Origin of the sequence: Nocardioides islandensis (assembly GCF_015352455.1) — a bacterium.
GTDB classification, from domain to species: Bacteria; Actinomycetota; Actinomycetes; order Propionibacteriales; family Nocardioidaceae; genus Nocardioides; species Nocardioides islandensis.
In genome coordinates this window covers 114,274-170,137 of the sequence record NZ_JADKPN010000008.1, presented here as the reverse complement: position 1 = coordinate 170,137, position 55,864 = coordinate 114,274, and the positions used below count along the sequence as shown (strand labels likewise).

Here is a 55,864-nt window from a genome sequence, read left to right as displayed (position 1 = left end):
GCGCGCTGCTGGTGGTCGACAACACCTTCGCCACGCCGTACCTCCAGACGCCGCTCACCCTCGGCGCCGACGTGGTGCTGCACTCCACGACCAAGTACGCCGGCGGGCACTCCGACGTCGTCGGCGGCGCCGTCGTCGTCAAGGACCTCGACCTGGCCGAGCAGATCGCCTTCCACCAGAACGCCATGGGCGGGGTGGCCGGGCCGTTCGACTCCTGGCTGGTGCTGCGCGGGCTGAAGACGCTCGGCGTGCGGATGGACCGCCACTGCGACAACGCCGAGAAGGTCGTGGAGTTCCTGACCGGGCACGAGGCGGTCTCGCGCGTCTACTACCCGGGCCTGCCCGAGCATCCCGGCCACGACGTGGCCGCGAAGCAGATGAAGCGGTACGGCGGCATCGTGTCGTTCACGGTCACCGGTGGCGAGCAGCACGCCGTGGACGTGTGCGGCAGGACCGAGGTGTTCACGCTGGGCGAGTCGCTCGGCGGCGTGGAGAGCCTCATCGAGCACCCCGGCCGGATGACCCACGCGTCGGTGTCGGGCACCGCCCTCGAGGTACCGGCCGACCTGGTGCGCCTCTCCGTCGGCATCGAGACCATCGACGACCTGCTCGGTGACCTCGACCGTGCCCTCGCCTGAGGTCACCATCTGCGTCGACTTCGGGTCGACGTTCACCAAGGCCGCGCTCGTCGACCTGACGGCCGGCCGGATCGTCGCCCAGGCCTCGCACCCGACGACGATCGACACCGACGTGCTGGACGGGTACGACGCCTGCCTGGCCGCGCTCGTCGACGCCGACCCGCGGGCCGCCGGCGCCGACGTCCTGGCGTGCTCCTCGGCCGGTGGCGGCCTGCGGATCGCGGTCGTCGGCAACGAGGAGCTGGTCACCGCCGAGGCCGGCCGCCGCGTCGCCCTCTCCAGCGGTGGACGGGTGGTCGAGGTCGTCGCCGCTGCGGGTCGTGTGCCTGAGGACGCGCAGTGGCGCGTCCTGGGACACACGACCCGACCGGACGTGGTGCTGCTGACCGGGGGGACCGACGGCGGGAACACGCGGGTCGTCGTGGGGGCCGCGCAGGGGATCGTCGCCGGCGGCTGGAGCGGGCCGGTCGTGTTCGCCGGCAACGCCGACGCCCGGCCGGAGGTCGAGGAGGCGCTGGCCGGCCTGCCGTACGTCGTCGCCGACAACGTCGTGCCCCGCATCGGCGTCCTCGCCCCCGAGTCCGCCCGCAGGGCGATCCGGGAGATGTTCCTGGCCCACGTCATCGGCGGCAAGCACCTGAGCGAGCGGGCCGACTTCACCGCGATGGTCACCGGTGCGACGCCGGACGTCGTGCTGACCGGTGTGGAGGTGCTGGCGCAGACCGCCGGCGACGTGGTGGTCGTCGACGTCGGCGGCGCGACCACCGACGTGCACTCGGTGGTCCGGCTCGACCCCGAGGAGGCGAACCTCTCCCGCGAGGTCGTCGCCACCACACCCGTCACCCGTACCGTCGAGGGCGATCTCGGCATGCGCTGGTCGGCCACGTCCACGGTCGCCGCGGCCGGGCTCGACGACCTCGCCGGGGCGGCCGTGGTGCGGCATGCCGACCCGGGGTTCCTGCCGCGGACCGACGAGGAGTACGCCGAGGACGAGGCCATCGCCCGGGCGGCGGTGAGCCTGGCCCTGCGCCGGCACGCCGGCCGCAGCCAGGTCGTCGTGGGACCCGACGGCCGCGTCGTGGAACGCACCGGCAAGGACCTCCGCGAGGTCGACCTGCTCGTGGGGTCGGGCGGCGTGCTCCGGCACGGCCGGCCCGGCGTCGAGGAGCGCGTCCTCGCCGGCAGCGTCGGCGAGGTCGAGGGCGGCTGGCAGCTGCCCCGGGCACCCAGGGTCGTCGTGGACCGCGACTACGTGCTGGCCGCGGCCGGCCTCCTCGTCGAGAAGCACCCCGAGGCGGCGTACCGCCTCGTGCGGCACCTCGCCGGCGACTGACCCCGGCCCGCCGCGGCACGGGCACTAGCCTGGCCGCGTGTCAGACACCTCGCGCGACGACGACCTCGAGGACGGCGTCGGCGACGACGGGTCCGGTGAACGGCTGACCGGGCGCATCGCCCAGCAGTGGCACCAGATCTCCCAGCTGCGCGCCGAGCGCCGCACCTCCCAGCCCCCGGAGCCGGTGGTCGCCGGGTCCTCGAACTTCTCCCGGGCGCACGTGCCGTGGGGGGTCGACCTGACGGCCGCGTGGGCCTGGCGGTTCCTGGTGATCGCCGCCGCGGCGTACCTCATCGCCCGCATGCTCGGCTTCCTGATGGTCATCGTGCTGCCGGTGGTCGTGGCGATGTTCATCGCGGCACTGGTGGAGCCGGTGGTCAGTGCGATGACCCGCCGCGGGGTGCCTCGCGGCCTGGCCGCGGGGCTGATGGTCATCGTCGTGATCGGTTCGGTCGTGACCCTGCTGACGGTGGCCGGCAACCAGGTCGCCAACGGCGCCCAGGACCTGGCCGACTCGGTGAGTGAAGGCGTCGCGCAGATCACCGACTGGCTCAAGAACGGCCCCCTGCACGCCAGCGACAGCCAGATCAACGACTACCTGGATCGCGCGCAGGAGGGAGTGAGCAACTTCGCCAAGGACGGCGAGATCTTCTCCAAGCTCTCGGAGGTCGGCACCGCGGTCGGGCACGTGCTCGCCGGCTTCTTCATCGTGCTGTTCTCGACGTACTTCTTCCTCGCCGACGGCGAGCGGATCTGGGCCTGGTTCGTGCGGCTCTCGCCGCGGGCCAGCCGCGTCCTGGTCGACGGCTCCGGCCGGGTGGCCTGGGTGTCGCTGACCCAGTTCGTGCGGGCCACGGTGATCGTCGCGGCCACGGACGCGCTCGGCGTGATGATCGTGGCCACCATCCTCGGCGTCCCGTTCGTGATGGCCATCGGCGTGCTGGTCTTCCTCGGCGCCTTCGTGCCGATGGTGGGGGCGTTCGTCGCCGGGACGGTCGCCGTCATGGTCGCGCTCGTCGACCAGGGCCCGATCACGGCGCTGTTCATGCTCGGCGGCGTCGTCCTCGTGCAGCAGATCGAAGGGCACGTGCTGCAGCCCTTCCTGATGGGCCGGTTCGTCTCGGTGCACCCGCTCGGCGTGATCGTCGCGATCGGCATCGGCGTCGTGGTGGCCGGCATCCCCGGCGCCCTGATCGCCGTTCCGCTGGCCGCGACCGGCAACGCGGTGGCCCAGCACCTGGCCGCGAACACCAGGCCCGGGGATGATCCGGAGGAGGAGCTCGAGCGCGACTACGACGCCGACGGCGAGCGACCACCCGACGTCGTCACCGACGACGAGGGCGCCCCGGTCGAGCCGGAGGAGCGCGACCCGGGCTACGGCAACCGACGGGGGACCGATCCATCAGCTCCACCGTCAGACCCGCCGGAGGAAGGGAACCCATGATCGACCCGACCGCTGACGTCACCCTCGCCGACATCGAGGCCGCTCGGGAGGTCCTGGAGACCGTCACGGTGCGTACGCCGATGGAGCGTTCGCGCTGGCTGTCCACCGACGCCGGTGGTGACGTCTACCTCAAGCTGGAGAACCTGCAGCGCACCGGCTCGTTCAAGACGCGCGGCGCCTACTACCGCATCTCCCGGCTCACCGAGGCCGAGCGCGCGAACGGCGTCGTGGCGGCGTCCGCCGGCAACCACGCCCAGGGGGTCGCGCTGTCGGCCAGCCTGCTCGGCATCAAGTCCACGGTGTTCATGCCGGAGGGCGCGCCGATCCCGAAGATCCGGGCGACGCAGGGGTACGGCGCGGACGTCGTCTTCCACGGCCAGTACCTCGACCAGGCGCTCGTCGCCGCCCGCGAGTTCGCCGACCGCACCGGCGCGGTGCTGATCCACCCGTTCGACCACGTCGACATCGTGGCCGGCCAGGGGACGTGCGGCCTGGAGATCCTCGAGCAGGTGCCTGACGTGAAGACGGTCGTGGTGCCCACGGGCGGAGGCGGGCTGCTGGCCGGGATCGCGATCGCGGTCAAGAGCAAGCGCCCCGACGTCCGGCTCGTCGGCGTGCAGGCGGCCGGCGCCGCGGCGTACCCGCCCTCGCTCGCCGGCGGCCACCCCGTCCAGCTCGAGCAGATGCGCACCATCGCCGACGGCATCGCCGTGGGCCGGCCGGGTGACATCCCGTTCCACGCGGTGCAGGAGTACGTCGACGACATGCTGACGGTCTCCGAGGAGCAGCTGTCGCGCGCCGTGCTCGCGGTCGCCGAGCGCGCCAAGCAGGTGGTCGAGCCGGCGGGGGCCGCCGGCGTCGCGGCGTTCCTGGACGACGCGACGCGGTTCGCCACGCCCGCCGTCGTGGTGCTCAGCGGCGGCAACATCGACCCGTTGCTGCTCGGGAAGGTGATCCGTCAGGGCATGGCCGCCGCGGGGAGGTACCTCAGCATGCGCGTGCACATCCCCGACGTCCCGGGCGGCCTGGCCACCCTGCTCGCCGAGCTCGCCGGTGTCGCGGCGAACGTCATCGAGGTCACCCACGAACGCAACTCGCCCGAGCTGCACCTCGACGAGGTCGAGGTGCTCGTGCAGCTCGAGACGCGCGGCCCCGAGCACTCCGAGCGGGTGATCGGCCGCCTGCGGGAGCAGGGCTACGAGGTCTTCGTGTAGTCCTCGACCAGCGCAGCTGGTTACGCGTGGTACGGGGTCGCGTCGGTGATCTCGACGGTCATGCTCTTGCCGGACGGCGCGGTGTAGCTGACCCGGTCGCCGACCTTGGCGCCGAGGATGGCCGAGCCGAGGGGTGACTCGGGGGAGAAGACGTCGATGGTGCCGTCCTCGAGGGCCTTGTTGCCCAGCAGGAAGGTGTTCTCGTCGGCGTCGCCGGCGAACTTGTAGGTGACCTTCATGCCCGGCTCGACGATGCCGTTGTCCTCGGGGGTCTCGCCGACCTCGGCGCGGCGGAGCATGTCCTCGAGCTGGCGGATGCGCGCCTCGACCTTGCCCTGCTCGTCCTTGGCGGCGTGGTAGCCGCCGTTCTCCTTGAGGTCACCCTCGTCGCGGGCGGCACTGATGCGCTCGATGATCTCCTGGCGCACGGGACCGCTCAGGTTCTCCAGCTCGGCCTTGAGCTTGTCGTAGGCCTCCTGGGTGAGCCAGATCTTGTCCTGGACGGGCTGCGTCATCGGAATCTCCTGTACTGCGGGGGAACGGGCCCGAGGGCCGTCCTTGCGGATCGTGGACCGAACTCGGGGTGGGAATGATCGTTCAGCCTCCGGCGGCTGCTCGACCGGTTTCTCGTGCCGTCACGGGGGCAGCCACGGGGTGGTTCGGAGACTCCACGTTAGCAAAGAGGAGGACGAAAGACCCGCCGACGGCAGAACGCCTTCAGCGGGGTCGGTGCTGGTCAGGGGTGGTGCAGCCCACGTTCTCGACCGCGCTCGCGCGGCGTTCGGTGCGGACGTCGACCTCGTTGCGACCGGCCTGCGGGGTGAAGCTCGCCTCACCGACGACGGTGTGGTCGGCCGCGATCGCGCGCACCTGGCAGGTGGCGTCCGGGCTCCCGCGGAGCACCACGTCGATGCGTGCCGTCACGGCGTGGTCGTCGACGACCACGAAGCCGACCAGCTCCGAGCTCACCGCCGGGCTCGCGTGGAAGAGCGTCGCCCAGGCCAGCCAGCCCAGCCCGAGCACCCCGACCAGGCCCGAGCCGATGATCACCGCCGTACGCCGCCAGGGATCGGGCCGTCCGTAGCGGTCCGCCAAGTCGGCAGGAGGCGCGTCGGTCACGGTCCCTACACTCCCATCCGTGACCAATGCGCCACCCAACGGACTCCGGCTGATGCACGTGCACGCCCACCCCGACGACGAGTCGAGCAAGGGCGCGGCGACGACGGCCATGTACGTCGCCCAGGGCGTCGACGTGCACGTGGTCACCTGCACCGGCGGCGAGCGGGGCTCGATCCTGAACCCGAAGATGGACCGACCCGACATCGCGGCCAACATCGCCGAGGTGCGCCGCCAGGAGATGGAGCGGGCCCGCGACATCCTCGGCGTCACCCAGGACTGGCTGGGGTTCGTGGACTCGGGCTGGCCCGAGGGCGACCCCAAGCCGCCGCTGCCCGAGGGCTGCTTCGCCCTGGTGCCGCTCGAGGAGTCGGCCGAGCGGCTGGTCCGGCTGATGCGCTCCTTCAAGCCGCACGTCGTGACGACGTACGACGAGAAGGGCGGCTACCCGCACCCCGACCACATCCGCTGCCACGAGGTGTCGGTGGCGGCGTTCGAGGCGTCGGGCGACCCGGAGAGGTACCCCGATGCCGGCGAGCCGTGGCAGCCGCTCAAGCTCTACTACTCCCACAACTGGAACCGTCCCAAGATGATCGCCATCCACGAGGCGATGCTCGAGCACGGCCTCGAGTCGCCCTACGCGGAGCGGCTCGAGGACTGGAAGCCCGACCCCGAGTGGGACGCGCGGGTCACCACGCGGATCCCGTGCGGCGACTACTTCGGCGTGCGCGACCAGGCGCTGATGGCGCACGCCACGCAGATCGACCCGGACGGGCCGTGGTTCGTGGTGCCGCGCGAGATCCAGCAGACCGCCTGGGGGACCGAGGACTACGAGCTGGTCACCAGCCACGTGGAGACCTCGATCCCCGAGGACGACCTCTTCGCCGGCGTCACCCCGGATCGCTGACCCGGTTCCCGGCCTGGCCCGGCGAGAGGGAGAATGGCCTCATGGCCACCGCACTGCTCGCGCCGTTGCTCCGGCTCGCCGACGGCAACAACCCCGACCCGGTGCCGGCCGACAACGACGTCGTCGCCGGCGGCACCGCCCTCCTCGTCTTCGCGTTCCTGGCCCTGGCCGTGGTCTTCCTGGCCTTCAGCTTCGTCAAGCAGCTGCGCAAGACGCAGGCCAACCGCGAGGCGGGAGTCTTCGGCGACGAGCCGGCCGCCCCGGAGGACGAGGCGACGTCCAGCCCCCCGGCCACTGGGCCAACTACTGGCCCGGCTACTGGCCCGACTACTGGGCCGGCTACTGGGACGCCTCCCGGCGCTGCTCCTCGCTGAATTCGCTCATCGCGGCGGCCGCGGGAGCCGGCACGCCGGCGGCCCGGGCCCGGCGGTACGACGACACGTTGGCCGCGGTCGCCGCCAGCGCCTGCTTGACGTTGCCGCGCCCGTAGGTCACGGAGTGCCCCGCGCCGACACCGATGCTCATGCCGACCTCGATGGCGTCCTGGTCGGCGCCGAGGTACAGGAACTGCCACTGGTAGTCGCGGGTCTGCCGCTCGATCAGCTCCTTGACCTGCGGGTGCGTCCACTCACGGCTGGCGTTCTCCATGCCGTCGGTCATGATCCCCACGACGACCGTGCCGGGCCGCTGGTCCTCGGGCAGCGCCGCCAGGCGCTTGCCGGCGTCGATGACGAGGCGGGCGATCGCGTCGAGCAGCGCGGTGGTGCCCCGGGGCTCCAGGACCAGGGACGGCACGTCGGCGATCGGCCGGTCGGCGTACACCTCGTCGTAGTGGTCGTCGAACTGGCAGAGCGTGACCCGGCACTCACCGGGGGTCTTGCGCTGCTCGGCGATGAAGGCGTCGAAGCCGCCGACGGTGTCGTCGACGATCGTGTGCATCGAGCCGGAGCGGTCGAGCAGGAAGTAGAGGTGGGTGAGATCGGCGTTCGTCATGGCGGTGTCTCCTTACCTGGTGGGTCGGCGTGGTCGGAAGCGCATCGGTGCCGGCGGCACCGCGCCCGGGGCGAGGGGGGCGTGACGGCCCTGCTCGACGTCGTACCTCGCCCGCTCGACGCCCGCGGCGGTGACCCGGCCCTCCTCGGACTGGTAGGCCGCGAGGGTGCGGGTGCGGGCGAGGCGGGGGCCGACGGCGTTCTCGCTGAGCCCGGCCAGGGCGCCGGCGGAGCGGATCGTCTCCCCGTCGACCACGGCCGCGGCCATCGCCTCGTCGATCGCGACGGTCAGCAGCTCCTGGGCCTCCCGTAGCCGCGGGAGCGCGGTCGCCGGGTCGCTCGGGTCGACGGCCGCCAGGGCGTGGCGGGCGTGCTCGATGGCCGAGTCGATGGGTCCTGCAGCAGATGCGTCGTTCACGTCACCACGGTACCGCAGTAACTGCGGCAACTCAAGAAGTTCGCTCGAGCACCACCAGGCAGTCGTACGCCGTCGCCTCGCCGACCGGCCTGGCGACCCGTTCCGCCCGGAGCACGTCGAGGTCGTGGCCGGCGAGGTCGGCGAGCACGTCGTCGGCGGTCATCAGCACCGCCGGGTCCTGGGGACCGCCGGTGCCCTCGGTGAGGTTCGTGGAGTCGTGGGCGACGACCACGAGGATGCCGCCGGGCTGGAGGGCTGCGAAGGCCCGCTCGTGGGCCGAACGCCGTTCCTCCTCGACCAGCTGGAGGTACGCGACCAGGACGAGGTCGTGCTCGTCCGGCCAGGGCGTGCTGGTCGCGTCGGCGACCACCCACGCGATGCGGTCGGCGACCCCGGCCCGGTCCGCGATCTGCCGGCCCTTCTCGAGCCCGACGCGGGAGAAGTCGGTCGCGGTGACCGTCCAGCCGCGCTGCGCCAGCCAGATGGCGTTGCGCCCCTCGCCCGCCGCCAGGTCCAGCGCCCGGCCGGGCGACAGGTCCGCGCAGACCTCGGCCACGAACCGGTTCGGCTCCGCCGACCAGACGAGCTCCGAGGCGGCGTACCGCTCGTCCCACCCGGCGGCGTCCACGCCACGAGTTTTCCACAGCCCTCCCGGGGTAGTCCGGTGTGAATGGGCTGTCGCAGGGTCGACGTCGCGACCCGTTCACACCGGACTACCCCGGCAGACGCGTGGTGGTGCCGTCGGTCCACTGGAGGTACGCCGGGCGGCCGGGGCGGTGGGTGGCCAGCCAGCGCGGGGCGTCGGCGTCGAGGGCCAGCGCGGTGGTGGCGTCGACGTCGGCGTCGGTGAGGTTGGCCGCGACGACGGTGACCGAGGTGAGCCGGCGCGGCGGCCGGCCGGTGCGGGCGTCGACGACGTGCGCGCCCCGGTGCGCGAGCCCGGAGGTGGCGACGGCGCCGTCGCGCAGGGAGACGACGGCGACCGTGCGCAGCGGGTCGGTGGCGTCCTCGATCCCGATCCGCCACTCGGGGCGATCGCTGGTCGCCACGTGCACGACCATGTCGCCGCCGGCGGACAGGCAGAAGTCGGTGTCGTCGAGGGCGCGCAGGTGCCGGGCCGCCCGCTCCACGGCCCAGCCCTTCACCACACCGCTCGGGTCGAGGCGTCCGTCGCGGACCACGTCGAAGGCGCCGCCGGACTCGCGCCGGGCGCGCTCGCCGATCGCCAGTACCTCCCGCACCTCGGGCGGCCCGTCGGCCGCACGTACCTCACCCCGGTCCAGGCGGGAGACGAACGAGTCGGCGCGCCACGGGCTGAACACCCGGTCCGCCTCGCGCAGGTCGGAGAGCACCGCGGCCCAGGCCTGGTCGGCCTCCGGTCCGGTGTCGTGCCGCCCACGCAGGGCGAGGCTGATCGGAAGCCCCATGACCTGCTCGACCCGGCGGCGTACGGGAGCGGCGGTGCCCGTCACAGGCCCGCCTGGTCGAGGGCGCTCTGGAGCGACTGCAGGTACCCCACGCTGGTCACGGTCGCGCCGCTGACCATGTCGATGCTCGCGCTCTGCTGGTCGAGGGTCTCCTGGATCAGCACCGGCAGGGCGTAGCCGTTGATCTGGGCGTCCTGTCCGTTGCCGCTCGGGTACTGCAGGACCGAGACGTCGGTGATCTTGCCGCCGGAGACGGTGAGCTCGACCTGCACCGGGCCCCACTGGGTCTGCGCGACGTCGCCGGTGGCGGTCGTGCTCTTCTTCGCCGACGACGTCGAGGAGGTCGAGCCGGACGATCCCGAGCCGGAGCCCGAGGAGCCGGAGGTGCCCGAGCCGGAGGTGCCCGAGCCGGAGGTGCCCGAGCCCGACGAGCCGCCGGCGGTGGTGCCCGACGAGATGACGGGTGGGTTGCCGGCGCCCGACGCGAGCGTGCTGCTGGTCGAGGTGTGGTAGCCGAACATCAGCACCACCACGGTGATGGTGGACAGGATCCAGGTCGTGATGCGCTTCATGGGGTCACCAGGCGAAGATCTCGAGATGGAGCTGCCGTTCCGGCAGGCCGGCGTCCAGCAGCGAGGCGGCGAGGGCGTCCGCCCAGGCCGGCGGCCCGCAGACGTAGACGTCGCGAGCGGCGAGGTCGGGCAGCCAGCCACGGAGCACGGCGACGTCGTCGGCGCCGCCCACGTCGGTGCCGGTGCCGAGCCACGACCCGTCGTACCGCCGGCGTCCGGGGAGCCCGACGACCTGCAGGCCGCGCTCGCGGGCCAGCACGTCGAGCTCGTCGCGGAACAGCGGGTGGTCGGTGTAGCGGTGGAAGAGGATCGCCTCGCCCCAGCCGTACGGCGCCCCCTCGGCGAGGGCGCGCAGCGGCGTGAGGCCGACGCCGGCACCGAAGTACGCGACGCGGCGCTGGGTGCGAGCGCGGTCGGTCAGCCGGCCGAAGGGACCCTCGACCAGGGCACGGGTGCCCGGCCGGAGACCCGCCACCGCGGCGCTTCCGTCGCCCGCACCCGCCACCGTGATGCGCAGGCTGCGGCCGTCGGGGGCCGCCGACAGGGAGTAGGGGTTGGCGCGCGTCCAGCCCGGCCGACCGAGGAAGCGCCAGCCCAGGAACTGTCCGGCCTCGGCACCCAGTGCGTGCAACCGCTTGCCGGTCAGGTACACCGACCAGGTGCCCGGTCCCTCCGGGACGACGCTGGTGACGCGCAGGTCGTGGCGCAGGTTGCGCCAGACCGGCAGGACCACCCGCCACACCAGGACCGAGCCCGCGGCGACGCCCCAGGCCGTCCACCAGAAGACGGTGCGGCCGGGGGAGGAGGTGAAGTCCGTGCCGGTCCAGAGCTGGTGCGGCAGGGCCAGGCCGACGCCGAGGTAGGCGTAGAGGTGCAGCAGGTGCCAGGACTCGTAGCGCAGCCGGCGTCGGGAGGCCTTGATGCTGGTCACCACGACCATGACCAGCGCGACCGTGCCGCCGACCGCCAGCAGCATGCCGGGGTAGTCGACCACCAGGTTCCAGAGCGTGGAGGGAACTGCGGTGACCCGGCCGATGGCGTAGCCCCAGGTGATGAGCACGATGTGGGCCAGCATCAGGTTGAACGACGTGAACCCGACGAGTCGGTGGATGCGGGCCAGCCGGTCCTGGCCGAAGGCCCGCTCGAGGACCGGCAGGCGAGCCATCAGCAGCACCTGCGCGAGCAGCAGCACCGAGGCCACCAGGCCGGTCAACCGGCCCAGGGAGTCGAGGCCACCGGACCACGTCCCGAGGTCCTGGATGCCGCCGCCGGTCAGCCACCAGTAGGTGACGAGGATCAGGGAGAGCCAGAGCGTGCTCCCGGCGAGGGATCGCGCGAGCTCGTCGCGCCGGCTCATGTCGAGGAGCCCTGGGTGGTCCCATCGTCGGGTTGGCCGTCGTGCTGGTCCTGGTCGTCGTCGCGGCCCGGGAAGCCGGGCGGCAGTCCGTCCTGACCCTGACCGGGGAACGTCCCCTGCCCGCCCTGGGGGCCACCCGGCACCGGGCCGCCGGGGAACTGGTTCAGGACGCCGCCGGGCCCGCCGAAGCGGCCACCGGGTCCGTCGCCCTCGTCGGCCGAGGCGTGACCCAGCGCGAAGCCCCCGGCCCCGGCGACCAGGGCCACGCCCACAGCGCCACCGGCCAGCAGGAGGCGGCCCCGGTTCCTCGGCGGCGGCGCGGGCGCGTAGGCGACGGGGGACCCAGCAGCCGGCGTCGCGGCCGGCGTGGCCGGTGGCTGCTCGGCGGGCTCCCACCGGGAGCCGCTCGGCGGCGGGGACTCGTCGTTGCTCATGCCCCGATGATCGGCCGCCGGCCTGTGAGCACGCTGTGCGTGCGGCGTGAGCCGCCATCGAGTGTGGCGGACGTCAGGCGACGTCGGCGTCCATGGCGGCGACGAAGTCGCGCTTCACCGAGCGCCAGGCCTCGTCGGTCATGGTGCGGCGCCAGTACGGCGAGCACGACATGTCGCGACGCTCCAGGCCGCGCTCGCCCAGCAGGTGCCGGCGGACGGCGCGGACCTCCTCGGCCTCGCCGTGCACGAACGCGTGCACCCGGCCGGCCGGGAACCCCGCTGCTGCGACGGCGTCGGCCAGGAGAGCCGCGTCCTTCTCGGCGTCGCCGCTGCGGTGCAGCCACTGCAGGTCGATGTCGCCGGGCGTGGTCAGCGGGACCTCGTGGTCCGGCCCGTCGCAGAGCAGGCGCACGACCACGCGGGCGCCGGCCGGCACGGCCTCCAGCGACGCCGCGATCGCCGGCAGCGCCGACTCGTCGCCGACCATCAGGTGCCAGTCGGCGGCCGGGTCCGGCAGGTACCCGCTGCCGGGCCCCTCGAAGACCAGCACGTCCCCGGGCTGCACGGTGGCAGCCCACGGGCCGGCCACGCCGTCGTCGCCGTGCACCACGAAGTCCAGGGTCAGCAGGCGGCTCGCGCGGTCCCAGGAGCGGACCGTGTAGCGGCGGCGTACCGGCCAGACGTCCTGCGGGTGCTCGTCGCGGACGACCTTCGGCTCGAAGACCGCGTCGTACGGCGCGCCGGCCGGCGGGATGGCGAGGTTCACGTAGGTGTCGGTCGCGTCCGGCATCACGAACCCGTCCAGCCCGGCCCCACCGATCACCAGGCGCACCAGCCCCGGTGTCAGCCACTCACGGGTCTCGACCACTCCATGGAACGCCATGCAAGTAAGGGTAGCCTTACTTGAAAGGCTTGATCGCATCGGCGACTAGCGTCGACACGTGCCCAACCGGCTGGCCAGCGCCACGTCCCCGTACCTCCTCCAGCACGCCGACAACCCGGTCGACTGGTGGGAGTGGGGCGACGACGCGTTCGCCGCGGCGCGCGAGCGCAGGGTGCCGGTCCTGCTGAGCGTCGGGTACGCCGCGTGCCACTGGTGCCACGTGATGGCGCACGAGTCGTTCGAGGACGAGGCGACGGCGGCGTACCTCAACGACCACTTCGTGAGCGTCAAGGTCGACCGCGAGGAGCGGCCGGACGTCGACGCGATCTACATGCAGGCGACGACCGCGATGACCGGTCACGGCGGCTGGCCGATGACGGTCGTGCTCGACCACGAGGGCGGCCCGTTCTTCGCCGGCACCTACTTCCCGGACGTCGCGCGCGGCGGGATGCCGTCGTTCCGCCAGGTGCTGGAGGCGATCACGCAGGCGTGGACCGACCGGCCCGACGACGTGCGCCGCGTGGCCGGCGACCTGACGGCCCACCTGCAGCGCACCGTCGCCGGGGTCCCCGCGCCGATCGACGCGGCCGTGCTGGACGCCGCGGTGACGCGGCTGGGTACGGACTTCGACCGCGAGCACGCCGGGTTCGGCGGGGCGCCGAAGTTCCCGCCGTCGATGGTGCTCGAGCAGCTGCTGCGGCACGCGTGGCGGACCGGGTCCGAGCCCGCCCGGGCGATGGTGGACGCGACGTGCGAGGCGATGGCGCGCGGCGGGATGTACGACCAGCTGGGCGGTGGCTTCGCGCGGTACTCCGTCGACCGCGCGTGGGTGGTGCCGCACTTCGAGAAGATGCTCTACGACAACGCGCTGCTGCTCGGGGTGTACGCGCACTGGGGGACGGCGCTCGGCGACCGCGTCGCCGCGGAGACCGCCGACTTCATGGTCCGCGAGCTCGGCACCGCCGAGGGCGGCTTCGCGGCGGCGCTGGACGCCGACTCCGAGGGCGAGGAGGGGCGCTTCTACGTCTGGACGCCCGCACAGCTGGTCGAGGTGCTGGGCGAGGAGGACGGCGGCTGGGCGGCGTCGGCCCTGTCCGTCACCGAGGCCGGGACGTTCGAGCACGGCTCGTCGACGCTCCGGCTGCTGCACGACCCCGATGACGAGGACCGGCTGGCCGACGTACGCCGCCGGCTGCTGGCCGCGCGCGACCTGCGGGTCCGCCCGGCGCGCGACGACAAGGTCGTCGCCGCGTGGAACGGCCTCGCGGTCGTCGCGCTCGTCGATGCCGGCCGGCTGCTCGGCCGCGAGGACCTGGTCGGCGCCGCAACCCGTGCCGGCACGCTGCTGGCCGACCTGCACCTGCGCGAGGACGGCTCGTTGCTGCGGGTCTCCCGTGACGGCGTGGCCGGCCGGCACCGCGGCGTGCTCGAGGACCACGGATGTGTGGCGCACGGGTTCCTCGCGCTGGCCGGCGCCACCGGCGACGGTCGCTGGCTGGAGCGGGCCCGGGCGGTGCTGGACCACGCGCTGGACCGGTTCCGCGCCGAGGACGGCGGCTTCCACGACACCGCGTCCGACGCCGAGGCCCTCGTCGCCCGGCCCCGTGACCCGACCGACAACGCGAGCCCGTCCGGGCTCTCGGCGATGGTGCACGCGTTGCTGGCCGCCGCTGCGCTGACCGGCGAGGGCAGGTACGAGCAGGCCGCCGAGGAGGCGCTGGGCACGGTGGCGGTCCTGGCGGTCCAGGCGCCGCGGTTCACCGGCTGGTCGCTGGCCGCGGCCGAGGCGCTGGCGGCCGGCCCGCTCGAGGTCGCCGTCGTCGGTCCGCCGGGCGAGGCCCGCGACGACCTGGAGCGCGCCGCGCGGCGTGCACCCGGTGTCACCGTCGTCGTGGCGGCGGAGGGTGACGATGCGATCCCGCTGCTGACGTCCCGGGGGCCGGTCGGCGGTGAGCCGGCGGCGTACGTGTGCCGGCGGATGGTGTGCGACCGGCCGGTGACGACGGTCACGGACCTCGAGCTGCTGCTCAGCGCATCCCGAGCTGGGTGAGCAGCCGCGCCGCGAAGGCGTCGCGCGGCAGGTCGCTGGTGACCAGGGAGAGGCCGGTGTGGACCGCGACCCCGACGAGCGCGAGGGCGGTGACGCCGATGGCCACCCGCTGCCACGGTCGCGGGTCGCGGTCCCGGGTCGAGGTGTGCATCCGCTCCAGCCAGCGCACGAACACCGTCGAGACCATGGTGCTCACCACGCTCGCGACCACGGCGCCGAGCACGGTGCCGACGAGGCCGAGGCGGCTGCTCAGGACGGTCGCGGTCGCGGCGGCGACCGCACCGGCGATCACGGTGGGGTAGGTCAGGGGGGTCTTGTTCTCGTCAGCCATCGAGGAAGGGACGAACGAGCACCCGCGAGGGTTGCCGGATCAGGGCGTGACGCCGCTCACCGCAGGCTGTAGGTCGCCATCGAGACGCCGACGTAGTGCGTCACGAACGCCAGGATCGTCAGCGTGTGGAACACCTCGTGGAAGCCGAACCAGCGCGGCCACGGGTCCGGGCGCTTGAAGCCGTAGACCAGCGCGCCCAGCGTGTAGATGCCGCCGCCGACCATCACCAGGACCAGGACCGCCGTGCCGATCCCGCCGCCGATCCGCTCGTGCGAGCCCTCGGCGAAGGCGGGCACGAAGAAGACCGCGGCCCATCCCATCGCGATGTACACCGGCGTGTAGAGCCAGCGCGGGGAGCTGATCCACAGCACCTTGAACAGCACGCCCAGCACGGCGACCGACCAGATCACGCTGAGCAGCACCACCCGCTGGGTGCCGTGGAGCAGCAGCAGCGAGAACGGCGTGTAGGTGCCGGCGATCAGCAAGAAGATGTTGGCGTGGTCGAACCGCTTGAGGAACCCGTGCACGCGCGGCGACCAGCGGCCGCGGTGGTAGACCGCCGAGACCGTGAAGACCAGCAAGGCGGAGGAGACGTACACCGCCGACCCGACGCGCGTGGACGCGGTCGGCGACAGCGCGATCAGGACGATCCCGGCGGCGAGCGTCAGCGGGGCCGACGCGAGGTGCAGCCACCCGCGCAGGCGCGGCTTGACGTCGGCGACCACCTCGGAGACGGCGTCGGCCAGCGACTCACGCGCGGTGCGCACCATCTCCTCCATGCTTGTTGAAGTTAGCATCGAGTCCGTGGGCGAGTGGAAGGAACGCGTCAGACGGCTCTTCTACCCGGCGTACGAAGCCCGCATGCTCAAGGCGCTCCCCAAGGACCGGCTTCCCGCTCACATCGGCGTCATGCTCGACGGCAACCGGCGCTGGGCCAGGACCGTCGGGCAGAGCACCGCCCAGGGCCACCGGGCCGGCGCCGCGAACATCGAGCCGCTGCTGGAGTGGTGTGACGAGGTCGGCGTCGAGGTGGTCACCCTGTGGTTGCTCTCCACCGACAACCTGAACCGTCCCGCTCCCGAGCTCGAGGCGTTGCTGACGATCATCACCGACGCGATCGAGACGCTGGCCGAGCAGCAACGCTGGCGGCTGCACCCCGTCGGCGCCCTCGACCTGCTGCCCGCCCCGATCGCGATCCGCATCAAGGAAGCGGTGCAGAGCACGATCGACGTCGACGGGATGCTCGTGAACATCGCGGTCCCGTACGGCGGCCGGCGCGAGATCGCGGACGCCGTGCGGTCGCTGCTGCACGAGCACGCCGAGCGCGGCACCAGCCTCGAGGAGCTGGCCGAGGTCATCGACGTCGAGCATATCGCCGAGCACCTGTACACGAAGGGACAGCGCGACCCCGACCTGGTGATCCGTACCTCGGGCGAGCAGCGCCTCGGCGGCTTCTTGCTGTGGCAGTCGGCGCAGAGCGAGTTCTACTTCTGCGAGGCCTACTGGCCGGACTTCCGCAAGGTCGACTTCCTCCGCGCCATCCGCGCCTACACCCAGCGCGAGCGCCGTTACGGCGCGTAGCCGGTCGCTGGTCTGATCCGACACCTGACGTTCACCACGAGTTCGGGCGTGTTGCCACGAACCGGGGGCCCCGAGTCGTACTTTCGATGCATCGGCGGGTGGGGAAGCCCGCCGTACTGGGAGGCAAGTTCGTGACACTTCGCGACCGCGCAAGGGGAGCTCTCCTCCCTGCGCGTGGGAGCCGGCACTCCGGCTCACTTCCCTCCTCCCGGTCCGTCCGCGTGATCTGACACAAGGACCGGGGCAGGGGTGCCGCGCCGGTCGTGAGGGGTTTCCGTGCCTCAGCCGAAGAAGCAGGTCGCAGTCAGCTCCCACCGCACGTTCGTCCTCGACACCAGCGTGCTGCTCGCCGACCCCGGCGCGCTCAAGCGGTTCGCCGAGCACGAGGTGGTGCTCCCCGTCGTGGTGATCACCGAGCTGGAGGGCAAGCGGCACCACCCGGAGCTGGGCTTCTTCGCCCGCACCGCTCTGCGGATGCTGGACGAGCTGCGGATCACGCACGGACGCCTCGACGAGCCGGTGCCGGTCGGCGACGTCGGCGGCACCGTCCGGGTCGAGCTCAACCACACCGACCCGGCCTCGCTGCCGTCCGGCTTCCGGCTCGGCGACAACGACACGCGGATCCTGGCCGTCGCGCGCAACCTCGCCGACGAGGGCCACGGCGTCACGCTGGTCTCCAAGGACCTCCCGCTGCGCATCAAGGCGTCGGCTGTGGGCCTGGACGCCGAGGACTACCGGGGCGACGCGATCAGCGACTCGGACCCCGGGTACTCCGGTATGGCCGAGCTCGACGTCACGGCCGCCGAGCTCGACGAGCTGTACGACGACGGCACGATCGACCTGCCGGCGGCGCGCGAGCTGCCCTGCCACTGCGGCCTGGTGCTGCTCTCCGACCGCGGCACGGCCCTCGGGCGGGTCACCGCCGACAAGCAGGTGCGGCTGGTCCGCGGCGACCGCGACGCCTTCGGCATCCACGGCCGGTCGGCGGAACAGCGCGTCGCCCTGGAGATGCTGCTCGACCCCGAGGTCGGCATCGTCTCCCTGGGCGGACGTGCCGGCACCGGCAAGTCCGCGCTCGCGCTGTGCGCGGGGCTGGAGGCGGTGATGGAGCGGCGCCAGCACAAGAAGGTCGTGGTGTTCCGGCCGCTGTTCGCCGTCGGCGGCCAGGAGCTCGGGTACCTCCCCGGCTCGGAGAGCGAGAAGATGTCGCCCTGGGCCCAGGCGGTGTTCGACACCCTCGGCGCCATCACCTCCCGCGACGTGATCGACGAGGTCCTCGACCGCGGCATGCTCGAGGTGCTGCCCCTGACGCACATCCGCGGCCGCTCGCTGCACGACGCGTTCGTCATCGTCGACGAGGCGCAGTCGCTCGAGCGCAACGTCCTGCTGACCGTGCTGTCGCGGATCGGGGCCGGCTCCAAGGTCGTGCTCACCCACGACGTCGCGCAGCGCGACAACCTGCGGGTCGGCCGGCACGACGGCATCGTCGCGGTGGTGGAGAAGCTCAAGGGCCACCCGCTCTTCACCCACGTCACCCTCACCCGGTCCGAGCGCTCGCCGATCGCCGCCCTGGTGACCGAGATGCTGGAGAACGTCACGCTCTGAGCACCGCGGCGAGCCCCGCTCGGTGACGGGCGGGGCTGCCGTGGCGCGTGTGACCTGTGGTGCGAATTGTTACCTTCGGGCCTGGGGTTTTCTTGTCCGTTGTTTTGCCGACCGGTCCGGATTCCCGGCAAGGTGGCGTGATCGTCCCGTGACCTGGCGACCCAGACTTGGCGACTGGGCCAGTGCGGGACGGCCGCGTACTTGATCGATTCAGCAGTCCCCTGTCCCTGACGTCGACCCGAGACCTTTCCCCTGTGAGCTCTTCTCATCGCGCCTCCCGGAGCGACCGCGCCTCCGGCGCGCCGTCGTCGACCCCTCGCACCGCGGGCGGGTCGCACGCCGCCGCCCGGCACGTCGCGCCGCGTGACCACGCGAGCGCACGCCGGGCGATCAAGACGGCGACGATCACCGGTGGCCTGGCTTCCATGGCGACTGCGGTGGTGGTGGGCGGCGGTGTGCTGTCCGCCGGCTCCCCGGTCATGGACGCGGCCGGCGACCTCGCTGCGGCCGCGAACCAGTCGTCTGGCCAGTCGTCGACGACGCCGCTGACCGCCGAGCAGCTGGCCGCACGGGCCCGCGCGCCGCTGTCCCGCTCGGACCGCCGCGACAGCGTCGACCGCGACAAGGCCACGACCCTCGCCGTGGCCTCCGGTCCCGCTGTGACGGGCAGCCAGAACCTCGCCGACGCGGACCCGCGCACCATCGCCCGGGCGCTGCTGGCGGAGTTCGGCTACGGCGCCGACCAGTTCGGCTGCCTGGACTCCCTCTGGATGAGCGAGAGCGGTTGGCGCGTCAACGCCGACAACCCGCACTCCTCGGCCTACGGCATCCCGCAGGCCCTGCCCGGTTCGAAGATGAGCTCCGAGGGCGCCGACTGGGCCACCAACCCGGTGACCCAGATCCGTTGGGGTCTCGGGTACATCCAGGACCGCTACGGCAGCCCGTGTGGAGCGTGGAGCTTCAAGCAGGGCCGCGGGTGGTACTGACCACCACCTGAAGTTCTTGCATTCCTGGTCCGGACCAGCCTTGACATCGCCACCCTTGCGGGCATGTCAACCTTCGGACTTCGCCGCCTGACGGCGCCCGCCCTCGCCCTCGCGGGGCTGCTGCTGGCGGTCTCGGCGCCCGGACCTGCACTCGCCAAGCCTCCCGTTAAGCCAGGTCCTGTCACGAACCTGGCCATGACGCTCACCAAGCCCGCCGCCAACTGGCATGTCAGCGCCACGTGGACGGCGGCGAGCAACGCCACGACGTACTCCGTCGTCCTGGCCAACGCGACGACGGGTGCCCAGCTGGCCGCGGCCAGCGTGGGAACCACCTCGTGGTCCACCTCGGTGAACCTGGACGGGATCACGTCGGTGCGCCTCTCGGTGACCGGTGTGAACCAGCGACCCGGTCCGACGGCCACCATCACCCAGGCCGTCATCGACCTCAGCGCACCGGACGGCACGTACACGTCGTCATGGGTGGACCGCACCGGCACCATCACCCAGACCTCGCTCACCGACGACGGGCCGATCGGCCAGGTGACGCGCACGGTGGACTGGGGGGACGGTTCCGTCGCGGAGGCGTGGAAGAACGGCAACACGATCAGCCACCTGTACGCCGCCGACGGGCTGTACCGGCCGACCGTCACGCTCAAGGACGCGGACGGCAACACCCGGGTCGTCGTGGTGCCGCCGATCGTGCCCGGCGACAAGACCCCGCCCACCGGTACCTTCACCACGAGCCCGGCCGCGGCGTGGGTCGCGCTCACGACGGTCGCGGTCACCCAGACCGCGCTCAGTGACGACTTCAGCCCGGCGCAGTACGTGCAACGGTGGGTCAGCTGGGGCGACGGCAGCGCCGTGCAGGCCTGGCCGGCCGGCGTGAGCCTCACCCACGTGTACGCCGCCCCCGGGTCCTACACCCCGCAGGTGGTCCTCAAGGACGAGGCCGGCAACACCGGCCAGGTCGCCGCGCAGGGCGTGGTCGTCGCCGCCGACACGGTGGCTCCCGTCGTCAAGCTGACGCTGCCCAAGAAGGGCGTGGCCGACGAGGTCGCTTCCTGGAGGAAGCTGCTCGGCACCGCGACCGACGTCAAGGGCACCGGCGCCGCCAGCGCGTCGGTCCTGGCGGTGCAGAAGCGCGGCGTGAACTGGTACTTCTACAAGGCCACCGCCAAGACCTGGCTCAAGGCCGCGACCAAGGCCAAGGCCTGGAAGCGCGCCAAGGCCGCCGTCGCCACCGTCGACGCCAAGGGCGCCTGGAGCGTCCGCCTCAGCGGCCTGAAGAAGGGCACCCTGCTCCTCAGGGCCACCTCGACCGACCGCGCCGGCAACGTCTCGAAGCCGGTTCCCTACAAGGCGGTGCTGACCGTCTCGTGAGCTCTGCCGACCGGCCCTCGGAACCCGGGGGGCGGTCAGCCGAGTCGCAGCCGCTGGCCCCGCCACGCTCCCGGGGCGGGGCCAGCGGCGGCCACCGGGTGCCCCATCAGCGACACCGTCAGCGACACAGGAAGATCGTCGCCTCGCCGTCGTAGGCGCGCGGCTCGGTGAACTCCTCGAGCCGCCACTCGACCGGCTCGTCGGAGGAGCGGAGGTAGGCCAGCGCGGCCTCGCTGTCGAGGAAGATCGCCTGCGGCACCAGGTCGATCCGCTCGACCTCGGCGAAGTGGCGGCGCAGCTGCTCCTCGCCGTTCTGGCTGCTGAACGCCGTCACGACGGGCTCGCCGCCGGCCTCGACCCGCAGCTCGGCCACGTGGCCGTCGCCGTTGGTCACCGCGACGAAGAGGCCGCCGGGTCGCAGCACGCGACGTACCTCGGCGATCGCCCGGTCGACGTCGGGCACGTGGTACAGCATCCACATCGCCGCCACCGCGTCGAAGGACTCGTCGGCGTACGGCAGGTCCTGCGCGTCGCCGACCCGCGAGTCGATGCCGCGCGCGCGGGTCATCTCGACGAAGCGCTCGGACTGGTCGATGGTGGTCAGCGAGGCGTGCGGCAGCGCCGCGGCCAGCCGCACGGCGAACATGCCGGTGCCGGGGCCGACCTCGAGCACCCGCAACGGGTTCTCGGCCACGATGGCGGCCAGCGCCTCGGTCGCGGGGTCACGGCCGTCGGCGGTGGGGTGCCACACCGAACGTCGGGTCTCCAGATGTTCCTCGGTCAGGTACTGGGCCCGGACGTGCGCCGGGTCGTCGATCCTCACGGTTGGTTCACTCACCTGTTCTGGTCATGCTCTCGATGTCGAGGGCGTCGTCGAGCTGGGCCTCGGTGATCCGGCCCTGCTCGACGTACCCGAGGGCGACGACCGTATCCCGGATGGTCGCGCCGTCGGCAAGGGCCCTTTTCGCCACCTTGGCGGCTTCCTCGTACCCCAGGTACCTGTTCAGCGGCGTCACCACGGACGGTGACGACTCGGCGTAGCGGCGCATCCGCTCGCGGTCGGCCTCGATGCCGTCGACGCAGGTGGCGAGCAGGCGGCTGGCGTTGGCGAGGAGCCGCTCGGACTCCAGGACGTTGCGGGCGATCACCGGCAGCATCACGTTCAGCTCGAAGCTGCCCGAGGCGCCGGCGAACGCGATGGCTGCGTCGTTGCCGATCACCTGGGCGCACACCATCAACGTGGCCTCGGGGATGACGGGGTTCACCTTGCCGGGCATGATGCTCGACCCCGGCTGGAGGTCCTTCAGGTGGATCTCGGCCAGCCCGGTGGTGGGACCGCTGGCCATCCAGCGCAGGTCGTTGCAGATCTTCACCAGCCCGACGGCGTACGTGCGGAGCATGCCGCTGAGCTCGACGATCGCGTCGCGCCCGCCCTGCGCCTCGAAGTGGTCGCGGGCCTCGGTGAACGCCTCGCCGGTGGCCTCGTTGAGGCGCGCGATCGTCCTGGCCGCGAAGTCGGCGGGAGCGTTGATGCCCGTGCCCACGGCCGTGCCGCCGAGGGGGAGCTCGCGGACGCGGGGGAGCGCTGCCTCGATGCGTTCGCGCGCCCGGTCGACGACGGCGGCGTACCCGCCCAGCTCCTGCCCGAGCGTCACCGGCGTGGCGTCCATCAGGTGCGTGCGGCCGGACTTCACGGCGTCGGCGTACGTCGTGCTCGCGCTGCTGAGCGCGCCGTGCAGGGCGGCAATGCCGTCGAGCAGGTCGTGCGCGCCGAGCACGGCGGCCACGTGGATCGCCGACGGGAAGGTGTCGTTGGAGGACTGCGCGGCGTTCACGTGGTCGTTGGGGTGCACCTCGACGCCGTCGCGCTCGGCGAGGGTGGCGATGACCTCGTTGACGTTCATGTTGGTGCTGGTGCCCGAGCCGGTCTGGAAGACGTCGATCGGGAAGTGGTCGTCGTGCTCGCCGGCGACGATCGCGTCGGCGGCCCTCGTGATGGCCCCGGCCTGCTCCTCGGTGAGGGCGCCGAGCTCGCGGTTGGTCTGCGCCGCTGCGCTCTTGATGCGGGCCAGCGCGTGCACGAGCGCCGGCTCGAGGGGCCGTCCGCTGATCGGGAAGTTCTCGACGGCACGCTGGGTCTGGGCCTGCCACAAGGCGGCCTCCGGCACGCGGACCTCGCCCATGGAGTCGTGCTCGACGCGGTAGGCCTCCTGGTCGCTCATGAGGTCGAACGTACCCGCGGCCCGCGCCGGGACCAGTACAGCCAGTACTGCTCGTCGCGGCCCTGGAGGTCCACGTCGTACGCCGCCTCCTCGGCCTCCCCGAACACGCGCGTCATCGTCTTCCCGAGGGTCTCATCGCGCGCCGCCGACCACACGACGCACAGTCCGCCCGGCCTGATGGCGCGCCGCGTGGCCGCGAGGAGCCCGGCGCCGTAGAGCGCCGCGTTGGCCTCGTGGACGAGGTACCCGGGACCGTTGTCGACGTCCAGCAGGACCAGGTCGTACGCCGACTCGGCGGCGGCCAGGACGTCCGCGACGTCGCCTTCGGCCACCTCCACACGAGGGTCGGACAGCAGGGCAGGGCCGTGCGGGACGGTGCCCTCGCGCAGCCACCCGACCAGGGCCGGCTCGATCTCGGCGACCACGACGCTCCGGACGCGGTCGTCCGCGAGCACCTCGGCGAGGGTGAAGCCGAGGCCGAGACCGCCGACGAGGACGGTCCGGGGGTCGTCGTGGCGGCGCAGCGCCTCAGTGGCGAGCGCCCGCTCGCTGGTCGTCTCGGCGGTGTCCATCACGAACACGCCGTTCGCGCGCAGCTCGAGCACACCGTCCTCCCGCGCACGCAGGACCAGCTCGCCGCGCCCGGACTCCGCGCGGGCGACCTCCATGTCGGGTCCAACGAGCAGGTGTGCCCCTTTGTCCCTGGGCCCCGGGACAACGCGCCCGGGACGCGCCATCAGGGTACGTGCGAGTTGCGCCCCGGGTACGTGCGAGTTGCGCCTCGGGTACGTGCGAGTTGCGCCTGCGGGACGTGCTTCGTGCCGGGGGCGCAACTCGGCGGTACCGGGGGCGCACCTCGGCGGTACCGGGGGCGCAACTCGGCGGTACCGGGGGCGCAACTCGACGGTGCCGGGGACGCAACTCGGCGGTGCCGGGGACGCAACTCAACCGTCGGAGCGGACCCGGATCCCCGACAGCGGCACGGTGACGGCGCCGGAGGGGTCGGTGAAGAAGTCGTTGCCCTTGTCGTCGACGACGATGAACGCCGGGAAGTCCTCGACCTCGATCTTCCAGACGGCCTCCATGCCGAGCTCGGGGTACTCGAGGACCTCGACGGAGCGGATGCAGTCCTGGGCGAGACGGGCGGCGGGTCCGCCGATGGAGCCGAGGTAGAAGCCGCCGTGGGCCTCGCAGGACTGCGTGACGACCTTCGATCGGTTCCCCTTGGCCAGCATGACGAGGGAGCCGCCCGCGGCCTGGAACTGCTCGACGTACGAGTCCATCCGCCCGGCCGTCGTAGGACCGAACGAGCCGGACGCCATGCCGGTCGGCGTCTTGGCCGGTCCGGCGTAGTAGACGGCGTGGTCGCGCAGGTACGACGGCACCTCCTCGCCGGCGTCCAGGCGCTCCTTGATCTTGGCGTGCGCGATGTCGCGGGCCACCACCAGCGGACCGGTCAGGGAGAGGCGGGTCTTGACCGGGTGCTTCGACAGCTCGGAGAGGATGTCGGACATCGGCCGGTTGAGGTCGATGCGCACGACCTCGCCACCGCTGATGTCCTCGGCCACGCCGGCGTCCGGCATGTAGTGCGCCGGGTCGGTCTCCAACTGCTCCAGGAACACTCCTTCCGCGGTGATCTTCCCGAGCGCCTGCCGGTCGGCCGAGCACGACACGGCCAGCGCGACCGGGCAGGAGGCACCGTGCCGCGGCAGCCGGATGACTCGTACGTCGTGGCAGAAGTACTTCCCCCCGAACTGCGCCCCGATGCCGAACGACTGGGTCAGCTTGAAGACCTCCTCCTCGAGCTCGAGGTCGCGGAACCCGTGCGCCGACGGGGATCCCGAGGTCGGCAGGTTGTCGAGGTAGTGCGCCGACGCGTACTTGGCCGTCTTCAGGGCGTACTCCGCCGACGTGCCGCCGATGACGACGGCCAGGTGGTACGGCGGGCAGGCGGCCGTGCCGAGCGAGCGGATCTTCTCGTCGAGGAACGTCAGCATCCGCTTGGGGTTCAAGACGGCCTTCGTCTCCTGGTACAGGAACGACTTGTTGGCCGACCCGCCCCCCTTGGCCATGAACAGGAACTTGTACTCGGGCCCGTGGGAGGCGTCGGCGGGCGTCGAGTACAGCTCGATCTGGGCCGGCAGGTTGGTCCCGGTGTTCTTCTCCTCCCACATCGTCAGCGGCGCGAGCTGGGAGTAGCGCAGGTTCAGCTTCGTGTACGCGTCGTACACCCCGAGCGAGATCGCCTCGGCGTCGTCGGCGCCGGTGAGCACGCCCTCGGACTTCTTGCCCATCACGATCGCCGTGCCGGTGTCCTGGCACATCGGCAGCACGCCGCCGGCCGAGATGTTGACGTTCTTCAGCAGGTCCAGAGCCACGAACCGGTCGTTGCCCGACGCCTCGGGGTCGTCGATGATCCGCCGCAGCTGAGCGAGGTGCGCGGGCCGCAGGTAGTGGGCGATGTCGTGCATCGCCTCGGCCGTCAGCTGCCTGATCGCCTCCGGCGTGACCTGGAGGAACGAGCGCCCGTTCGCCTCGAACGTCGAGACGCCCTCGGTGGTGACCAGCCGGTACGGCGTCTCGTCCGGGCGGAGGGGGAGCAGGTCGGAGTACTGGAAGTCGGGTTCTGCCACGGTCCGCACGCTAGTCCAGACTGAGCACCGTGCCCCCAGGCAGTCACCGGTACGCCCTCCTCGTGCACCCGTCGGCCAACCGCGTCTACGCGCAGGCCTCCCAGGAGCTCACGGTCGCCGAGCTCGGCGTCCTCGCGCGTACCCGGCTCCAGGGGCGGCTGGGCCCGGCCGCGCCCACCCGGATCGCCGGCGTCGCGTACCTCACGTTCGACGCCGACCTGACCGACGACGACCTCACCTACCTCGGCGACGTCTCCACCGCGATGGCCCTGTTCGAGAAGGACGGCGACGCCCTCAGGCCGGTCGAGCTCCCACGACGGGACCGGTTCGACGACGACCTGCTGACGATCCTCAAGTACTCCGGCAAGACCAACGAGGTCTTCACCAAGCTCCTGCTCAACGTCACCGTCTGGAGCGGCGCGCAGCGCGACGGCCCGCTCCGCGTCCTGGACCCGATGTGCGGCCGCGGCACCACCCTCAACCAGGTGCTGATGAACGGCTGGCACGCCGCCGGCGTCGACGTCGACGAGCGCGACTTCGAGGCGTACGCCGCGTTCCTGCGGCAGTGGCTCAAGGACAAGCGCCTGAAGCACTCGGTCGACGTGAACCCGCTGCGCCGCGACGGAGCCCGGCTCGGCCGCCGCTTCCAGGCGATGGTCGGAGCGACCAGGGAGGAGTGGAAGGCGAGCGTGGCCATCTCCGTCGACTACGCGAACACCGACACCCTCAACGCCCGCCGGGTGCACGGCGCGGCAGGCTTCGACGCCGTCGTCACCGACGCCCCCTACGGAGTCCAGCACGGCAGCCGATCGGGCGGTGCGCTCGCGCGGAGCCCGCTCGACCTGCTGCGCGACGCCGTACCCGTCTGGGCCGAGCTGCTGCGACCCGGCGGCGCGATGGGCATCGCCTGGAACGTGAAGGTCGCGGGACGGCCGGCCGCCCTCGAGATCCTCGCGGGCGCCGGCCTCGACCCTCTCGACGACGGCCCGTACCTGGCCCTCGAGCACCGCGTCGACCAGTCGATCCGGCGCGACATCCTCGTCGCGCGCAAGTCGTAGGCTTGGACCATGTCGATGCAACCCCACGACCCCGCCCTGCTGCGGGTCTCCGACGAGGACCGGCACAAGGTCGCGGAGATCCTGCGCGAGGCGGCGGGCGACGGGCGCATCGACCTCGACGAGCTCGACGAGCGGCTGGAGGCGACGTACGCCGCCAAGACGTACGCCGACCTGGTCCCGATCACCGTCGACCTGCCGGCGCACCACCAGCAGCACCCGGTCGCGAAGAGCCCGGTGCCCAAGCGCGAGGTCCTGCCCGCGACGACGTCGCACAACTCCTCGATCGCGGTGATGGGGGAGTGCAAGCGCCAGGGCGCGTGGCTGGTGCCGGCCTCGCACACGGCGTTCTCCCTGATGGGCAGCGTCACCCTCGACCTGCGCGCCGCGACCTTCGCCGAGCGCGACATCACGATCACGGCCAACGCGATCATGGGTGAGGTGAGCGTCATCGTCGACGCCGGCACCCACGTCGTCGTCACCGGCGTCCCGGTCATGGGCGAGTTCCACCAGGCCAAGGACAAGACGCCCGCCCTGCTCGGCCCGGACTCCCCGATCGTCCGGGTCAAGGGCTTCGCCCTGATGGCCAGCGTCAACGTCCGCCGCCTGCCGCCCCCGGGCACGCCGAAGAAGATCCTCGGGACGTACTAGGTCGCGATACCCGCTCGAGCGGGTATCCCGGACGTTCGGCGTCGTTGCAACGACGCCAAAGCGGCAGGAACGACGCCACAGGTCAGGCCGAAGTGCGCGAGATCCGCACCAGCGTCACGGTCTCCGGCCGCATCCGTGGCATCCAGTACCCCTGCCGCGCCAGCGCCGCGCCGGTGACCGGCTCGCCGCGCGTCGGCCCGACGTCGTAGGGCTTCACCGACATGCTGGTCGCCTTGTCGGCGACCGGGCCCTCCCAGGTGAGGGAGTACGTCGCGTCGCCAGCCAGCCCCGGCACCCGCACCCACACCCCGCGGTTGTGCGCGGACTCGTCGAGCTGGACGTGCGCCACGAGCGCGAGCGGCTCGGACACGACACCGTGCAGCAGCACGTCCGGGTCGCTGGACTCGGGGCGCACGACCCGGCCGGAGTGCAGCAGCGGACGGTAGGTCTTGAACCGCTCCACCCACTCGGCCAGGCACGAGAGGTCGGCGTCCGAGGCCTCGGTGAGGTCCCACTCGATGCCGAACGCGCCGAACAGCGCGGTCGCGCAGCGGAAGTCCAGCGACAGCGTCCGTCCGGTGGTGTGCGAGCGAGTGGCGGACACGTGCGCGCCGACGTACTCGGGCGCCACCAGCTGCGTGGTCCACCGCTGGATCTGCTGCCGGGCCAACGCGTCGGTCATGTCCGAGGTCCAGATGCGCTGCACCCGTTCGAGGACGCCGAGGTCGACGCGACCGCCGCCCGACGCGCACGACTCCCACGCCACCGACGGGTGCGCCGCGCGCAGCCGGTCGAGCAGCTCGTAGAACGCCAGCGTCTGCTCGCGCGCCGCAGGGGCACCGGCCCGGGCGCCCGACCCGGCCTCGAGCAGGTCGCGGTTGTGGTCCCACTTGACGAAGGAGATGGCGTGGGCCGCCAGCACCGCGTCGACGCGGCCGAACAGGTGGTCGACGACCTCCGGCCGGGTCAGGTCGAGGACCTGCTGGTGCCGGTGCTCCAGCGGCAGCCGGTCGCCCGCCGACAGCACCCACTCGGGGTGCTCGCGGAACAGGTCGGAGTCGGGGTTCACCATCTCCGGCTCGAACCACAGCCCGAACTCCATGCCCAGGCCGGTCACGTGCTCGACCAGTGGGTCCAGCCCGTCGGGCCAGACCTCCTCGTCGACGACCCAGTCGCCGAGCCCGGCGGTGTCGTCGCGCCGGTCGTGGAACCATCCGTCGTCGAGCACGAACCGCTCCACGCCGACGCGGGCGGCCCGGTCGGCGATCTCCTTCAGCCGGTCGAGGTCGTGGTCGAAGTAGACCGCCTCCCAGACGTTCAGCACGACGGGCTGGTGGTCGGGATGCGCAGCCAGCGAGCGCTGGAAGCCGTGCCAGGCCGCGGCCAGCCCGTCGAGGCCCTCGTGCGAGGCGGCGACGTAGACCCAGGGCGAGGAGTACGACGCCCCGGCCGGCAGGACGACCTCTCCCGGCAGCAGGTGCTCGCCGCCGCCGATCGTGGCGCCTTCGGCCGCCGAGCGCTCGGCGCGCAGCACGGAGTTGCCGCTCCACCCGACGTGCACCCCGACCACGCGACCCTGCGTGGTGGAGAACCCGGGCGTGCCGGCGACGACGTACGTGGCGGCGTCCAGCCCGGGCCGGCCGCCCCGACCCTCGCGCAGCCACAGCCCGTCGACGAGGGGGTGCCGCTGAGGCGTCCGTTCGCGCTCGTGACGGCCGGTGAGGTCGAGCAGCTCGACGTGGTCGTCGGGCAGCGGCAGCACGACCTCGAGCCCGTCGACCAGGTACTCGTCCGCCCCGGTGTTGGTGACCGTGGCACGGCCGCGCAGCCCGCCGCCGGCCACGGACTCCAGCTCGTAGAGCAACGCCAGCCCCGCGGCCTCGTCGACGGCCCGGACGGTCAAGCGGTCGTCGGCCTCGTCGACACCGACGAGCGCGAAGCGGGTGCTCCAGGACGAGCCGTCGCGGCGGTGGCCACGCAGGTGCGGCCGGGTGAACCGTCCGTGCGCGTGCTCGCCGAGCAGCGGCATCGCCGGGCCGCCGGTGACGCCGGTGATGGGGCCGGCGGCCGCGTCGTACCCGAGCCAGGTGACCCGGGGCAGGGAATCGCCCGCGGTGTCGAGCAGGAGGGTCGTCCGACCCTGCCCGGCACCGCGGGCGTGTGGAAAGAGCACTCCCTGGTCAGCCCTTGACGGCGCCGGCCGTGAGACCGCGGATGAAGAAGCGCTGGAGGCCGAGGAACACCGCGATCGGCAGGAGCATCGTGATGAACGCACCCGCGGTCGTGAGCTCCCAGCCCTGGCCCAGCTGCTGCTTCAGGTGGGTCAGGCCGATGGTCACCGGCTCGTTCTCACCGGGCCCGATGAACAGCAGCGCCACCAGCAGGTCGTTCCACACCCAGAGGAACTGGAAGATCGCGAACGACGCCAGTGCGGGCACCGACATCGGCAGGATCAGCTTGAAGAACGTCTGGAAGTGGCTGGCCCCGTCGATCTTGGCGGACTCGATCACCGTCTTGGGGAGGGTGGCCATGTAGTTGCGCAGGATGTAGATGGCCAGCGACATGCCGAAGCCGATGTGGGCCAGCCACACCGCCGCGAACGTGCCGTTGAGGTTGAGGTCGCGGTAGATCTTCAGCAACGGGACGAACGCCACGTAGTTCGGCACGACCAGCAGGCTGACGATCGCCAGGAACAGGAAGTCGCGTCCCCAGAACTCCATGAACGTGAAGGCGTACGCCGCGAAGGCCGCCACCAGGATCGGGATGAACGTCGCCGGCAGCGCGATCGCCAGGCTGTTGATCATGTCCGCGCCCATGTTGGAGCCGTCGATGGCCCGCTGGTAGTTGTCCAGCGTCAGGTGACCGAGGTCCCCGGGGTGGGTGAAGACGTTCCACCAGCCGGTGCTGTTGGCGTCGTCCAGCGGACGGAACGACGTCACGAAGGTGCCGAAGATCGGCACGATCCACAGCACGCACAAGATGGCCAGGACGAGCTTGGTCGCCCAGCCGGCCTTGGCCGGGTTGGCGTCGGCGTGCCCGCCGCCGGTGTTCTGCTTGCGCTGCTTGGCGGTCGGGGTGGCCGCAGCCGGAGTGGTCTGCGTGCTGGTCATGCGTTCGCCTCCTCGGCCTTGAAGTGCCGCACCTGGTACCACATGATCGGGATCACCGCGAGCATCAGCATCACGACGATCGCGGCGGCGGCACCGCTGTTGAAGTTGGTCGAGAACTGGTTGTAGAACTCGTTGCCCAGCACGTTGGTGTTGAAGTTGCCGTTCGTCATCACGTAGACGATGTCGAAGATCTTCATCACGCCGATGGTCACGGTGATGAACACCGTGATGATCGTGCCCTTGATCTGCGGCACCACCACGCGGAAGAAGATCTGCCGCTCACCGGCCCCGTCGATGCGGGCCGCCTCGAGGGTGTCGACCGGCACGCCCTTCACGGCCGCCGACAAGAGCACCATCGAGAACCCGATCTGGGACCAGAGCAGCACCACCATGAGCAGCAGGCTGTTGAGGTGGAACTGGCTCTGCTGCAGCCAGGCCACCGGGTCCTTGCCGAAGACGCCGAGGAGGGCGTTCTGCAGGCCGATCTGTGACTGGCCGGCCGGCGCGGCGTAGTAGACGAAGCGCCAGATCGTCGCCGCACCGACCATGCTGATGGCCATCGGCAGGAAGATGATCGTCTTGGCCAGCTTCTCGCCGCTGGGCTCCAGACGGTCGGCCAGGGTCGCGACGAGGAGGCCGAGGATGACCGTCACGGCGGGCACGATGAGGATCCACAGCAACGTGTTGAGCAGCGTGTCCCGGAAGGCGGGCGAGCTCAACAGGTCGGAGTAGTTCTGCGTGCCCACCCAGTTGCGGGAGAACCGGTCCTTGAAGCTGTTGATGACGGTGAGCACCGCCGGGTAGATGAGGTAGACGGAGATCGCGAGGAACGCCGGCAGGATGTAGAGGTACGGCTTGATCCGGTCCTCCCACCGCTCGGGGAGCAGCTCGGCGATCTTGTTGAGCAGGTAGTACACGAGCATGGCGCCACCGATACCGATGGCCACCGTGATCAGCGCGGTGAGTGCCTTGGCCAGCATCCGCGAACCTTTCTGACAGGGGCCTGAGAAAAGCCGTCTGGGGTCCAACAAAGCACCGCCGGGGGCGCGGGCGCTAGACCCGCGCCCCCGGCGATCTTGGGTGCTACTCGATGTGTGGGCGGCCTGCCGCTAGCTGCTGGGCCAGCTGGCGTCGATGTTGCTCAACGCCGTGTCGAGGTCCTCCTGACCGCTGATCCACGCGGTCATGTCCTTCCAGAAGGTGCCGGCACCGACTTCGCCGGGCATCTGGTCGGAACCGTCGAACAGGAAGGCGGTCGTGCCGCTGATGACCTCGGCGTAGCTCCGCGTCAGGTCGTTCGGGTAGAGCGACGCGTCGAAGTCCTTGTGCGGGGAGATGAATGAGCTGCTCGGCGCCGCGTCGTTGCCGATGTCGGTGGCGGCCAGCGCGGCCAGCACCTTCTTGGCGTTGTCGGAGTCGTTGAGCAGCGTGGCCATGTCGCCACCACCGATGATCGGGTTGTCGCCTCCGGCGGTGGCCGGCGGGAAGCCGAACACCCCGACCTCGTCGTCGAGGTTGGCGACGATGTCCTTCGGGAAGAAGCCGGTGATGAACGAGCCCTGGTTGTACATCCAGCAGCCCGGGCCCTTCTTGTCGAACATCGGGTTGCCCGCGGTGCCGAAGTTCGTGCTCGCGATGGCCTCCTGGCCGCCCAGCACGTTGCCCTCGGTGAACAGCAGCGTCGAGAACTCGTCGGCCGCCTGGCGGACGACGTCGGAGTCGAACGGCGTGTCGTGGCTGACCCAGCTGTTGTACTCGTCGACGCCGCCGTACTTGGCGACCAGCGTCTCGAACCAGTCGGTGGCCGGCCAGCCGGTCGCGGTGTCGGACTCGATGCCCATGCACCACGGCGTGTTGCCGTCACTCTTGATCTGCTCGGTGAGGGCGTTCAGGTCATCGATCGACTCGACGCTCGTCGGGTAGCCCGCGGCCTCCCACGCCTTCTTCGGGTAGAAGATCAGGCCCTTGACGTTGGCCGAGACGAGCAGGCCGTAGAGCTTGCCGTCGACGGTGCCGGCCTCGAGGGTGCCGGGGACCATGCTGTCCTTGTCGGCCTGCGAGACGACGTCGTCGAGGGGCTGGATGGCGTCGAGGCTGGCCATGTCCTTGACGACGCCCGGCTGCGGGATGAACGCGATGTCGGGGGTGTCGCCAGCCTGGATCTTGGTCATGATCAGCTGGTTGATGTTCTCGACCTTCTTCCACTCGATCTTGATCCCGTCGCCGGAGACCTTCGACTCGAGGGCCTTGAGAAGGCCGTCCTGGACAGGCTGGTCGACGCTGGACCAGATGGTGACGGTGCTGCTGTCGCTGCCGCTGCCACCGTCGCTGCCACCGCAGGCGGTCAGGGTCAGGCCCGCGGCGAGCGCCACGACGCCGAGCAGCGACGTGCTCTTCTTGACGGGGATTCGCATCCTGGGAGTTCTCCTCGTGTATTGCGTTGCGGCGCCGTCCGAGCTGGCCAGGATGTTTCTGTCCAGGTGACGCCTCCGTGGGACTGCCGATTCGGGCCAGGCTGTGATAGACCTCACTGCTGAAACGAATCAGCAGGAAGACTGCCGCTGACCACGCAGGGTGTCAAGCAACGGTTCCGCAACATGAATGACGCTTGACGTGCACGTATTTCCGTGGTTGTCGGTTCCAGTTCCGGCCTGGTTCCCGGGTGACAGGGCGACGTGAGTGAGGGAGGTGGACGTGTCGCGGACGGGCACGAGATCCGGCAAGCCGACCCTGACCGACGTGGCCGCCCGCGCAGGCGTGTCGGCCACCACCGCGTCGTACATCCTCAACGGGCGCACGCTGGAGATGCGGATCTCCAGCGACACCGAGGAGCGGGTGCAGCTGGCCGCCCAGGAGCTCGGGTACCGGCCGAACCGGACCGCCCAGAGCCTGCGCACGGCGTCCACCCGCATCATCGGCGTCGTCACCGACTACGTCGCGGGCGGCATGTTCTCCGCGCGGATCCTCGCCGGCGCCAACGCGGCGGCACGCCAGCAGGACCACGTGCTAATGATCGGCGAGACCGACGGCGACACCCGCACGACCACCGAGCTCGTGCACGAGTTCGTCGACCGGCAGGTCGACGGGCTGCTCTTCGTCGCCCGGACCACTTCGTCGATCCGGCTGCCCCAGGGCCTGGCCGGCACCCGCGTGGTGACCGTGAACTGCATCGACACCTCCTCGCCGTACCCCAGCGTGCTCCCCGACGACCGCGGCGGCGGCCGGCGGGCGGCCGAGGCCCTGATCGGGGCCGGGCTCACCGACGGCATCGTCGTCGTCGGCGAGGACACCACGACCGAGGCGCTCGCCGGCGTGCGGGTCGACGGACTGGTGGAGCGGCTCGCCGAGGACGGCGTCAGGGTGGCGGCGAGGCTCGAGTGCCCGTGGAACCTCGACGACGCGTACGGCGCGCTGGCCGGCTGGCTGGACCGCGGGGGCCGCCCCCGGGCGGTCGTCTGCCTCAACGACCGGGTCGCCTGGGGCGTCTACCACGCGCTGGCCGACGTCCCCCTCGCCGTACCGGGGGAGGTCTCGGTCATCTCCTTCGACGGCAGCGAGCTGGGCCGGTGGATGCGCCCGACCCTGGCCTCGGTGGCCCTGCCGTTCTTCGAGATGGGCCAGGAGGCGGTCCGGATCCTGCTGGACCCGGCCGAGAAGGAGTCGGTGGTCATGGACATGCCGCTGCTGCCGGGGGACTCGATGGCCGCTCCGTTCGCCGCCCCACTCAGTGGGGTGGAGCGCGAGGGTTGACACCACCCCTAGCGTGACAGGCGTCACTTCACGACGGATCGTCCGGCACGTACCTGCCGGTGAAGGGAGCAACACATCATGGCCACAGTGACCTTCGACAAGGCACAACGGTGGTACCCGGGGAACGACAGCCCCACGGTGCCAGGCCTCGACCTCGAGATCGGCGACGGCGAGTTCATGGTCCTCGTCGGGCCCTCGGGATGCGGCAAGTCCACCTCGCTGCGGATGCTCGCCGGGCTCGAGGAGATCAACGGCGGGCGGATCCTCATCGGCGAACGGGACGTCACCCACGTCCCGCCGAAGGACCGCGACATCGCGATGGTCTTCCAGAACTACGCGCTGTACCCGCACATGACGGTCGCCGACAACATGGCGTTCGCCCTCAAGATGGCCAAGGTGCCAGCCGAGGAGCGCGAGAAGCGCGTCCAGGAGGCCGCCAAGATCCTCGGCCTCACCGAGTTCCTGCAGCGCAAGCCCAAGGCGCTCTCCGGTGGTCAGCGCCAGCGCGTGGCCATGGGTCGCGCCATCGTGCGCAGCCCGCAGGTGTTCTGCATGGACGAGCCGCTGTCGAACCTCGACGCCAAGATGCGCGTGCAGACCCGCACCGACATCGCCAAGCTCCAGTCCGACCTGGGCGTCACCACGGTCTACGTCACGCACGACCAGATCGAGGCGATGACGATGGGCGACCGCGTGGCCGTCATGAAGCTCGGCGTCCTCCAGCAGGTCGACACCCCGCTGAACCTCTACGACCGGCCGGTCAACCTGTTCGTGGCCGGCTTCATCGGGTCCCCGCAGATGAACCTGATCGACGCCAAGGCGGGCAAGGACGGCCAGGCCCAGATCGGCAACTACCTCGTGCCGGTCGACCCCGCAGCCGCCAAGCAGCTCGGCGAGGGCCACAACAACATCACCGTGGGCGTGCGTCCCGAGGCCTGGCGCCTGGTCGGCGACGGCTCCGGCGGGCTTCCCGTCGACGTGACCGTCGTCGAGGAGCTCGGCGCCGACGGCTTCGTCTACGGCAACTGCGACGTCGAGGGCACGCCGTCGAACGTGATCGTCCGGGTCTCCGGCCGCGACCACGTCTCGAAGGGTGACCGCATCTACGTCACGACCGACCCGCAGAACGTGCACGTCTTCGACACCGACTCGGGCGAGCGGTTGTCCGACTGATTCGCCCGCTGGTCGAGGAGGTCGCGCCAGCGGCCTCCTCGACCGGCGGTTTCAGGCGCGGTCCGCAGTCCGACGGATTGCGTCGGCGAAGGTCTCGAACAGGGCGGGCGGGAGGTCGTGGCCCATCCCGTCGACGAGCAGCAGCTCGGCTCCCGGGATGGCCGCGGCGGTGGCCCGGCCCCCGGACACGTGCACCATCTTGTCCTCGGTGCCGTGGACGACCAGGGCGGGGACGCGGACCGCGCGCAGCTGAGCACTCCGGTTCTCCTGGGTCGTGACGGCCATCATCTGGCGCAGCACGCCGCCGGCGGAGTACCCGCGGTCGAACGTCTCGTGGGCCTTCGCGAGCACCGACTCGGGGTCGTTGGGGTAGAGCGGGGAGCCGATCAGCGCCCAGATCGCGGCCGAGCCCTGGGCGTACGCCGTACGACCGCGCCCGCGTCGCGCGACCAGCGTCGGCAGCAGGCGCGGGTGCTGCCAGCCCACCGACCGCTTTCCGGTCGTGGACATGATGCTGGTCAGGGAGAGCACCCGCTGGGGGCGCTCGATCGCCATCGTCTGCACGATCATCCCGCCCATCGACACCCCGACCAGGTGGGCGGCCTCGAGGCCGAGGTGGTCGAGCAGCGCGAAGGCGTCGGCGGCCAGGTCGCGCAGGCCGTACGCCGCGCGCACCCGGCGCCCGGCGAACGCCCGGACCAGCATCGAGCGCGTCACCCGCCCCGGGACCTTGGTCGAGCGGCCGGTGTCGCGGTTGTCGAAGCGGATGACGTAGAAGCCGCGCTCGGCGAGCATCCGGCACAGCGCCGGGTCCCACCAGGTCATCGGGCCGCCGAGGCCCATCACCAGCAGCAGCGGGTCGCCGTCGGGACTGCCGAACGTCTGGTAGCAGATCTCCACCCCCGGCGCGCCGGGCGCGAACAGCTCTCCCGAGACCGCGACGTCAGCGTCGTTCGTCACGCCGGCTATCCAAGCATTCGACGTATCAGGCGTTACCTCTGGGTAACCTTGAGGACATGACCGCGACGCCTCTCGCGCCCTGGCTGACACCGGAGGGGTTCTCCGCTCCGGGTGTCCGGGCCGTGCTCCGCGAGGCGAGCATGGTCGCCGAGGCGGGGCGGTTCGCGATCGGGGCGATCGAGCGACGTCGCGTGCGGCGCCGCTCGCCGTACGCCGGGAGCGCCGCGGTCCGGCACGCCACGCCGGTCATCCTGGTGCCGGGTTTCCTGGCCGGCGACGCGACGCTGGCGCCGATGGCGCGCGTGCTCCGCGAGGCGGGCTACCGCACCTACCGGTCCTCGATCCACGTGAACGCCGGGTGCACGCTCAACGCCGCGGCCCAGCTCGAGTCGCGGCTGGAGTCGATCGTGCTGCGCCGCGGCAGCCGGGTGCAGATCGTGGGGCACAGCCTGGGCGGGATGCTGGCCCGGGGCCTCGCCGTACGCCGCCCGGACCTGGTCGCCGGGATCGTCACCCTCGGCAGCCCGATGCTGGCCCCGGGTGCCCACCACGCCGCGCTGACCAAGAGCGTCGAGATGCTGGTCCGCCTCAGCCGCGCCGGCTGGCCGGGGCTGATGTCGGAGGACTGCGTCGCCGGCGACTGCGCGCGGCAGAGCTTCGACGAGAGCCGCCGGCCGCTGCCCGGTGGTGTCGCCTTCACCGCGATCTACTCCAAGCGCGACGGCATCGTCGACTGGCGCGCGTGCGTCGACCCGCTGGCGGTGGCGGTCGAGGTGACCGCCTCGCACGGCGGGCTGGCCTTCGACCCGCGGGTGATCGCCGAGGTGGTCAGAGCCCTGGAATCCTCAGCGGGTCTCGAGACGCGTCGCTCGTTCCTCGCAGGCTCGGACCGAGCCGACGCTCCTCGACCTGGCGCCTGATCGCGGTCCTCGCAAGCTCGGACCGCGCGGCGCTCACCTCTCGTAGTCGATGTCGGCGAACTCGCGGAGCTTCTCGAAGCGGTGCTCGGCCGAGATCGTCCGGATCGTGCCGCTGCGCGACCGCATCACGAGGGAGTGCGACGTGGCGCCGTTCGGGCGGTAGTGCACGCCCTTGAGCAGCTCGCCGTCGGTGATGCCGGTGGCCACGAAGAAGCAGTCCTCGCCGGTGACCAGCTGCTCGGTGGTGAGGATGTGGTCGGGGTCGAGGTCGTGACCGGCGTCGAGCGCCTTCTGCCGCTCGTCGTCGTCCTTGGGCCACAGCCGGCCCTGGATGACCCCGCCCATGCACTTCATCGCGCAGGCGGCGATGATCCCCTCCGGCGTACCCCCGATGCCCAGCAGCAGGTCGATGCCGGTGTCGGGGCGGGCCGCGGAGATGGCGCCCGCCACGTCGCCGTCCAGGATGTACTTGATGCGGGCCCCGGTCTGCCGAATCTCCTCCACCAGGCCCTGGTGCCGCGGCCGGTCGAGCAGCACGACGGTGACGTCGTGCTCGTGCATGCCCTTGGCCCGGGCGACCGCGCGGATGTTCTCGGCGACCGGCTTGCGGATGTCGACGACCTCGGCAGCCTCGGGGCCGGTGACCAGCTTCTCCATGTAGAACACGGCCGACGGGTCGAACATCGTGTGCCGCGGGGCCACGGCCATCACCGCGACCGCGTTGTTCATCCCCTTCGCGGTGAGGGTGGTGCCGTCGACGGGGTCGACCGCCACGTCGCACTCGGGTCCGGTGCCGTCGCCGACCTCCTCCCCGTTGAAGAGCATCGGGGCGTTGTCCTTCTCGCCCTCGCCGATCACCACCGTGCCGCGCATGCCGACCGAGCCGATCATGAAGCGCATGGCGTTCACGGCCGCCTGGTCGGCGTCGTTCTTGTCGCCCCGTCCGACCCAGCGGGCCGCGGCCATGGCCGCCGCCTCGGTGACGCGCACCAGCTCGAGGGCGAGGTTGCGGTCCGGTCGGTTCGGGTTGCTCATGGGCGCAGCCTAGTGAGGAGCCACCAGGCCGAGCACCGTCACGGCGGCCAGCAGGGTGACCGGGGTGACGACGAGCGAGACCCGGTGGAACTCCCGCAGGCTGGGCCGCTCCCCGTGGCGGACGAGGGTGCGTCGCCACAGCAGGTTGGCCAGCGATCCGGTGTAGGTGAGGCCCGACCCGATGTTGAGGCCGAGCAGCGCGGCCAGCACGGCGGCCGTGCCGAGCGGCGCCAGCATCGGGACCAGCAGCAGCGTCGCGGAGAGGTTGGTGAGCAGGTTCGCCAGCACGGTCGCGAGCAGGGCGACGACCAGGAGTGAGAGGTACGACGTCTCGTGCGGCAGCAGGTCGCGCACCAGGTCCCCGAGGGGCCCGACCGCCAGCGCCGCGACCACGACGCCCAGACAGAGCACGAACACCGCGAAAGCGGGGTGGCCGGCGTGCAGCGCCTGCCGCGCGGTGACCAGCCCGCGCCGCCAGGCCCAGGCGGTGAGGACGGCCGCAGCCACACCGGAGACCCAGAACGGCTCGACACCCAGGGGCGAGCCGACGGCGAACCCGGCCAGCATGAGGCCGACGGTCACCACCGGCAGCGCCGGCACCGGCGGGCGGTCCGGGACGCGGTGCTCGGGATCGGCCTCCTCGCGCAGCTCGCGGCGGAAGAGCAGCCGCGCGGCGGCGTACTCGACCACCAGCACGACCACGAGCACCGGCGCCATCACGCGTGCGAAGCCGAGGAAGGTGAGGCCGACGTGCCGCATCGCCAGGAGGTTCGTCAGGTTCGAGACCGGGAACAGCAAGGAGGCCGAGTTCGCCATCCGCAGGCAGGCATGGGCTCCCGGCCGCGCGGAGACGCCGGCGGCCGCCGCCGCCACGAGCACGACCGGCGTCAGCAGCACGACGGTCGCGTCGAGGGACAGCGTGGTGGTCACCAGCGCGGCGAGCAGGAACACCCCGGTGAACAGCGGGACGGGGTGGTCGCGGCCCAGCCGGCGGACCCCGCCGGCCGCCGCGTCGAACACGCCGGCGCGGCCGCACACGTCGCCGACGACGAGGATGGTGACCAGGAAGAGGACCACCGGCCCGAGGTGCCGCAGCTCGTCGACGAGGGCGTCCACGTCCAAGGCGCCAGTGGCGAGCGTGGCCAGCGCGGCGAGGAGGCCGACGGCGGCCTCGGTGCGGCCACGCGGGTGGAGGTAGGCCGTGACGAGCAGTGCCAGCAGGGCCGCCGCCGGGACGGCGACCTCGAGATCCGGCACCGGCTCAACCTAGACGACCTCGGCGACCCGGCCCCTGAGAGGATCGTGAGCGTGAGCGACCAGCAGACCGTGCCGGAACGACCGGCGTCGCGCTACCAGCGGACGGTCGCGGGCGGCGTCGGTTCGATGATCGTGCTCATCGCGCTGGTGCTGGCGTTCGTGGTGTTCCGCGGGGTGTTCCGCGACAACGGCCAGGTCGAGCAGGAGCCGGTCGACTACCTCGCGGCCGTCCAGGCGGCGCAGCAGGCGGGTGCCGACCTGGTGTACCCGCCGACGCTCCCGAAGGGGTGGACCGCGACGAGCATCGCCTACCAGCCCGGCGAACGGCCGGCGTGGGGGATCGGGATGCTCACCGACGACGGCAGGTTCGTGGGAGTGCGCCAGGAGGACACCGGCCTGGAGACGATGCTGGAGAAGTACGTCGACGCCGACCCGGTGGAGGGCGACACCGTCACCATCGACAGCCCGCTCGCCCAGCAGTGGCAGGAGTGGTCCGACGCCGGCGGCGACCACGCGTACGCCGCGTCGTACGGCGACGACGAGGTGCTCGTCTTCGGCTCGGCGTCGACCGACGACCTGCGGGCCGTCGTCGAGTCGCTCACCGACGCCCCAGTCTCCTAGTCCAGTCTCCTAGACCGTCTCCTAGACCGTCTCCTCGTCGTCGACCTCGCCGCGAGCGGCGTCGAGCCGCGCGCGGGCGCCGTCCAGCCACTGCTGGCAGATGGTCGCCAGCTGCTCGCCGCGCTCCCAGAGCGCCAGGGACTCCTCGAGGGTGGTGCCGCCCTGCTCGAGCCGCCGGACCACCTCGATCAGCTCCTCGCGGGCCTGCTCGTAGGGGACCTGTTCCTCAGCCATCGAGCTCCCTGTCCGTGTGCCTGTCGATCGTCTCGGTCCGGGTGACCTTCGCATGGACGCGCCCGTCGGCGACCCGGACGGCGACCGCGTCGCCCTTCGCCGCGCTCGACACGGAGGTGAGCACGTGCCCGTCGGCGTCCTGGAGCACGGCGTACCCGCGCTGGAGCGTGGCCAGCGGCGACAGCGCGCGGGCGCGGGCCCGGTGGTGGGCGATCTCGTCGGTCGCCCGGTCCAGGCGGTGACGGGTCGTGCGCAGCGCGCGCTCGCGGAGGGAGGCGACCTCGTCGGCACGCAGGGTCAGCAGCGAGCCGGGGTCCGCCAACACCGGCCGGGAGCGGAGGGTGGTGAGCAGGGTGGCCTCGCGGTCGAGGTACGCCGCCAGGGCCGTCCGCAGCCGGTCGCGCGCGAACGTGACCCCGCGGACCTCCTCGGCGACGTCGGGCACGACGAGCTTGCCCGCGTCGGTCGGGGTGGACGCGCGCACGTCGGCGACCAGGTCGAGCAACGGCTGGTCGGGCTCGTGGCCGATGGCGGACACCACCGGGGTGCGGCAGGTGGCGACGGCCCGGATCAGCCCCTCGTCGGAGAACGGCAGCAGGTCCTCGACCGCGCCGCCGCCCCGGGCCACCACGATCACGTCGACCTCGTCGTCACGGTCGAGCCGGTCGATCGCCGCGATCACCTCGGCCGCCGCGCGGCTGCCCTGCATGGCGGCGTACGCCGTCCGGAAGGCGACCGCCGGCCAGCGGCGCCGGGCGTGCTCGACGACGTCGCGCTCGGCGGCGGAGTCGGGAGCCGTGACCAGTCCGACGCAGCGGGGGAGGAAGGGCAGCCGGCGCTTGAGCTCGGGTGCGAACAGGCCCTCGGCCGCGAGCAGCTGGCGGCGTCGCTCGAGGCGGGCGAGGAGCTCTCCGAGGCCGACCAGCCTGATCTCGCGGGCCTCGAGGGAGAAGGTGCCGCGGGGGGCGTAGTACGAGGGCTTGGCGTGCACCACGATGCTCGCGCCCTCGGCGGGCGGCGCCTCGAGGGAGTCGAAGACCGCCCGCGGGCAGGTGACCGAGACCGAGATGTCGGCGATGGAGTCGCGCAGCGTGAGGAAGACCATGCCCACCCCCGCGCGCCGGTTGACCTGGGCGACCTGGCCCTCGACCCACACCGCGCCGAGCCGGTCGATCCAGCCCGCGACGGCCTGGGCGATCTGCCGGACGGGCGCGGGTGCCTGCGGTGAGGTCTCCAGCGCCATGGTCGGGAAGCCTAGTCACCTGCGCCGACGACGAATCATGCTCGTCATCCGTGCGCAACTAGACTCGACCATCGTGACCACCACCGACCTGGGCCTTCCCCGCATCGCCGACAGCAGCGTGCTGCTGGCGGCTCCTCGCGGCTACTGCGCCGGCGTGGACCGGGCGGTGGTCACCGTCGAGAAGGCGCTGGACCTGTACGGCGCCCCGGTCTACGTGCGCAAGCAGATCGTGCACAACAAGCACGTCGTCTCCGACCTCGAGGCGCGCGGCGCGATCTTCGTCGAGGAGCTCGACGAGGTGCCGGAGGGGGAGACCGTCGTGTTCTCCGCCCACGGCGTGGCGCCCTCCGTGCACGCGCAGGCGGCCGAGCGGCACCTCAAGACCATCGACGCGACCTGCCCGCTGGTGACGAAGGTGCACCACGAGGCCAAGCGGTTCGCCGGGCAGGACTACGACATCCTGCTCATCGGGCACGAGGGCCACGAGGAGGTCGAGGGCACCGCCGGCGAGGCGCCCGAGCACATCCAGCTCGTGCAGGGCCCCGAGGACGTGCCGGGCATCGTCGTCCGCGACCCCTCGAAGGTCGCCTGGCTCTCCCAGACCACGCTCTCGGTCGACGAGACGATGGAGACGGTCGCCGCGATCCGGGAGCGGTTCCCCGAGCTGCTCGACCCGCCCAGCGACGACATCTGCTACGCCACCCAGAACCGCCAGATGGCCATCAAGGAGATCGCCCGCGACGCCGACCTGGTCATCGTGGTGGGGTCCGGCAACTCCTCGAACTCCGTGCGCCTGGTCGAGGTGGCCCTCGAAGCCGGTGCGAAGGCGGCGTACCGCGTCGACGACGCCTCCGAGATCGACGAGGCCTGGCTGGACGGCGTGACGAAGGTCAGCGTGACCTCCGGCGCGAGCGTCCCCGAGGCGCTCGTCGAGGGCGTGCTGACCTTCCTGGCCGAGCGCGGGTACCCCGACGCCGAGGCCGTGCACAGCGCGGAGGAGTCGCTGATCTTCGCACTGCCGCCGGAGCTGCGGCGCGACCTGCGCGCCCGGTCGTGAGCCGGTCCTGACGTGGCCCGCTTCCTCGACGTCCACCCGGAGAACCCGCAGCCGCGGCTGCTGGAGCAGGTCGTCACGGCCCTGCGCGACGAGGACGCCCTGATCGCCTACCCCACCGACTCGGGGTACGCCCTCGGCTGCCGCATCGGCAACCGCGACGGGCGGGACCGCATCCTGCGCATCCGCGGCCTCGACGAGCGGCACCACTTCACGCTGATGTGCCGCGACTTCTCGCAGATGGGCCAGCTGGTGCACGTGGACAACTCGGCGTTCCGCACGATCAAGTCCGCGACGCCGGGGCCCTACACGTTCATCCTGCCCGCCACGCCCGAGGTACCTCGCCGACTGCTGCACCCCCGCAAGCGGACCGTCGGCGTGCGGATCCCCGACCACGTCTTCGACCAGGCGCTGCTCGAGGCCCTGGGCGAGGCCCTGCTCACCAGCTCGCTGATCCTCCCGGGCGAGGACGAGCCGCGGACCATGGGGTGGGAGATCAAGGAGGAGCTCGACCACCTCGTCGACATCGTGGTCGAGGCGGGCGAGACGCCGGCCGAGCCGACCACGGTCATCGACTGGTCCGAGGGTGTGCCGGAGGTGCTGCGCGTCGGCGCGGGCGACCCCGCGCGTTTCGTCGCCTAGCGGGGCCGGGCCGGAGCGGGACTACCCGCGAGCCGCGCGCTGGCGCGCGAGCAGCGTGGCCAGGCACAGCGCGTAGCCGATCGTCAGCGCGACGCTGTGGTGGGCGAGCCCGGACACCACGGCCTGCACCAGTCCGTCCTGCGGCTCGGCGATGGCCTCGGGACGGCCGAGCGCCAGCACGGCGAAGGCGCCCAGCATGATCAGCGGCGGCAGCACGCCGACGGTGAAGAAGTCGCGCGGCCGCACCAGCAACGCCAGGCCGAAGCAGATCAGCACGAACCACAGGTCGAAGAACATGCTGACCCGGCCGACCATCGCGACATTGACCACCACGGCACTCAGCGCGACCGCGACGCCGAGCGCGACGACGGCGCGACCGGTCTCGCTGCCTTCGTCCCAGAGCGCCCGGGTGTGGCTCACAGGGCAACGCTAGGCGGCTCCTCTCCCGCATCCGGGGCGGCGCGCCGCGCCAGCGCGACCACCGGGCGAGGTCCGGGGAGGTCGTCGTCGGTCACCCCGAGCTCGCCGAACCGCCGCGCGGCCACCAGCACCCGCGACTCCAGCGACCCGACCGCGGCGTTGTAGTGGCCGACCGCGGCGTTCAGCGAGCGGCCCACGTTGTCGACGTGCCCGGCCAGCGTGGACAGCCGCTCGTGCAGCTCACGGCCGAGCCGGTGGACCTCCTGGGCCTCGTCGGCCAGCCGCTCCTCGCGCCACCCGAGCGCGACCGTGCGCAGCAGTGCGATGAGCGTGGTCGGTGTCGCGACCACCACCTGTCGGGTGGCGGCGTCCTCGAGCAGGTCGCGGTCGACCGACAACGCCGCGGACAGGAACGACTCGGCCGGCACGAACAGCACGACGAACTCCGGTGACCCGGGCAGCGAGCGCCAGTAGCGCTTGGACGACAGCAGGGCCACGTGCTGGCGCAGCTGCCGGGCGTGACGTGCGAGGTGGGCTTCCCGATCGTCCTCGTCGTCACATGCCGTGGCGTCGAGGAACGCGTCCAGCGGCACCTTCGCGTCCACGACCACCCGCCGCCCGCCCACGAGGTGCACGACGAGGTCGGGGCGCTGCACGGCGTCGTCGGACGTGCGGGTGTGGGCCTGCTCGGTGAAGTCGCACCGGTCGACCAGGCCCGCGAGCTCGACGGCACGCTTGAGGTGCATCTCGCCCCAGCGTCCGCGCACCTGTGGCCGGCGGAGCGCGGTGGACAGCGTCTGCGTCTCGCGGCGCAGGGTGTCGGTGGCCATGCGCATGTCCAGCACCTGCTGGCTCAGCTGGCCCTGCCAGCTCGCGCGCTGGTGGTCGAGGTCGCGCACCTGGTCGCTGAGGCGGTCCAGGCCCTGCATCAGCTCGGCCCGGTCGACCCCGGCGTCGAGCACGGCGCCGACGTACGCCGGTCGCGTGCGGCCCCAGAGCAGCCCGAGCGCCGCTCCCAGGGACACTCCCAGGAGCAACATCAGCACCATCGCCATCACCATGCCCACCAGTGTGGGGTCGACCACCGACAGCCGTTGGGAACCTGGCCTTGGCTACGGTCGAGGCATGCAGACTCGGATGATCGGCAAGCACCAGGTCGGGGCGATCGGCCTCGGCCTGATGACCTTCGACCAGACCGGCACGCAGCCGCGCGACCAGCTCCTGGCCACCGTGCGCGCCGCCCTGGACGCCGGCGTCACGCTGTTGGACACTGCGGACGCGTACGGACCGGGAGACGAGCGAGGCGCCGGGACCCAGGGGGCCAACGAGTCCCTGATCGCCGGCATCCTCGACGAGCTCGGCGTCCGCGACCAGGTACTGCTCGCGACCAAGGCCGGGCACGTCCGGGTCGGGGACGACGCCCGGTGGGACCTCGACAGCAGCGGCGAGCACCTGCGCAGCGCCGTCGACGCCAGCCTGCGCCGCCTGGGCGTCGAGCGGATCGCGCTGTGGCAGCACCACCGGCCGGACCCCAAGGTCGGGTACGCCGACGTCCTGGCGACCCTCAAGGAGGTGCACGACTCCGGCAAGGTCGAGATGGTCGGGCTCTCCAACGCGAACCCCGAGCAGATCCGCCTCGGCAAGGAGGTGCTCGGCGACGCGCTGGTCAGCGTGCAGAACCAGTACTCGCCGGCGTTCCGGAGCAGCCGCCCCGAGATCGACGTCTGCGAGGAGCTCGGCCTGGCCTTCCTTCCCTGGAGCCCGCTCGGTGGCCTGTCCTCGGCGAAGGAGCTCGGCGACGAGCACGGCGCGTTCGCCGAGGTGGCTGCCGCCCGCGGCGTCAGCCCGCAGCGGGTGACCCTCGCCTGGGAGCTCGCCCAGTCGCCGTGCGTCATCCCGATCCCCGGCGCCAAGCGGCCAGAGTCCATCACCGACTCCGCGGCCGCCGCCGACCTCGAGCTGACCGACGAGGAGCTCGCGCGCCTGGACGGCTGAGGCTCAGCCGGCCTTGACCCTGGCCTTCACGGCGTCCTTCGCCGTCCCCGCACCGGACGACGTCGCGGAGACCAGGAACGACCGCACGTCACCGACCGTCGCGCTCGGCGACACCGTCACCTCGAGCTTGATCGTCCGCCATGCAGCGGGCCCGAGCGCGCTCATCGCGAAGACGCCGGCGACCACGGCCGCGGTGACGTTCGTCGTGCCGCTGAGGTACTTGACCTTGTAGGGGCCGAACGATCCCGTGCCCTTGACCGTGAACGTGTCGGCGAACAACCCGTCGTTCCTGATCCTGATCTTGAAGGTCTCCGTCGCCGAGCGGTGGACGGTCTGGTGAACGGTCTGGCCGGCGCCGGTCGTGTTGTAGACACCCTTGCCCACGAAGGGATCTGTGCCGACGGCGATCTGGCCGTCGGGCTGGCGCAGCGGGAACCAGGCTGCGTACCCGGCTTTCGTGCTGCCGCCGATGGTGGAGGCGAGCCCGCCGAGGAAGAGCTGGTCGCCGACGACCCTGAGTGACGTCATCAGGGTGTTCACCGGGACCGGGCCGTTCCCGGCACCGTCCGAGCCGACGTTCGTCCAGGCGCCCGCCTTGAATGCACCGACACCGTCGATCCTCGACCTGCCGCCGGCGTTGTTGAAGTAGCCCGCGGCGAACACCGCGTCGTCGTCGACCGCGAGTGCGTAGATCGAGTTCCCGCCGTCGCCGAAGGCACTGGTGCTCCCGAGCGCGGTCCAGTCGGCCCCGGCGTACTTCGCGACCTTGTCGGCGTTGAGGTCGCCGCCGGCGTTGACGAAGTCCCCGCCGACGTACAGGTCGGTGCCCGACACCGCCATCGCACGCACCCGGCCGTTGAGGGCGCTCGACGGCCCGACAGCGCTCCACGCGGTCCCGCCCAGGTAGTGCGCGGCGTAGTCCGCGTTCGGGATCCCGTCCGCGTCGAAGAAGCTCCCGCCGACGTAGAGACCCGCGACGCCGTCGAACACCAGGCAGCACACCGAGCCACCGATGTCGTTGTTGCCGTCGGTGATGGCAGCCCAGGCCCCGCTGTCGATCCCGTACGCCGCGACCGAGTCCGCCGTGGCGATGCCGGCCGCTTCGGAGAACCCACCGCCGACGTACAACGTGCGGCCGATGATCGCGAGCGCGAACACGGGGCCGTTGAGCCCGACGGACGACAGCGACCTCCACGACGTGCCGTCGAAGCGGGCGATGGCATCGGCCGCCAGGTCGCCGCCGGCGTCCTGGAAGGACCCCGCCGCGAACACGTCGCCGGTGACGGGGTCGACGGCGATCGCGTACACCGCACTCGGACTGTCACCGAGTCCGCCGCCCAGCGCGGACCACTTCTTCCCGTTCCAGGACGCGATGTGGTCGGCCTTGGCCAGGCCCCCTGCGTCGATGAAGTCGCCGCCGACGTACACGGTCCGGCCGACGCTGGTGAGCGTCTCGACCTTGCCGGCGAGTGCCGGGTCCGCGGGTTTCTTGCCGTGACCGATGGGGTTCCAGCCGCCGGAGCCCGCTCCGGTCGCGGTCGTGACCACCGCGGTCGTGCCGGTCGCCGTGATCGCGGTGAGCACGGCGACGACGCACAGCCGTCGCAGCTGTCGGGTGGGGTTCATCGGGGGTACCCCTTTCCGCGCGCTCTCCGCGGTCAGTGCATGCGGATCTGGACCACGTCGAAGTCGGTGCCCGGAGGTGCGCCCGGACCCAGCGGAGGCGGGAAGCCGAGATCGAAGCGGCCGTTCACGAGCGCTAGCCGGGACCCGTGGATCGCGGCCGTTGTCGGTACCCGGAACGCCGGATCGGTGATCGTCTGGACGAGCTGGCCCGTGGAGAAGTCGGGGGACAGCCGCACCTCGGCCACCGAGTTGGCGAAGTTCTCCAGCACCCAGGCGGTGTGGCCGGCGAGGACAAGCCCGTCCGGGGTGCCCGGGACGAGTGCCCCACCCGTGATGTCGACCTGCCGGCTCTCGCCCGTGTCGGCGTCGATGGTCGCCAGGATGCCCAGGTCGGAGTGGTTGACCAGGAGCTTCGACCCGTCGGGCGACGCGACGATCCCGTTGAGGCCGAAGGTGCCGGGAACGGAGACGCCGGCCGGCCCGGTCACCGTGATGGGTTCGGGCGGCCCGATCGTGCCGTCCGCATTGATGGGCACCTTGTAGATGACGGGCGCGAACGTCTCGGTGAAGTACGCCGCGTCGCGCGTCAGGGCGACGTCGTTCACCAGCGAGGCACCGGGCGTGCCGAGCGTCAGGTCCGCGACGGTGGCGCCGGTCCGCGTGCTGTAGACGTACGCGTGCCCGGTGAACCCGCCTGCCACGAACAGCAGGTGCCGGCCCTCGTCGACCTTCATGCCGAGCGCCTGGCGCCCGCTGACGTCGATGAACACCTGCCCTTCACCGCTGCGGAGGCTGCCGCGGAAGATGTCGCCGTCCCACAGGGAGCCGACGTAGAAGGTGCTCCCTGTCCCGACCGTGATGCCCTCGGGCTGGAAGTCGACGGGGAGCGGGATCGAGCCGGGGAACGGTGCGGCCCATGCGGTGGGCACTGCGAGGAGTGACACCGTGAGGGCGGCGGCGACGGCAGCGAGTCTTCTCATCATCAGCTCCACAGGAAGCGACCTCCCCATGAGATTCCGCCGCCTCCGCGCACTTGTCAATGACGGCCCTAGTGGGGCTGTCGCCGCACGGGGCGTCGATGTCCTCAGCCGAGGTCGACGATGACGGGAGCGTGGTCGGAGGCGCCCTTGCCGGCGCGCTCGTCCTTGTCGATGAACGCGCCGGTGACCCGCTTCGCGAGGCCCGGTGAGCCGAGCACGAAGTCGATGCGCATGCCGCGGTTGCGCTCCCAGCGCTGCCGGAAGTAGTCCCAGTAGGTGAAGACGTCCGGGCCGGGCGTGTGCGGGCGGACGACGTCGGTCCAGCCGTCCTCGAGGAACGCCTTGAACGCGTCGCGCTCCGGCGGGGTGACGTGGGTGTCGTTGGCGTACGCCGCCATGTCGAAGACGTCCTCGTCGAACGGCGCGATGTTCCAGTCGCCGACCAGGGCGACGTCGTCGTCGCGCCAGGCGTGAGCCGTTTCCTTCAGGCGGGCCAGCCAGTCGAGCTTGTAGTGGTAGTGCGGGTCTTCGACCTTGCGGCCGTTGGGGACGTACAGCGACCACACCCGTACGCCGCCGCACGTCGCGCCGATCGCCCGCGACTCCACGTCGGCCGGCTCGCCCCAGGTCGGCTGGCCGGGGAAGCCGACCTCGACGTCCTCGATGCCGACCCGACTCAGGATGGCGACGCCGTTCCACTGGTTGACGCCGGCGACGGCCGCGTCGTACCCCATCGCCTGCAGGCCCATCAGCGGCAGCTGGTCCTCGCGTGCCTTGGTCTCCTGGAGCGCGAGCACGTCGATGTCGTGCCGTTGCAGCAGCGCCTCCACGCGGTCGATGCGCGAGCGGAGGGAGTTGACGTTCCACGTGGCGATCCGCACCCGACCCACCCTAGGACGAGGCATCGACGCTGATCGGGCCCCGCCGACCCCTAGGCTGTCCGAATGGTCAGCACCGCGTCGAGCACCACTGGTGCCCGGCTGGCGGCCGGAGCCGTGCACGTGTTCACGGCCACGGGGGCCGTCCTCGCCCTGCTGATGGTGCACTTCTCCTACCGGCACGAGGTCGAGACCGTGCTGTGGCTGTTCCTGGTCGCGATGATCATCGACGGCACGGACGGCATGCTGGCCCGGCGCTTCCGCGTCAAGGAGGTGCTGCCCGGCTTCGACGGGGCCCTGCTGGACAACATCGTCGACTACATGACCTACGCCCTGGCGCCGATGGCGCTGCTCTGGGCCAACGGCTACCTGCCGGACGGTGCCGCCGGCGGTGTGGTGGCCTCCATCCCGCTGCTGGCCTCGACCTACCAGTTCTGCCGGGCCGACGCGAAGACCGACGACCACTTCTTCCTCGGCTTCCCGTCGTACTGGAACATCGTCGCGTTCTACGTGGTCGTCTGGGAGCTCTCGACCGTCGCGACCACGGTGCTGCTGCTGGCGCTGTCCGTGCTGGTGTTCGTGCCGATCAAGTACCTCTACCCGTCGCGGACCGAGAAGCTCTGGTACTCCAACATGACGCTGGCGACGCTCTGGCTCGCGCTGTGGGCGGCCATCACCGCGGCGCTGCCGGAGGCGCCGGCCGTGCTCGTCGGGCTGTCGCTGGTGTACGTCGTGTACTACGTCGTCGTCAGCCTCTGGCTGACCTTCTCCCCGGCGTCGGCGCACCCGCAGTCGCGCTCCGCGGAATCGGCTGCGCGCGCCACCCAGACCTAGAGTTTCCCGACGTGGCTCTCACCATCGGCATCGTCGGCCTGCCCAACGCGGGCAAGTCGACCCTCTTCAACGCGCTGACCAAGAACGACGTGCTCGCGGCGAACTACCCGTTCGCCACCATCGAGCCGAACGTCGGCGTGGTCGCCGTGCCGGAGCCGCGTCTGGGGCGCCTGGCCGAGCTGTTCGACTCGGCCCGCGTCGTCCCGGCCACGGTCGAGTTCGTCGACATCGCGGGCATCGTCCGCGGCGCCTCGGAGGGGGAGGGGCTCGGCAACAAGTTCCTGTCCCACATCCGCGAGTCCGCGGCGATCTGCCAGGTGACGCGGGTGTTCCGCGACGACGACGTCACCCACGTCGACGGCAAGGTCGACCCGGGATCGGACATCGAGACGATCCGCACCGAGCTGGCCCTCGCGGACCTGCAGACGCTGGAGAAGGCGATCCCGAGGCTCGAGAAGGAAGCACGGGCCAACAAGGCGCTGGCGGCGACGGTGGAGGCCGCGAAGACGGCCCAGGCCGCGCTCGAGGAGGGTACGCCGGTCATCGCGCTCATCCAGGGCGGCAAGGTCGACGGCGTCCTCCTCCGCGAGCTGTCCCTGCTCACCGCCAAGCCGTACATCTACGTCTTCAACTGCGACGCCGACGAGCTCGGCGACGCCGACCTGAAGGCGCGGATGCAGGAGCTGGTCGCCCCGGCCGAGGCGATCTTCCTCGACGCCAAGTTCGAGGCCGAGCTGGTCGAGCTCGACGACGACGCGGAGGCCCGCGAGATGCTGGCCGAGATGGGCGTCGACGAGCCGGGTCTCGACGTGCTCGCCCGGGTCGGCTTCGACACCCTGGGCCTGCAGACGTACCTGACGGCCGGCCCCAAGGAGTCCCGCGCCTGGACGATCCGCAAGGGCGCCACGGCCCCCGAGGCGGCCGGCGTGATCCACACCGACTTCCAGCGCGGCTTCATCAAGGCCGAGGTCGTCTCCTACGACGACCTGATGGCCGCCGGCTCCATGCTCAAGGCCCGCGAGGCGGGCCGGGTGCGCATGGAGGGCAAGGACTACGTCATGGCCGACGGCGACGTGGTCGAGTTCCGCTTCAACGTCTGATCCGGCCCGCCGGGAGTCACCCCCTGGCGTCCCCTCCGGTCGTCTCGTCTGGGCAACAGTTCCGCGCGGCCTCTTGACACTGCCCCGTTCCGTTTGGTTGGTTCATGTTCCACGAACCTTCTGAATGGATCTTTCTGAATGGTTGATTCATCCCGTCAGCTCCTGCGTGAGGTGACCACGAGGCTGGACCGCCTCACGGACCTCGCCGACGCCGGCGGGCTGGACGCCGCCGTCGACCTGATGGCCACCGCGCTGGACAAGGGCGGGATCGTGCAGGCGTTCGGCACCGGACACTCCCAGGCCTTCGCCATGGAGATCGCCGGGCGTGCGGGCGGCCTCATCCCGACCAACAGCATCGCGCTGATCGACGTGGTGCTCTTCGGTGGGCGGGACCCGTCGGTCCTGGCCGACGGGGCGACGCTCGAGCGTGAGCCGGGCATCGTGGACGAGCTGTGGGCGACGATCCACCCGCACCCCGAGGACGTGTTCGTCATCGCCTCGAACTCCGGGGTGAACGGCTCGGTCGTGGGCATCGCGCTGGCCGCGAAGGAGCACGGTCACGCCGTCATCGCCGTCACCAGCCTCGAGCACACCGCCAGGGTCACGCCCAAGCACCCGAGCGGGGCCCGGCTGAGCGAGGTCGCGGACGTCGTGATCGACAACCTGGCGCCGTACGGCGACTCCACGCTCTCCCTCGAGGGAGGCGACGGCGACATCAAGGTCGGCGCCGTCTCGTCGATGACGGCGGCCTTCATCGCCCAACTGCTGACCCTCGGCGTCGCGGAGCGCATCGCGGCCGCGGGCGGCGTACCTCCGATCTACCTCTCCGCCAACATCCCTGCCGGGGACGAGCACAACCACCGGCTGGAGAACACCTATGGCGACCGGCTGCGACGCCACGCCTGAATGCACCACCTCACGAAAGGAACACGCAGAGTGAACACGACCAGGACCTACGACCGGCGCACCATCGTGAGGGGCGCGCTCGCTGCGGCGGCCGTCATCCCGCTGAGCAGCGCGCTGGCCGCCTGCGCCGGCAGCGGCAGCAAGAACGACAGCGACAAGGAGAGCCAGGGCGGCACCAAGAGCACCGACAACCCGTTCGGCATGGCCGACGGCGCCACCGTCGACGCGGTCATCTTCGACGGCGGGTACGGCACCGACTACGTGTCGTTCGCCGCGGCGATCATGCAGAAGAACTTCGCCGGCTCCTCGGTGAAGGTGTCGGCGACCACCGAGATCGCCCAGGAGCTGCAGCCCCGCTTCGTGGGCGGCGACCCGCCGGACCTGATCGACAACTCCGGCGAGAACGCGATCGGCTTCAGCACGATCCTCGACCAGCTCGAGGACCTCGGCGACGTCCTCGACGCCGACAACCTCGAGGGCACCCCGATCCGCGACACGCTCTTCGGGGGCGTGGAGGCGCCGGGCACCTTCGACGGGAAGCTCGCGGCGCTGAACTACGTGCTGACGGTGTACGCCGTCTGGTACTCCGCCAGCCTGTTCGACGACAACGGCTGGCAGCCGCCGCAGACCTGGGACGACGCGATCGCCCTGGGTGGCGAGGCCAAGAAGGCCGGCAAGTACCTCTTCCTCTGGGGCAAGGAGGCGGCGACGTACTACCAGACGCTGGCCATCGCCTCGGCGATCAAGGAGGGCGGCGACGAGGTCCGGCTGGCGCTGGAGAACCTCGACGCGGGCTGCTGGTCCCTCGACCCCGTCCAGGGCGTCTTCGAGGCGATGGGCGAGATCGTGTCGAAGGGCTACATGAAGCCCGGCGGCTCCGGCACCCAGTTCACCGCCGCGCAGGCCCAGTGGAGCAACAACCAGGACGCGCTGCTGTACCCGTCGGGCTCCTGGATCGAGAACGAGATGAAGGACCAGACCAAGAGCGGCTTCGAGATGACCGGGTTCCCCGAGATGACGCTCACGTCCGGCTCCGCCATGCCGTACACCGCGATGCACAGCACCGCGGGCGAGCCGTTCATCATCCCGTCGAACGCCAAGAACGTCGCGGGCGGCAAGGAGCTGCTCCGCACGATGCTGTCCCAGGAGGCCGCCACCAACTTCGCCAAGTCGAAGCTGGCGCCGACGATCGTCAAGGGCACCGTACCCGACGACGGCTTCGGCTCGACCGCCCTGGTGTCGCAGAGCAAGATGCTCACCGACGCCGGCTCGGACGTCTTCACCTGGGGCTTCGTCGACCTCTACGGTATGAACGTCGACCAGCTCGTCGTCTGGAACAGCTTCCTCGCGGGGGATGCGAGCGTGTCCGACCTGACATCGGGGCTGCAGAAGATCACCGACAAGATCCGGGACGACGACTCGATCAAGAAGATCAAGGTGACGTGACCGCTTCCACGCTCGTCCCCACCACGGACACCCCGAAGGCACCACCTCGCCGCGCCTCGCGGCGGCCCCTGACGTTCGACCGCGTGAGCTTCATGCTCGTGTTCCTCGGTCTGCCGTTGGCGCTCTTCGCGGTGTTCGTGGTGTGGCCGTTCGTCCAGGCCATCTACTACTCGATGACCGACTGGACGGGCTTCACACCCGACATGAGCTTCGTCGGCCTGGACAACTACCAGAAGCTGCTCCACGACGACGTCTTCATGAAGGCGGTGCGCAACAACCTCCTGCTGGCCGTCGTCGTCCCGCTGGTGACCGTGGTGCTGAGCTTCGCGCTCGCCACCATGATCACCGTGGGCGGGGCGTCGTACGGGCAGACGCGGGGACTGCGGTTCTCCAGCTTCTACCGGGTCATCTCGTTCTTCCCCTACACCGTCCCGGCGATCATCATCGGGCTGATCTGGGCGCAGATGTACGACCCGTCGAGCGGGCTCCTCAACGGACTGCTGACCGGGGTCGGCCTCGACCGGTTCGACTCGTTCCCCTGGCTCGGCGACACCACGACGGCCATGCCGGCCTCGATGTTCGTGATCATCTGGGGGTTCGTCGGCTTCTACATGGTGCTGTTCGTCGCCGCGATCAAGGGGATCCCGTCGGAGTTCTACGACGCGGCCCGGATCGACGGCGCGGGCCGGTTCCGCATCGCGTGGTCGATCACGATCCCGCTGATCCGCGACACGATCCAGACCGCCTACATCTACCTCGGCATCCTGGCCCTCGACGCGTTCGTCTACATGGCGGCCCTGAACCCCGGAGGCGGCCCGGCCAACTCGACCCTCGTGATGCCGCAGCGCCTGCTCGACACCGCGTTCGCCAAGGGCCAGTTCGGCCTCGCCAGCGCGATGGGCGTCGTGATGGCGATCGCGACCCTCGCCTTCGCCGCGATCGTCTTCACCGTGAACCGCCTGGTCGGCCGCCGCGAGAGGACGGTGGCCCGATGACCGCGACGACGACGGACACGTCCACCGCACGGGGCGCCGCGCCGGGCCCCGAGCGCGAGCCGGCCGGCGACAAGGTCGTCGCGACGGTCTCGCACGCGGTGCTCGGCCTGTGGAGCCTGCTGGTCATCGTGCCGCTGCTGTGGACCCTGATGTCGTCGTTCAAGACGAGCAGCGAGATCTTCGCCTCGCCGTTCGGGCTGCCCGAGCACTGGAACTTCGACAACTACGTCTCCGCGTGGACGACCCAGGGGATCGGGCGCTACTTCGTCAACACGGTCATCGTGGTGGGCAGCGCGCTCGTCATCGTGATGATCCTCGGGTCGATGTGCGCCTACGTGCTCGCCTGCTTCGAGTTCCGCGGGCGCCGCTTCATCTACTACTCGATGCTGGCCGGGCTGACCTTCCCGATCTTCATGGCCATCGTCCCGTTGTTCTTCGTGCTGAAGCAGATCGGCCTGCTGAACACCCTGCCGGGCCTGATCACGACGTACGTCGCGTTCGCGCTGCCCTTCACGGTCTTCTTCCTCTACCCGTTCTTCCGGGCCCTGCCCATGGAGATCTCGGAGGCGGCGGAGGTCGACGGGGCGGGCGAGTGGCGCAAGTTCTTCCAGGTGATGCTGCCGATGGCCGCGCCCGGCCTGGCCTCGGTCGCGATCTTCAACTTCCTGGGCCTGTGGAACCAGTTCCTGCTGCCGGTCGCGCTCAACACCAAGCGCGAGAACTACGTGCTCTCGCAGGGGATGGCGTCCTTCGCGTCGCAGGCCGGGTACAACGTCGACTACGGCCGGCTCTTCGCGGCCGTGGTCATCACCGTCGTCCCGGTGCTCGTGGTCTACACGATCTTCCAGCGCCAGCTGCAGGGGTCGGTCACGCAGGGGACGTCGAAGTAGCCATGACGAGCGCCCCCGAGACCGCGGCCAGGGTGTCCGACCCGGCCGATCTCACCGACCTGATCCGTACCGTCACGCCGCGGCTGACCGGCGCGCTCCGGGAGGTGGCCGAGACGGTCCTCGAGGACCCGGCCGAGGCCGCCCGGCTCTCCGCCGTGGCACTGGCCGCGCGGGCCGGTGTCTCGCAGGCGTCGGTGACGCGGTTCGCCCAGTCCCTCGGGCTCGCCAGCCATGCCGAGCTGCGGCTCGCGCTGGCCGAGCAGAAGGGCCGGTCGACCGCGTCCGGCGCGGTGGTGGACGTCGGCGTGCACATCCGCCCCGACCACTCGGTGCAGCAGGTCGTCGAGGTGGTGGCCAACTCCGACGTCCGCGCCATCACCCAGACCGTCAACCAGCTCGACTACGAGGCCCTCGACCTGGCGAGCCGGGCGATGGCCGTGGCCGGCCGCGTCGACGTGTACGGCATCGGCAGCTCGGCCAGCGTGGCCTACGAGCTGGAGACCCGGCTCTTCCGCATCGGCGTGCGCGTGCGGGCGTGGACCGAGGTGCACGAGGCGCTGACGTCC

57 protein-coding genes (2 of these 57 running past the window's edge) are annotated in these 55,864 nt (G+C 71.4%); 27 read left to right on the top strand and 30 right to left on the bottom strand.

Annotated elements, in window-relative coordinates:
- The 4 genes in view from ISU07_RS14395 to ilvA are tightly spaced (at most 37 nt apart) and all read left to right on the top strand, a layout consistent with a single transcriptional unit that may run on beyond the window.
- A protein-coding gene (locus ISU07_RS14395; protein WP_194707491.1) for a cystathionine gamma-synthase crosses the window boundary here: on the top strand, positions 1–638 show its 3' portion. The gene continues 526 nt to the left of window position 1, outside the view; the window shows 638 of its 1,164 coding nt (coding positions 527–1,164); its start codon lies off the left edge, out of view; its stop codon occupies positions 636–638.
- Entirely contained in the window at positions 613–1,971 is a 1,359-nt protein-coding gene (locus ISU07_RS14390; RefSeq protein ID WP_323742618.1) for a glutamate mutase L, read from the top strand. The genes ISU07_RS14395 and ISU07_RS14390 overlap by 26 nt, the downstream gene beginning before the upstream one ends.
- A gap of 37 nt (positions 1,972–2,008) precedes the next feature.
- A complete protein-coding gene (locus ISU07_RS14385) occupies positions 2,009–3,415 on the top strand; it encodes an AI-2E family transporter (RefSeq protein WP_194707490.1) in 1,407 nt (468 codons plus the stop codon).
- Positions 3,412–4,629, top strand: a complete 1,218-nt coding sequence (ilvA, locus tag ISU07_RS14380) for a threonine ammonia-lyase (RefSeq protein WP_194707489.1) — start codon at positions 3,412–3,414, stop codon at positions 4,627–4,629. Before ISU07_RS14385 ends, ilvA begins: the two co-directional genes overlap by 4 nt.
- Positions 4,630–4,649: 20 nt before the next feature.
- Here the strand turns inward: ilvA and greA are convergent, their stop codons facing one another.
- Together greA and ISU07_RS14370 are read right to left on the bottom strand one after the other, a co-directional pair.
- On the bottom strand, positions 4,650–5,144 hold the full coding sequence (gene greA / locus ISU07_RS14375; protein ID WP_194707488.1) for a transcription elongation factor GreA: 495 nt from the start codon (positions 5,142–5,144) through the stop codon (positions 4,650–4,652).
- Between the two features lie 202 nt (positions 5,145–5,346).
- Positions 5,347–5,748 carry a DUF4307 domain-containing protein gene (locus tag ISU07_RS14370; RefSeq protein ID WP_194707487.1) on the bottom strand — a complete coding sequence of 134 codons (402 nt, stop codon included), beginning with the start codon at positions 5,746–5,748 and terminating at the stop codon, positions 5,347–5,349.
- A 52-nt stretch (positions 5,749–5,800) separates the two neighbouring features.
- Here ISU07_RS14370 and mca point away from each other — a divergent pair, with 52 nt between their 5' ends.
- Both mca and ISU07_RS14360 read left to right on the top strand, forming a co-directional pair.
- Positions 5,801–6,652, top strand: a complete 852-nt coding sequence (mca, locus tag ISU07_RS14365) for a mycothiol conjugate amidase Mca (protein ID WP_194707546.1) — start codon at positions 5,801–5,803, stop codon at positions 6,650–6,652.
- A gap of 41 nt (positions 6,653–6,693) precedes the next feature.
- Complete coding sequence (locus ISU07_RS14360; RefSeq protein ID WP_194707486.1) at positions 6,694–7,026, top strand: hypothetical protein; 333 nt, start codon at positions 6,694–6,696, stop codon at positions 7,024–7,026.
- On the opposite strand, the gene ISU07_RS14355 is transcribed toward ISU07_RS14360, so the two are convergent.
- The 8 genes from ISU07_RS14355 to ISU07_RS14320 form a co-directional block, all read right to left on the bottom strand.
- Entirely contained in the window at positions 6,992–7,645 is a 654-nt protein-coding gene (locus ISU07_RS14355) for a VWA domain-containing protein (RefSeq protein ID WP_194707485.1), read from the bottom strand. The two genes, ISU07_RS14360 and ISU07_RS14355, sit on opposite strands and share 35 nt — an antisense overlap.
- A gap of 12 nt (positions 7,646–7,657) precedes the next feature.
- Positions 7,658–8,062, bottom strand: coding sequence for a hypothetical protein (locus ISU07_RS14350; protein WP_228521906.1), 405 nt, complete (start codon positions 8,060–8,062; stop codon positions 7,658–7,660).
- Between the two features lie 31 nt (positions 8,063–8,093).
- Positions 8,094–8,690 (bottom strand): SAM-dependent methyltransferase, encoded by a 597-nt coding sequence (locus ISU07_RS14345; RefSeq protein ID WP_194707484.1) that lies wholly within the window; start codon positions 8,688–8,690, stop codon positions 8,094–8,096.
- A gap of 85 nt (positions 8,691–8,775) precedes the next feature.
- Positions 8,776–9,534, bottom strand: a complete 759-nt coding sequence (locus tag ISU07_RS14340) for an FAD:protein FMN transferase (RefSeq protein ID WP_323742617.1) — start codon at positions 9,532–9,534, stop codon at positions 8,776–8,778.
- A complete protein-coding gene (locus ISU07_RS14335) occupies positions 9,531–10,061 on the bottom strand; it encodes an FMN-binding protein (protein WP_194707483.1) in 531 nt (176 codons plus the stop codon). The genes ISU07_RS14340 and ISU07_RS14335 overlap by 4 nt, the downstream gene beginning before the upstream one ends.
- 4 nt (positions 10,062–10,065) lie before the next feature.
- Complete coding sequence (locus ISU07_RS14330; protein WP_194707482.1) at positions 10,066–11,418, bottom strand: ferredoxin reductase family protein; 1,353 nt, start codon at positions 11,416–11,418, stop codon at positions 10,066–10,068.
- Positions 11,415–11,852, bottom strand: a complete 438-nt coding sequence (locus ISU07_RS14325) for a hypothetical protein (protein ID WP_194707481.1) — start codon at positions 11,850–11,852, stop codon at positions 11,415–11,417. The genes ISU07_RS14330 and ISU07_RS14325 overlap by 4 nt, the downstream gene beginning before the upstream one ends.
- Before the next feature lie 73 nt (positions 11,853–11,925).
- Entirely contained in the window at positions 11,926–12,735 is an 810-nt protein-coding gene (locus ISU07_RS14320) for a siderophore-interacting protein (RefSeq protein WP_194707480.1), read from the bottom strand.
- Between the two features lie 58 nt (positions 12,736–12,793).
- On the opposite strand from ISU07_RS14320, the gene ISU07_RS14315 reads away from it, so the two are divergent.
- Positions 12,794–14,785, top strand: a complete 1,992-nt coding sequence (locus ISU07_RS14315; RefSeq protein ID WP_194707479.1) for a thioredoxin domain-containing protein — start codon at positions 12,794–12,796, stop codon at positions 14,783–14,785.
- Here ISU07_RS14315 and ISU07_RS14310 read toward each other — a convergent pair.
- Together ISU07_RS14310 and trhA are read right to left on the bottom strand one after the other, a co-directional pair.
- Positions 14,763–15,116 carry a hypothetical protein gene (locus ISU07_RS14310; RefSeq protein ID WP_194707478.1) on the bottom strand — a complete coding sequence of 118 codons (354 nt, stop codon included), beginning with the start codon at positions 15,114–15,116 and terminating at the stop codon, positions 14,763–14,765. The two genes, ISU07_RS14315 and ISU07_RS14310, sit on opposite strands and share 23 nt — an antisense overlap.
- A gap of 56 nt (positions 15,117–15,172) precedes the next feature.
- Positions 15,173–15,895: a PAQR family membrane homeostasis protein TrhA gene (gene trhA, locus ISU07_RS14305; RefSeq protein ID WP_228521905.1), complete on the bottom strand. Its 723-nt coding sequence runs from the start codon at positions 15,893–15,895 to the stop codon at positions 15,173–15,175.
- On the opposite strand from trhA, the gene ISU07_RS14300 reads away from it, so the two are divergent.
- The 4 genes from ISU07_RS14300 (at position 15,885) to ISU07_RS14285 (ending at position 20,668) form a co-directional block, all read left to right on the top strand.
- Positions 15,885–16,697, top strand: a complete 813-nt coding sequence (locus ISU07_RS14300) for an isoprenyl transferase (protein WP_407671424.1) — start codon at positions 15,885–15,887, stop codon at positions 16,695–16,697. The genes trhA and ISU07_RS14300 overlap by 11 nt on opposite strands.
- Before the next feature lie 276 nt (positions 16,698–16,973).
- The gene (locus ISU07_RS14295; RefSeq protein ID WP_194707475.1) at positions 16,974–18,302 is read left to right on the top strand and encodes a PhoH family protein; all 1,329 of its coding nucleotides are present in this window, start codon (positions 16,974–16,976) and stop codon (positions 18,300–18,302) included.
- A 254-nt stretch (positions 18,303–18,556) separates the two neighbouring features.
- Positions 18,557–19,288: an aggregation-promoting factor C-terminal-like domain-containing protein gene (locus ISU07_RS24055; RefSeq protein WP_228521904.1), complete on the top strand. Its 732-nt coding sequence runs from the start codon at positions 18,557–18,559 to the stop codon at positions 19,286–19,288.
- Positions 19,289–19,351: 63 nt separating this feature from the next.
- The gene (locus ISU07_RS14285; protein ID WP_194707474.1) at positions 19,352–20,668 is read left to right on the top strand and encodes a hypothetical protein; all 1,317 of its coding nucleotides are present in this window, start codon (positions 19,352–19,354) and stop codon (positions 20,666–20,668) included.
- Positions 20,669–20,786: 118 nt separating this feature from the next.
- Here ISU07_RS14285 and ISU07_RS14280 read toward each other — a convergent pair whose 3' ends face one another.
- From ISU07_RS14280 to ISU07_RS14265, 4 genes are all read right to left on the bottom strand, one after another.
- Positions 20,787–21,491 (bottom strand): class I SAM-dependent methyltransferase, encoded by a 705-nt coding sequence (locus tag ISU07_RS14280; protein ID WP_194707473.1) that lies wholly within the window; start codon positions 21,489–21,491, stop codon positions 20,787–20,789.
- Positions 21,492–21,498: 7 nt separating this feature from the next.
- Positions 21,499–22,890 (bottom strand): class II fumarate hydratase, encoded by a 1,392-nt coding sequence (locus ISU07_RS14275; RefSeq protein WP_194707472.1) that lies wholly within the window; start codon positions 22,888–22,890, stop codon positions 21,499–21,501.
- Positions 22,887–23,558 (bottom strand): spermidine synthase, encoded by a 672-nt coding sequence (locus tag ISU07_RS14270; protein WP_194707471.1) that lies wholly within the window; start codon positions 23,556–23,558, stop codon positions 22,887–22,889. The genes ISU07_RS14275 and ISU07_RS14270 overlap by 4 nt, the downstream gene beginning before the upstream one ends.
- A 276-nt stretch (positions 23,559–23,834) precedes the next feature.
- Positions 23,835–25,523 (bottom strand): fumarate hydratase, encoded by a 1,689-nt coding sequence (locus tag ISU07_RS14265; RefSeq protein WP_194707470.1) that lies wholly within the window; start codon positions 25,521–25,523, stop codon positions 23,835–23,837.
- A gap of 29 nt (positions 25,524–25,552) precedes the next feature.
- Here ISU07_RS14265 and ISU07_RS14260 point away from each other — a divergent pair, with 29 nt between their 5' ends.
- Both ISU07_RS14260 and ISU07_RS14255 read left to right on the top strand, forming a co-directional pair.
- Positions 25,553–26,581, top strand: a complete 1,029-nt coding sequence (locus ISU07_RS14260; protein ID WP_194707469.1) for a TRM11 family SAM-dependent methyltransferase — start codon at positions 25,553–25,555, stop codon at positions 26,579–26,581.
- 9 nt (positions 26,582–26,590) lie between these two features.
- Positions 26,591–27,229 (top strand): DUF1707 SHOCT-like domain-containing protein, encoded by a 639-nt coding sequence (locus ISU07_RS14255; protein WP_194707468.1) that lies wholly within the window; start codon positions 26,591–26,593, stop codon positions 27,227–27,229.
- 82 nt (positions 27,230–27,311) lie between these two features.
- On the opposite strand, the gene ISU07_RS14250 is transcribed toward ISU07_RS14255, so the two are convergent.
- From ISU07_RS14250 to ISU07_RS14235, 4 genes are all read right to left on the bottom strand, one after another.
- The gene (locus ISU07_RS14250) at positions 27,312–29,402 is read right to left on the bottom strand and encodes an alpha-galactosidase (protein WP_194707467.1); all 2,091 of its coding nucleotides are present in this window, start codon (positions 29,400–29,402) and stop codon (positions 27,312–27,314) included.
- A 7-nt stretch (positions 29,403–29,409) separates the two neighbouring features.
- Positions 29,410–30,339 (bottom strand): carbohydrate ABC transporter permease, encoded by a 930-nt coding sequence (locus ISU07_RS14245; RefSeq protein ID WP_194707466.1) that lies wholly within the window; start codon positions 30,337–30,339, stop codon positions 29,410–29,412.
- Positions 30,336–31,319, bottom strand: a complete 984-nt coding sequence (locus tag ISU07_RS14240; protein WP_194707465.1) for a carbohydrate ABC transporter permease — start codon at positions 31,317–31,319, stop codon at positions 30,336–30,338. The genes ISU07_RS14245 and ISU07_RS14240 overlap by 4 nt, the downstream gene beginning before the upstream one ends.
- A gap of 129 nt (positions 31,320–31,448) precedes the next feature.
- Positions 31,449–32,753 carry an ABC transporter substrate-binding protein gene (locus tag ISU07_RS14235; protein WP_194707464.1) on the bottom strand — a complete coding sequence of 435 codons (1,305 nt, stop codon included), beginning with the start codon at positions 32,751–32,753 and terminating at the stop codon, positions 31,449–31,451.
- A gap of 280 nt (positions 32,754–33,033) precedes the next feature.
- On the opposite strand from ISU07_RS14235, the gene ISU07_RS14230 reads away from it, so the two are divergent.
- Both ISU07_RS14230 and ISU07_RS14225 read left to right on the top strand, forming a co-directional pair.
- Positions 33,034–34,089, top strand: coding sequence for a LacI family DNA-binding transcriptional regulator (locus ISU07_RS14230; protein ID WP_194707463.1), 1,056 nt, complete (start codon positions 33,034–33,036; stop codon positions 34,087–34,089).
- Between the two features lie 78 nt (positions 34,090–34,167).
- On the top strand, positions 34,168–35,262 hold the full coding sequence (locus ISU07_RS14225; protein WP_194707462.1) for an ABC transporter ATP-binding protein: 1,095 nt from the start codon (positions 34,168–34,170) through the stop codon (positions 35,260–35,262).
- Positions 35,263–35,313: 51 nt separating this feature from the next.
- On the opposite strand, the gene ISU07_RS14220 is transcribed toward ISU07_RS14225, so the two are convergent.
- Positions 35,314–36,222, bottom strand: coding sequence for an alpha/beta fold hydrolase (locus ISU07_RS14220; RefSeq protein WP_323742615.1), 909 nt, complete (start codon positions 36,220–36,222; stop codon positions 35,314–35,316).
- A 56-nt stretch (positions 36,223–36,278) separates the two neighbouring features.
- Here ISU07_RS14220 and ISU07_RS14215 point away from each other — a divergent pair, with 56 nt between their 5' ends.
- Positions 36,279–37,142 carry an esterase/lipase family protein gene (locus tag ISU07_RS14215; protein ID WP_194707461.1) on the top strand — a complete coding sequence of 288 codons (864 nt, stop codon included), beginning with the start codon at positions 36,279–36,281 and terminating at the stop codon, positions 37,140–37,142.
- A 33-nt stretch (positions 37,143–37,175) separates the two neighbouring features.
- Here the strand turns inward: ISU07_RS14215 and glpX are convergent, their stop codons facing one another.
- A complete protein-coding gene (glpX, locus tag ISU07_RS14210; RefSeq protein WP_194707460.1) occupies positions 37,176–38,177 on the bottom strand; it encodes a class II fructose-bisphosphatase in 1,002 nt (333 codons plus the stop codon).
- 9 nt (positions 38,178–38,186) lie between these two features.
- Positions 38,187–39,434: an SLC13 family permease gene (locus tag ISU07_RS14205; protein WP_194707459.1), complete on the bottom strand. Its 1,248-nt coding sequence runs from the start codon at positions 39,432–39,434 to the stop codon at positions 38,187–38,189.
- 51 nt (positions 39,435–39,485) lie between these two features.
- Between ISU07_RS14205 and ISU07_RS14200 the strand changes: the two genes are divergently transcribed.
- Positions 39,486–40,055: a DUF4245 domain-containing protein gene (locus tag ISU07_RS14200; protein WP_194707458.1), complete on the top strand. Its 570-nt coding sequence runs from the start codon at positions 39,486–39,488 to the stop codon at positions 40,053–40,055.
- A gap of 21 nt (positions 40,056–40,076) precedes the next feature.
- On the opposite strand, the gene ISU07_RS14195 is transcribed toward ISU07_RS14200, so the two are convergent.
- Entirely contained in the window at positions 40,077–40,289 is a 213-nt protein-coding gene (locus tag ISU07_RS14195; protein WP_194707457.1) for an exodeoxyribonuclease VII small subunit, read from the bottom strand.
- Complete coding sequence (xseA, locus tag ISU07_RS14190) at positions 40,282–41,532, bottom strand: exodeoxyribonuclease VII large subunit (protein WP_194707456.1); 1,251 nt, start codon at positions 41,530–41,532, stop codon at positions 40,282–40,284. Before xseA ends, ISU07_RS14195 begins: the two co-directional genes overlap by 8 nt.
- 70 nt (positions 41,533–41,602) lie before the next feature.
- Between xseA and ISU07_RS14185 the strand changes: the two genes are divergently transcribed.
- Together ISU07_RS14185 and ISU07_RS14180 are read left to right on the top strand one after the other, a co-directional pair.
- The gene (locus ISU07_RS14185; RefSeq protein ID WP_323742626.1) at positions 41,603–42,589 is read left to right on the top strand and encodes a 4-hydroxy-3-methylbut-2-enyl diphosphate reductase; all 987 of its coding nucleotides are present in this window, start codon (positions 41,603–41,605) and stop codon (positions 42,587–42,589) included.
- 12 nt (positions 42,590–42,601) lie between these two features.
- Entirely contained in the window at positions 42,602–43,228 is a 627-nt protein-coding gene (locus ISU07_RS14180) for an L-threonylcarbamoyladenylate synthase (RefSeq protein ID WP_194707454.1), read from the top strand.
- A gap of 21 nt (positions 43,229–43,249) precedes the next feature.
- On the opposite strand, the gene ISU07_RS14175 is transcribed toward ISU07_RS14180, so the two are convergent.
- Positions 43,250–43,648 (bottom strand): DUF6542 domain-containing protein, encoded by a 399-nt coding sequence (locus ISU07_RS14175; RefSeq protein ID WP_194707453.1) that lies wholly within the window; start codon positions 43,646–43,648, stop codon positions 43,250–43,252.
- Entirely contained in the window at positions 43,645–44,709 is a 1,065-nt protein-coding gene (locus ISU07_RS14170) for a DNA recombination protein RmuC (RefSeq protein ID WP_194707452.1), read from the bottom strand. Before ISU07_RS14170 ends, ISU07_RS14175 begins: the two co-directional genes overlap by 4 nt.
- Before the next feature lie 64 nt (positions 44,710–44,773).
- Here ISU07_RS14170 and ISU07_RS14165 point away from each other — a divergent pair, with 64 nt between their 5' ends.
- Positions 44,774–45,643, top strand: coding sequence for an aldo/keto reductase (locus ISU07_RS14165; protein ID WP_194707451.1), 870 nt, complete (start codon positions 44,774–44,776; stop codon positions 45,641–45,643).
- Between the two features lie 3 nt (positions 45,644–45,646).
- Here the strand turns inward: ISU07_RS14165 and ISU07_RS14160 are convergent, their stop codons facing one another.
- The 3 genes from ISU07_RS14160 to ISU07_RS14150 form a co-directional block, all read right to left on the bottom strand.
- A complete protein-coding gene (locus ISU07_RS14160) occupies positions 45,647–47,269 on the bottom strand; it encodes a hypothetical protein (protein WP_194707450.1) in 1,623 nt (540 codons plus the stop codon).
- 32 nt (positions 47,270–47,301) lie between these two features.
- Positions 47,302–48,249, bottom strand: a complete 948-nt coding sequence (locus ISU07_RS14155; protein ID WP_194707449.1) for an SMP-30/gluconolactonase/LRE family protein — start codon at positions 48,247–48,249, stop codon at positions 47,302–47,304.
- Positions 48,250–48,353: 104 nt separating this feature from the next.
- Positions 48,354–49,130, bottom strand: coding sequence for an exodeoxyribonuclease III (locus ISU07_RS14150; protein WP_194707448.1), 777 nt, complete (start codon positions 49,128–49,130; stop codon positions 48,354–48,356).
- A gap of 63 nt (positions 49,131–49,193) precedes the next feature.
- On the opposite strand from ISU07_RS14150, the gene ISU07_RS14145 reads away from it, so the two are divergent.
- From ISU07_RS14145 to ISU07_RS14115, 7 genes are all read left to right on the top strand, one after another.
- Positions 49,194–49,961, top strand: a complete 768-nt coding sequence (locus ISU07_RS14145) for a CDP-alcohol phosphatidyltransferase family protein (RefSeq protein ID WP_194707447.1) — start codon at positions 49,194–49,196, stop codon at positions 49,959–49,961.
- Positions 49,962–49,972: 11 nt separating this feature from the next.
- On the top strand, positions 49,973–51,061 hold the full coding sequence (gene ychF / locus ISU07_RS14140; RefSeq protein ID WP_194707446.1) for a redox-regulated ATPase YchF: 1,089 nt from the start codon (positions 49,973–49,975) through the stop codon (positions 51,059–51,061).
- Positions 51,062–51,199: 138 nt separating this feature from the next.
- Complete coding sequence (locus tag ISU07_RS14135; RefSeq protein WP_194707445.1) at positions 51,200–51,967, top strand: sugar isomerase domain-containing protein; 768 nt, start codon at positions 51,200–51,202, stop codon at positions 51,965–51,967.
- Between the two features lie 30 nt (positions 51,968–51,997).
- Positions 51,998–53,413 carry an N-acetylglucosamine/diacetylchitobiose ABC transporter substrate-binding protein gene (gene ngcE / locus ISU07_RS14130; protein WP_323742614.1) on the top strand — a complete coding sequence of 472 codons (1,416 nt, stop codon included), beginning with the start codon at positions 51,998–52,000 and terminating at the stop codon, positions 53,411–53,413.
- 92 nt (positions 53,414–53,505) lie between these two features.
- A complete protein-coding gene (locus tag ISU07_RS14125; protein ID WP_194707542.1) occupies positions 53,506–54,408 on the top strand; it encodes a carbohydrate ABC transporter permease in 903 nt (300 codons plus the stop codon).
- A complete protein-coding gene (locus ISU07_RS14120) occupies positions 54,405–55,298 on the top strand; it encodes a carbohydrate ABC transporter permease (protein WP_194707443.1) in 894 nt (297 codons plus the stop codon). The genes ISU07_RS14125 and ISU07_RS14120 overlap by 4 nt, the downstream gene beginning before the upstream one ends.
- 2 nt (positions 55,299–55,300) lie before the next feature.
- Positions 55,301–55,864, top strand: the 5' portion of a protein-coding gene (locus ISU07_RS14115; protein ID WP_194707442.1) for a MurR/RpiR family transcriptional regulator. It continues 357 nt past the right edge of the window; the window shows 564 of its 921 coding nt (coding positions 1–564); the start codon lies at positions 55,301–55,303; its stop codon lies off the right edge, out of view.

What these genes read in the sequence shown, in the direction of transcription:
- ISU07_RS14355 (WP_194707485.1), bottom strand. Translation starts at nt 7,645, where the DNA reads ATGACGAACGCCGATCTCACCCACCTCTACTTCCTGCTCGACCGCTCC.
- ISU07_RS14240 (WP_194707465.1), bottom strand. Translation starts at nt 31,319, where the DNA reads ATGCTGGCCAAGGCACTCACCGCGCTGATCACGGTGGCCATCGGTATC.
- ISU07_RS14125 (WP_194707542.1), top strand. Translation starts at nt 53,506, where the DNA reads ATGCTCGTGTTCCTCGGTCTGCCGTTGGCGCTCTTCGCGGTGTTCGTG.
- ISU07_RS14170 (WP_194707452.1), bottom strand. Translation starts at nt 44,709, where the DNA reads ATGGTGATGGCGATGGTGCTGATGTTGCTCCTGGGAGTGTCCCTGGGA.
- ISU07_RS14155 (WP_194707449.1), bottom strand. Translation starts at nt 48,249, where the DNA reads ATGAGAAGACTCGCTGCCGTCGCCGCCGCCCTCACGGTGTCACTCCTC.
- ISU07_RS14165 (WP_194707451.1), top strand. Translation starts at nt 44,774, where the DNA reads ATGCAGACTCGGATGATCGGCAAGCACCAGGTCGGGGCGATCGGCCTC.
- greA (WP_194707488.1), bottom strand. Translation starts at nt 5,144, where the DNA reads ATGACGCAGCCCGTCCAGGACAAGATCTGGCTCACCCAGGAGGCCTAC.
- ISU07_RS14360 (WP_194707486.1), top strand. Translation starts at nt 6,694, where the DNA reads ATGGCCACCGCACTGCTCGCGCCGTTGCTCCGGCTCGCCGACGGCAAC.
- mca (WP_194707546.1), top strand. Translation starts at nt 5,801, where the DNA reads ATGCACGTGCACGCCCACCCCGACGACGAGTCGAGCAAGGGCGCGGCG.
- ISU07_RS14330 (WP_194707482.1), bottom strand. Translation starts at nt 11,418, where the DNA reads ATGAGCCGGCGCGACGAGCTCGCGCGATCCCTCGCCGGGAGCACGCTC.
- ISU07_RS14120 (WP_194707443.1), top strand. Translation starts at nt 54,405, where the DNA reads ATGACCGCGACGACGACGGACACGTCCACCGCACGGGGCGCCGCGCCG.
- ISU07_RS14135 (WP_194707445.1), top strand. Translation starts at nt 51,200, where the DNA reads ATGGTTGATTCATCCCGTCAGCTCCTGCGTGAGGTGACCACGAGGCTG.
- ISU07_RS14255 (WP_194707468.1), top strand. Translation starts at nt 26,591, where the DNA reads ATGTCGATGCAACCCCACGACCCCGCCCTGCTGCGGGTCTCCGACGAG.
- ISU07_RS14235 (WP_194707464.1), bottom strand. Translation starts at nt 32,753, where the DNA reads ATGCGAATCCCCGTCAAGAAGAGCACGTCGCTGCTCGGCGTCGTGGCG.
- ISU07_RS14285 (WP_194707474.1), top strand. Translation starts at nt 19,352, where the DNA reads ATGTCAACCTTCGGACTTCGCCGCCTGACGGCGCCCGCCCTCGCCCTC.
- ISU07_RS14310 (WP_194707478.1), bottom strand. Translation starts at nt 15,116, where the DNA reads ATGGCTGACGAGAACAAGACCCCCCTGACCTACCCCACCGTGATCGCC.
- ilvA (WP_194707489.1), top strand. Translation starts at nt 3,412, where the DNA reads ATGATCGACCCGACCGCTGACGTCACCCTCGCCGACATCGAGGCCGCT.
- ISU07_RS14270 (WP_194707471.1), bottom strand. Translation starts at nt 23,558, where the DNA reads ATGGAGGTCGCCCGCGCGGAGTCCGGGCGCGGCGAGCTGGTCCTGCGT.
- glpX (WP_194707460.1), bottom strand. Translation starts at nt 38,177, where the DNA reads ATGAGCAACCCGAACCGACCGGACCGCAACCTCGCCCTCGAGCTGGTG.
- ISU07_RS14320 (WP_194707480.1), bottom strand. Translation starts at nt 12,735, where the DNA reads ATGGCGTTCCATGGAGTGGTCGAGACCCGTGAGTGGCTGACACCGGGG.
- trhA (WP_228521905.1), bottom strand. Translation starts at nt 15,895, where the DNA reads ATGGAGGAGATGGTGCGCACCGCGCGTGAGTCGCTGGCCGACGCCGTC.
- xseA (WP_194707456.1), bottom strand. Translation starts at nt 41,532, where the DNA reads ATGGCGCTGGAGACCTCACCGCAGGCACCCGCGCCCGTCCGGCAGATC.
- ISU07_RS14245 (WP_194707466.1), bottom strand. Translation starts at nt 30,339, where the DNA reads ATGACCAGCACGCAGACCACTCCGGCTGCGGCCACCCCGACCGCCAAG.
- ISU07_RS14225 (WP_194707462.1), top strand. Translation starts at nt 34,168, where the DNA reads ATGGCCACAGTGACCTTCGACAAGGCACAACGGTGGTACCCGGGGAAC.
- ISU07_RS14160 (WP_194707450.1), bottom strand. Translation starts at nt 47,269, where the DNA reads ATGAACCCCACCCGACAGCTGCGACGGCTGTGCGTCGTCGCCGTGCTC.
- ISU07_RS14325 (WP_194707481.1), bottom strand. Translation starts at nt 11,852, where the DNA reads ATGAGCAACGACGAGTCCCCGCCGCCGAGCGGCTCCCGGTGGGAGCCC.
- ISU07_RS14145 (WP_194707447.1), top strand. Translation starts at nt 49,194, where the DNA reads ATGGTCAGCACCGCGTCGAGCACCACTGGTGCCCGGCTGGCGGCCGGA.
- ISU07_RS14275 (WP_194707472.1), bottom strand. Translation starts at nt 22,890, where the DNA reads ATGAGCGACCAGGAGGCCTACCGCGTCGAGCACGACTCCATGGGCGAG.
- ISU07_RS14335 (WP_194707483.1), bottom strand. Translation starts at nt 10,061, where the DNA reads ATGAAGCGCATCACGACCTGGATCCTGTCCACCATCACCGTGGTGGTG.
- ISU07_RS14195 (WP_194707457.1), bottom strand. Translation starts at nt 40,289, where the DNA reads ATGGCTGAGGAACAGGTCCCCTACGAGCAGGCCCGCGAGGAGCTGATC.
- ISU07_RS14215 (WP_194707461.1), top strand. Translation starts at nt 36,279, where the DNA reads ATGACCGCGACGCCTCTCGCGCCCTGGCTGACACCGGAGGGGTTCTCC.